At 63.5% G+C, this 56,939-nt stretch carries 49 protein-coding genes and 2 pseudogenes; 25 read left to right on the forward strand and 26 right to left on the reverse strand.

Features of this window, described 5'->3' with window-relative positions:
- A pseudogene (locus CQ14_RS25265) lies at positions 1-2,765 on the reverse strand (helicase-related protein); the annotation flags it as partial.
- Between the two features lie 670 nt (positions 2,766-3,435).
- Entirely contained in the window at positions 3,436-4,326 is an 891-nt protein-coding gene (locus tag CQ14_RS25270; protein WP_082650028.1) for a DUF3108 domain-containing protein, read from the reverse strand.
- Between the two features lie 331 nt (positions 4,327-4,657).
- Here CQ14_RS25270 and rpmB point away from each other — a divergent pair, with 331 nt between their 5' ends.
- From rpmB to CQ14_RS25300, 5 genes are all read left to right on the forward strand, one after another.
- On the forward strand, positions 4,658-4,966 hold the full coding sequence (gene rpmB / locus CQ14_RS25275; protein ID WP_057860560.1) for a 50S ribosomal protein L28: 309 nt from the start codon (positions 4,658-4,660) through the stop codon (positions 4,964-4,966).
- A 389-nt stretch (positions 4,967-5,355) separates the two neighbouring features.
- A complete protein-coding gene (locus tag CQ14_RS25280; protein WP_057860561.1) occupies positions 5,356-7,173 on the forward strand; it encodes a UvrD-helicase domain-containing protein in 1,818 nt (605 codons plus the stop codon).
- Between the two features lie 453 nt (positions 7,174-7,626).
- Entirely contained in the window at positions 7,627-8,913 is a 1,287-nt protein-coding gene (locus CQ14_RS25285) for a T6SS phospholipase effector Tle1-like catalytic domain-containing protein (protein WP_057860562.1), read from the forward strand.
- 860 nt (positions 8,914-9,773) lie between these two features.
- A complete protein-coding gene (locus CQ14_RS25290) occupies positions 9,774-10,601 on the forward strand; it encodes a hypothetical protein (RefSeq protein WP_057860563.1) in 828 nt (275 codons plus the stop codon).
- Between the two features lie 1,051 nt (positions 10,602-11,652).
- Positions 11,653-12,771: a DUF2336 domain-containing protein gene (locus CQ14_RS25300; RefSeq protein ID WP_057860565.1), complete on the forward strand. Its 1,119-nt coding sequence runs from the start codon at positions 11,653-11,655 to the stop codon at positions 12,769-12,771.
- Between the two features lie 265 nt (positions 12,772-13,036).
- Here CQ14_RS25300 and CQ14_RS25305 read toward each other — a convergent pair whose 3' ends face one another.
- The 7 genes from CQ14_RS25305 to cobS all read right to left on the reverse strand — a co-directional run bounded on the left by CQ14_RS25305 (position 13,037) and on the right by cobS (position 21,106).
- Entirely contained in the window at positions 13,037-14,137 is a 1,101-nt protein-coding gene (locus tag CQ14_RS25305) for an LLM class flavin-dependent oxidoreductase (protein ID WP_057860566.1), read from the reverse strand.
- A gap of 356 nt (positions 14,138-14,493) precedes the next feature.
- On the reverse strand, positions 14,494-15,606 hold the full coding sequence (locus CQ14_RS25310) for an NADH:flavin oxidoreductase/NADH oxidase (protein WP_057860567.1): 1,113 nt from the start codon (positions 15,604-15,606) through the stop codon (positions 14,494-14,496).
- Between the two features lie 90 nt (positions 15,607-15,696).
- Complete coding sequence (locus tag CQ14_RS25315; protein WP_057860568.1) at positions 15,697-16,659, reverse strand: Bug family tripartite tricarboxylate transporter substrate binding protein; 963 nt, start codon at positions 16,657-16,659, stop codon at positions 15,697-15,699.
- Between the two features lie 61 nt (positions 16,660-16,720).
- Positions 16,721-17,722 carry an esterase-like activity of phytase family protein gene (locus CQ14_RS25320; RefSeq protein ID WP_245320493.1) on the reverse strand — a complete coding sequence of 334 codons (1,002 nt, stop codon included), beginning with the start codon at positions 17,720-17,722 and terminating at the stop codon, positions 16,721-16,723.
- A gap of 70 nt (positions 17,723-17,792) precedes the next feature.
- Positions 17,793-19,697 (reverse strand): cobaltochelatase subunit CobT, encoded by a 1,905-nt coding sequence (gene cobT / locus CQ14_RS25325; RefSeq protein ID WP_057860570.1) that lies wholly within the window; start codon positions 19,695-19,697, stop codon positions 17,793-17,795.
- The gene (locus CQ14_RS25330) at positions 19,694-20,104 is read right to left on the reverse strand and encodes a GNAT family N-acetyltransferase (protein ID WP_057860571.1); all 411 of its coding nucleotides are present in this window, start codon (positions 20,102-20,104) and stop codon (positions 19,694-19,696) included. Before CQ14_RS25330 ends, cobT begins: the two co-directional genes overlap by 4 nt.
- A gap of 3 nt (positions 20,105-20,107) precedes the next feature.
- Entirely contained in the window at positions 20,108-21,106 is a 999-nt protein-coding gene (gene cobS / locus CQ14_RS25335) for a cobaltochelatase subunit CobS (RefSeq protein WP_057860572.1), read from the reverse strand.
- Between the two features lie 304 nt (positions 21,107-21,410).
- On the opposite strand from cobS, the gene CQ14_RS25340 reads away from it, so the two are divergent.
- Complete coding sequence (locus CQ14_RS25340) at positions 21,411-22,094, forward strand: DedA family protein (protein WP_057860573.1); 684 nt, start codon at positions 21,411-21,413, stop codon at positions 22,092-22,094.
- Here CQ14_RS25340 and CQ14_RS25345 read toward each other — a convergent pair.
- Positions 22,052-23,269 (reverse strand): citrate synthase family protein, encoded by a 1,218-nt coding sequence (locus CQ14_RS25345; protein ID WP_057860574.1) that lies wholly within the window; start codon positions 23,267-23,269, stop codon positions 22,052-22,054. The genes CQ14_RS25340 and CQ14_RS25345 overlap by 43 nt on opposite strands.
- Before the next feature lie 74 nt (positions 23,270-23,343).
- Here CQ14_RS25345 and CQ14_RS25350 point away from each other — a divergent pair, with 74 nt between their 5' ends.
- Positions 23,344-24,435 carry a citrate synthase/methylcitrate synthase gene (locus CQ14_RS25350; RefSeq protein WP_057860575.1) on the forward strand — a complete coding sequence of 364 codons (1,092 nt, stop codon included), beginning with the start codon at positions 23,344-23,346 and terminating at the stop codon, positions 24,433-24,435.
- 109 nt (positions 24,436-24,544) lie between these two features.
- Here the strand turns inward: CQ14_RS25350 and CQ14_RS25355 are convergent, their stop codons facing one another.
- Positions 24,545-25,192, reverse strand: a complete 648-nt coding sequence (locus CQ14_RS25355) for a J domain-containing protein (RefSeq protein ID WP_057860576.1) — start codon at positions 25,190-25,192, stop codon at positions 24,545-24,547.
- A gap of 109 nt (positions 25,193-25,301) precedes the next feature.
- Here CQ14_RS25355 and CQ14_RS25360 point away from each other — a divergent pair, with 109 nt between their 5' ends.
- The 4 genes from CQ14_RS25360 to pyrF all read left to right on the forward strand — a co-directional run bounded on the left by CQ14_RS25360 (position 25,302) and on the right by pyrF (position 27,776).
- Positions 25,302-25,577, forward strand: a complete 276-nt coding sequence (locus tag CQ14_RS25360) for a BolA family protein (RefSeq protein ID WP_057860577.1) — start codon at positions 25,302-25,304, stop codon at positions 25,575-25,577.
- A 33-nt stretch (positions 25,578-25,610) separates the two neighbouring features.
- On the forward strand, positions 25,611-26,126 hold the full coding sequence (locus CQ14_RS25365) for a P-loop nucleotide/nucleoside kinase family protein (RefSeq protein ID WP_057860578.1): 516 nt from the start codon (positions 25,611-25,613) through the stop codon (positions 26,124-26,126).
- A 150-nt stretch (positions 26,127-26,276) separates the two neighbouring features.
- A complete protein-coding gene (locus CQ14_RS25370) occupies positions 26,277-26,720 on the forward strand; it encodes a hypothetical protein (protein ID WP_057860579.1) in 444 nt (147 codons plus the stop codon).
- A gap of 153 nt (positions 26,721-26,873) precedes the next feature.
- The gene (gene pyrF, locus CQ14_RS25375; protein WP_057860580.1) at positions 26,874-27,776 is read left to right on the forward strand and encodes an orotidine-5'-phosphate decarboxylase; all 903 of its coding nucleotides are present in this window, start codon (positions 26,874-26,876) and stop codon (positions 27,774-27,776) included.
- 21 nt (positions 27,777-27,797) lie between these two features.
- Here the strand turns inward: pyrF and CQ14_RS25380 are convergent, their stop codons facing one another.
- The 3 genes from CQ14_RS25380 to CQ14_RS25390 all read right to left on the reverse strand — a co-directional run bounded on the left by CQ14_RS25380 (position 27,798) and on the right by CQ14_RS25390 (position 30,989).
- The gene (locus CQ14_RS25380; RefSeq protein ID WP_057860581.1) at positions 27,798-29,150 is read right to left on the reverse strand and encodes a hemolysin family protein; all 1,353 of its coding nucleotides are present in this window, start codon (positions 29,148-29,150) and stop codon (positions 27,798-27,800) included.
- 67 nt (positions 29,151-29,217) lie between these two features.
- On the reverse strand, positions 29,218-30,360 hold the full coding sequence (aroB, locus tag CQ14_RS25385; protein ID WP_057860582.1) for a 3-dehydroquinate synthase: 1,143 nt from the start codon (positions 30,358-30,360) through the stop codon (positions 29,218-29,220).
- Positions 30,357-30,989 (reverse strand): shikimate kinase, encoded by a 633-nt coding sequence (locus CQ14_RS25390; protein WP_057860583.1) that lies wholly within the window; start codon positions 30,987-30,989, stop codon positions 30,357-30,359. The genes aroB and CQ14_RS25390 overlap by 4 nt, the downstream gene beginning before the upstream one ends.
- 144 nt (positions 30,990-31,133) lie before the next feature.
- Between CQ14_RS25390 and CQ14_RS25395 the strand changes: the two genes are divergently transcribed.
- From CQ14_RS25395 to CQ14_RS25410, 4 genes are all read left to right on the forward strand, one after another.
- The gene (locus CQ14_RS25395) at positions 31,134-31,280 is read left to right on the forward strand and encodes a hypothetical protein (RefSeq protein WP_057860584.1); all 147 of its coding nucleotides are present in this window, start codon (positions 31,134-31,136) and stop codon (positions 31,278-31,280) included.
- A gap of 69 nt (positions 31,281-31,349) precedes the next feature.
- Positions 31,350-32,312 (forward strand): site-specific tyrosine recombinase XerD, encoded by a 963-nt coding sequence (gene xerD / locus CQ14_RS25400; protein WP_057860585.1) that lies wholly within the window; start codon positions 31,350-31,352, stop codon positions 32,310-32,312.
- Positions 32,313-32,511: 199 nt separating this feature from the next.
- Entirely contained in the window at positions 32,512-33,474 is a 963-nt protein-coding gene (locus tag CQ14_RS25405; RefSeq protein ID WP_057860586.1) for an acetyl-CoA carboxylase carboxyltransferase subunit alpha, read from the forward strand.
- Between the two features lie 297 nt (positions 33,475-33,771).
- The gene (locus tag CQ14_RS25410) at positions 33,772-35,265 is read left to right on the forward strand and encodes a L,D-transpeptidase family protein (RefSeq protein ID WP_057860587.1); all 1,494 of its coding nucleotides are present in this window, start codon (positions 33,772-33,774) and stop codon (positions 35,263-35,265) included.
- A 54-nt stretch (positions 35,266-35,319) separates the two neighbouring features.
- Here the strand turns inward: CQ14_RS25410 and CQ14_RS25415 are convergent, their stop codons facing one another.
- From CQ14_RS25415 to CQ14_RS25445, 7 genes are all read right to left on the reverse strand, one after another.
- Positions 35,320-36,021, reverse strand: a complete 702-nt coding sequence (locus CQ14_RS25415; RefSeq protein WP_057860588.1) for a branched-chain amino acid ABC transporter ATP-binding protein — start codon at positions 36,019-36,021, stop codon at positions 35,320-35,322.
- On the reverse strand, positions 36,014-36,748 hold the full coding sequence (locus CQ14_RS25420; RefSeq protein ID WP_057860589.1) for an ABC transporter ATP-binding protein: 735 nt from the start codon (positions 36,746-36,748) through the stop codon (positions 36,014-36,016). The genes CQ14_RS25415 and CQ14_RS25420 overlap by 8 nt, the downstream gene beginning before the upstream one ends.
- Positions 36,735-37,775 (reverse strand): branched-chain amino acid ABC transporter permease, encoded by a 1,041-nt coding sequence (locus CQ14_RS25425; protein ID WP_245320494.1) that lies wholly within the window; start codon positions 37,773-37,775, stop codon positions 36,735-36,737. Before CQ14_RS25425 ends, CQ14_RS25420 begins: the two co-directional genes overlap by 14 nt.
- Before the next feature lie 64 nt (positions 37,776-37,839).
- Positions 37,840-39,060, reverse strand: coding sequence for a substrate-binding protein (locus CQ14_RS25430; protein WP_057860591.1), 1,221 nt, complete (start codon positions 39,058-39,060; stop codon positions 37,840-37,842).
- A 4-nt stretch (positions 39,061-39,064) separates the two neighbouring features.
- Complete coding sequence (locus tag CQ14_RS25435; protein WP_057860592.1) at positions 39,065-39,922, reverse strand: branched-chain amino acid ABC transporter permease; 858 nt, start codon at positions 39,920-39,922, stop codon at positions 39,065-39,067.
- Between the two features lie 36 nt (positions 39,923-39,958).
- Positions 39,959-41,473 carry an amidase gene (locus tag CQ14_RS25440; protein WP_057860593.1) on the reverse strand — a complete coding sequence of 505 codons (1,515 nt, stop codon included), beginning with the start codon at positions 41,471-41,473 and terminating at the stop codon, positions 39,959-39,961.
- A 155-nt stretch (positions 41,474-41,628) separates the two neighbouring features.
- On the reverse strand, positions 41,629-42,813 hold the full coding sequence (locus CQ14_RS25445; RefSeq protein ID WP_057860594.1) for a substrate-binding domain-containing protein: 1,185 nt from the start codon (positions 42,811-42,813) through the stop codon (positions 41,629-41,631).
- A 179-nt stretch (positions 42,814-42,992) separates the two neighbouring features.
- On the opposite strand from CQ14_RS25445, the gene CQ14_RS25450 reads away from it, so the two are divergent.
- Both CQ14_RS25450 and CQ14_RS25460 read left to right on the forward strand, forming a co-directional pair.
- Positions 42,993-43,436 carry a MarR family winged helix-turn-helix transcriptional regulator gene (locus tag CQ14_RS25450; RefSeq protein ID WP_057860595.1) on the forward strand — a complete coding sequence of 148 codons (444 nt, stop codon included), beginning with the start codon at positions 42,993-42,995 and terminating at the stop codon, positions 43,434-43,436.
- A 324-nt stretch (positions 43,437-43,760) separates the two neighbouring features.
- Positions 43,761-44,096, forward strand: a complete 336-nt coding sequence (locus tag CQ14_RS25460; RefSeq protein WP_057860597.1) for a GYD domain-containing protein — start codon at positions 43,761-43,763, stop codon at positions 44,094-44,096.
- A gap of 221 nt (positions 44,097-44,317) precedes the next feature.
- Here CQ14_RS25460 and secA read toward each other — a convergent pair whose 3' ends face one another.
- The gene (gene secA, locus CQ14_RS25465; RefSeq protein ID WP_057860598.1) at positions 44,318-47,158 is read right to left on the reverse strand and encodes a preprotein translocase subunit SecA; all 2,841 of its coding nucleotides are present in this window, start codon (positions 47,156-47,158) and stop codon (positions 44,318-44,320) included.
- A 347-nt stretch (positions 47,159-47,505) separates the two neighbouring features.
- Between secA and CQ14_RS25470 the strand changes: the two genes are divergently transcribed.
- From CQ14_RS25470 to CQ14_RS25480, 3 genes are all read left to right on the forward strand, one after another.
- Complete coding sequence (locus CQ14_RS25470; RefSeq protein WP_057860599.1) at positions 47,506-48,426, forward strand: peptidylprolyl isomerase; 921 nt, start codon at positions 47,506-47,508, stop codon at positions 48,424-48,426.
- A 155-nt stretch (positions 48,427-48,581) separates the two neighbouring features.
- Positions 48,582-49,823 carry a bifunctional glutamate N-acetyltransferase/amino-acid acetyltransferase ArgJ gene (argJ, locus tag CQ14_RS25475; RefSeq protein WP_057860625.1) on the forward strand — a complete coding sequence of 414 codons (1,242 nt, stop codon included), beginning with the start codon at positions 48,582-48,584 and terminating at the stop codon, positions 49,821-49,823.
- A 15-nt stretch (positions 49,824-49,838) separates the two neighbouring features.
- Positions 49,839-50,249: a (deoxy)nucleoside triphosphate pyrophosphohydrolase gene (locus CQ14_RS25480; RefSeq protein ID WP_057860600.1), complete on the forward strand. Its 411-nt coding sequence runs from the start codon at positions 49,839-49,841 to the stop codon at positions 50,247-50,249.
- A 208-nt stretch (positions 50,250-50,457) separates the two neighbouring features.
- Here the strand turns inward: CQ14_RS25480 and CQ14_RS25485 are convergent, their stop codons facing one another.
- Positions 50,458-51,303: a methyltransferase domain-containing protein gene (locus tag CQ14_RS25485; RefSeq protein WP_057860601.1), complete on the reverse strand. Its 846-nt coding sequence runs from the start codon at positions 51,301-51,303 to the stop codon at positions 50,458-50,460.
- 170 nt (positions 51,304-51,473) lie between these two features.
- Here CQ14_RS25485 and CQ14_RS25490 point away from each other — a divergent pair, with 170 nt between their 5' ends.
- Genes CQ14_RS25490 through CQ14_RS25510 form a run of 5 tightly spaced genes read left to right on the forward strand, consistent with a single transcriptional unit; the run spans position 51,474 to position 54,323 of the window.
- A complete protein-coding gene (locus CQ14_RS25490; RefSeq protein WP_057860602.1) occupies positions 51,474-51,803 on the forward strand; it encodes an NIPSNAP family protein in 330 nt (109 codons plus the stop codon).
- A 51-nt stretch (positions 51,804-51,854) separates the two neighbouring features.
- Positions 51,855-52,664, forward strand: a complete 810-nt coding sequence (locus CQ14_RS25495) for a ComF family protein (protein WP_057860603.1) — start codon at positions 51,855-51,857, stop codon at positions 52,662-52,664.
- 44 nt (positions 52,665-52,708) lie between these two features.
- On the forward strand, positions 52,709-52,981 hold the full coding sequence (gene grxC / locus CQ14_RS25500; protein ID WP_057860604.1) for a glutaredoxin 3: 273 nt from the start codon (positions 52,709-52,711) through the stop codon (positions 52,979-52,981).
- Positions 52,978-53,856 (forward strand): carbon-nitrogen hydrolase family protein, encoded by an 879-nt coding sequence (locus CQ14_RS25505; RefSeq protein ID WP_057860605.1) that lies wholly within the window; start codon positions 52,978-52,980, stop codon positions 53,854-53,856. Before grxC ends, CQ14_RS25505 begins: the two co-directional genes overlap by 4 nt.
- Positions 53,853-54,323 carry a DUF1178 family protein gene (locus CQ14_RS25510; RefSeq protein WP_057860606.1) on the forward strand — a complete coding sequence of 157 codons (471 nt, stop codon included), beginning with the start codon at positions 53,853-53,855 and terminating at the stop codon, positions 54,321-54,323. The genes CQ14_RS25505 and CQ14_RS25510 overlap by 4 nt, the downstream gene beginning before the upstream one ends.
- A 145-nt stretch (positions 54,324-54,468) precedes the next feature.
- On the opposite strand, the gene CQ14_RS25515 is transcribed toward CQ14_RS25510, so the two are convergent.
- The 3 genes and pseudogenes from CQ14_RS25515 to CQ14_RS25525 all read right to left on the reverse strand — a co-directional run.
- Complete coding sequence (locus tag CQ14_RS25515; protein ID WP_057860607.1) at positions 54,469-55,368, reverse strand: EamA family transporter; 900 nt, start codon at positions 55,366-55,368, stop codon at positions 54,469-54,471.
- A 238-nt stretch (positions 55,369-55,606) separates the two neighbouring features.
- Positions 55,607-56,374: a bifunctional 2-polyprenyl-6-hydroxyphenol methylase/3-demethylubiquinol 3-O-methyltransferase UbiG gene (ubiG, locus tag CQ14_RS25520; protein WP_057860608.1), complete on the reverse strand. Its 768-nt coding sequence runs from the start codon at positions 56,372-56,374 to the stop codon at positions 55,607-55,609.
- A 118-nt stretch (positions 56,375-56,492) separates the two neighbouring features.
- Positions 56,493-56,845, reverse strand: a pseudogene (locus tag CQ14_RS25525) (PH domain-containing protein); the annotation flags it as partial.
- Between the last annotated feature and the right edge of the window lie 94 nt (positions 56,846-56,939).

Below are 56,939 nucleotides of genomic sequence, written 5' to 3' on the forward strand. Positions count from 1 at the left end.
GCGACGGCTTCCGCGGCGCTGGTGACTTCGGCCGTCTCCTGTTCCGGCGGCGCATCCAGGATCGCGGCTTCCGCCGGCGTGACCTCGGCGGGCGCGGGCTCTTGCGCGGCGAACGGCGTGACGTCGGGTAGCAGCGAGGCCGACGACACCGGCTCGCTCGTCACCGGCTCGCTGATGACAGCCACTTCGGCTGCGACTTCTTCCGCGGGCGTCTCTGCCGTCACTTCAACGCTCGCCTCCACCGGCGGCGTCTCGGCGGCAACCGTCTCGACGACGACTTCCGGCGCGGGCTTCGGCGGTAGCGGCGGGCGCTTATCCATGCGGTAGCCGAGCGCGCGCAGGATCGAGGCGAAATCTTCACCCGCCGATCCCGTGAGCGAGGTCATCGCCTGCGTCACGACAAAGCCGCGGCCGTCGAACGCGCCGGCCGGCTTCTCGCCGGGCGACGTCTCGCGCCACGCCAGCGCGGGACGAATGAGATCGGCGAGGCGTTCGAGAATGTCGACGCGCACCGCGCGCTCGCCGCACTGGCGATAGCCGAGCACGCGATAGGCATCGCGCGGCAACGCCTTGTCGACCGGGAACGAGGTGCGGCCCGAGCTCGCCAGATGCTGCGCGCCAGAGAGCGCGGACATGTCGACATTGTCCTGCTTCTCAGCCCACAGCAGCGACGCCAGCGCGCGCGCGGCGGGCTTCAAGAGCGCGGGGAAATAGATGTGATAGGCGCCGAAGCGCACGCCGTATTTACGCAAGGTGGCGCGCGAAGCCTGGTCGAGATCCTTCATCTCGGAAGAGATCTTCGAACGTTCCAAAACGCCGAGCGCCTCGACGAGCTGGAACGCGATGCCGCGGCCGATGCCGGCGATGTCCTCAGCCTTCGACAGGCCGAACAGCGGCCCCAAGAGCTTTTCGATATGCGTCTTCAGCCACAGATCGAGCCGCGTCTGCACGGCCTCGCGCGGCGCGCCGGACAGGCGCTCGTCGGAGATGATGCGGATGCGCGGATGCAGCGCATCGTCGGCGGCAACGAGTTTTGCCACCGCGTCGCCGGTCCAGCGGATGGTGCCGTCGGAGGTCAGCACGAACTGATCGTCGGGCGCGGCGGAAAGTTTTCCGGCGCGCGCGTCGATCTCGCTGGCCAGCACCTGTTGCGCCGCAGCCTGCAACGCTTTCGCGTCCGAGCCGGCTTCCGCCGCATCGGGTGCAAAGGTAAATCCATCGAGCCGGCCAATCGCGTGGCCTTCCACAATCACTTCGCCGGTCTTGCCAATTTCCGTATTCAAAACTGAGTTCTCCCGCAGGCGGCGCATCAATACACTGGTCCGCCGGTCAACGAAACGCTCTGTTAAGCGTTCATGCAGCGCATCGGATAATTTATTTTCCACCTCACGGGTGATCCCCTGCCAGTGATCGGGGTCATACAGCCAGTCCGGCCGGTTGGCGACGAAGGTCCAGGTGCGGATTTGCGCAATCCGGCCCGAGAGCGTGTCGATATCGCCGGTGACGCGGTCGGCCTGGTCGACCTGGGCGGCGAACCATGCGTCAGGGATCCGGCCCTTTTTCATCAGGAATGCATAAAGCGTAGTCACGAGCTCGGCGTGGGCAGCCGGCGCGATTTTGCGGTAATCCGGGATCGCGCAGGCGTCCCACAGCCGTTCCACGGCGCCTGCGCCGTGGGCCATGTCCCTCACCTCGCCGTCGCGGGCGGCGTGATCGAGCACGCGCTGGTCCTCGGCAATCGGCGCGCGGGTCAACACCTCATGCCCCGGCGGCAGGGCGAGTGAGACCTGCAGCGCACCGAGCGAGGAGAAATCCAGTTTCGAATTGCGCCACTGCAGCATTTTGACGCTATCGAAGGTGTGGTTCTGCAGCGCGTTTACGAGCTCCGGCTCGAACGGCGCGCAGCGCCCCGTGGTGCCAAAGGTGCCGTTGCGGGTGGCGCGCCCGGCGCGGCCCGCGATCTGCGCGAACTCGGCCGGCGTCAGCCTGCGGAACTGGTAGCCGTCGTATTTGCGGTCGGAGGCAAACGCGACGTGATCGACGTCGAGGTTCAACCCCATGCCGACAGCGTCAGTCGCGACGAGATAATCGACGTCGCCGTTCTGGAACATCGCGACCTGCGCGTTGCGTGTGCGGGGCGAGAGCGAGCCCAATACAACAGCCGCGCCGCCATGCTGACGGCGGATCAATTCCGCGATCGCATAGACTTCATCGGCCGAGAACGCGACGATTGCAGTACGTCGCGGCTGGCGCGTGATCTTGCGGTCGCCGGCGAATTCAAGCTGCGACAGCCGTGGACGCGTGATGATGGACGCGCCCGGCAACAGCCGCTCGATGATGGGTCGCATCGTCGCAGCACCCAAGAGCAGCGTCTCGTCGCGGCCGCGGCGATGCAGGATGCGGTCGGTGAATACATGGCCGCGCTCGAGATCGGCGGCGATCTGGATTTCATCGACGGCGAGAAACGACACGTCGAGATCCCTGGGCATCGCTTCTACCGTCGAGACCCAGTAGCGCGGATTCTTCGGCTTGATCTTCTCCTCGCCGGTAACGAGCGCGACGCTTTCAACGCCGGCGCGATCGGCGATCTTGTTGTAGACCTCGCGCGCGAGCAGGCGCAGCGGCAGGCCGATCACGCCGGACGAATGCGCCAGCATCCGCTCGATGGCGAGATGCGTCTTGCCGGTGTTGGTCGGCCCGAGCACGGCAGTGACGCCCGCGCCGGGCGCGCGTTCGGTTGCGAACGAGGAAGGAGAGAAGGCCATTAGCTGCAGGTGTTTCTTCTTGAATGCCGTCGCTCAAATCGCAAGTGCCAGACCTCATCCTGCGGAGCCGCGTTAGCGGCGTCTCGAAGGATGAATGGCACCAGCGGGGCCTCGTGGTTCGCCCGGCGATGTATTAGCATCGTCCGGAGACGGCGCTTACGCGCCTCCTCACCATGAGGGGTTACTTCCTTGCGAGGAGCGAAACCTTTCTGGTCGCGCGGCGTCAATTGCGCCGATTCTGTTTCACTTTGCGACGGCGATGCGGTCGCGGCTTAAGCTCTGGAACGAGTCTGGAACGAATCGCGTCCGAATCGCTGACTCCTCCCGAGACCCGATACGTTCACCGCAACATCTCGCGCTGACACGCCCGGGGCGGCACTAGATCAAGTTTACGCGGGCTCCACAAGCGACGGTTTCGAGACCAAATTCTTAAAGGCGTGAGTCGAATCAGAAGTGGGTAAGAGTCAACATGATTCATGCCGGTTGCATCGACTTCGCCGCGACCGAGCTGCGCTCGCCCCTGGCGGGATCTCTCCTCCCCTCTCCCCTTGTGGGAGAGGGTGGCGCCGAACGAAGTTCGGCGACGGGTNGCGAACTGTGCACGCCGAGAGAACCCCTCATCCGGCGCTGCGCGCCACCTTCTCCCACAAGGGGAGAAGGGAAGAATCGCTCAATTCGTCTTCGCTACCCTTGGCGGCGTTGCCGTCGTCACGAACGACGTCGCCTCCAGCATCGCAAGGCCCAGCGGCGTCGGGATGGTCATGCGGAAGGGAACCAGAACCCGGGTTCCCGCGATCGGCACCAGGGTGACCTCGATCCGGCGTTCGGTGGCGAGGTATTTGATGACGGGGCGATCGGGGATGTAGCCCGCGACCGGGGTGAAATAGATGGCGCAGACCAGCGCCGGCCCGTGGTAGCCGCGTTCGGCCCTCACCGTTTCCATGCGCTTGTAGTCGAGCTTGAGATCGTAGCGCATCCGCCCGTCGAAGATGCCCGCGCCGGTGCGGCAGGAATCCGGGCTCAGCACCTCGGCATTGCCCGGCACGCGCAGGATCGACCCGGTCATGGGATCGAGCACGCCCTTGCGATGGGCGTCGGTGACGGGAATCCGCTCGGCATCGACCGGCGGCGCCGGGTCGATCGAAAACTCCTTCACACCGCCGTTCACCAGCGACATCCGGATGGTCTCGGATTTCTTCTGCGTGGTGGTGGTCGCGGTATAGGCGTTGGGGGCCAGCACGCCGTTGACGATGCGGCCGACGCTGGCGCCGGAGCCGCTGCCGCCGGAAAACGCCTTCAAAAGCCCCGCAGTGCCGCCCTGGGCGGTGGCGGCAAACATGTCGTCGCCGATTTCGATGGTCCAGGTGCCCTTGCCGACGGGAATCCCCGCCAGCGTCGCCTCATATTGCGCATCCAGCCGTCCCTGCGCCAAAGCCCCCTGCGGCGCGAGCCAGAGGCACGCGGCGGCGCCGAGGCCGAGCGCGAGCCGGGCGAGGGGTGAAGGGGTTTTGCGGCTGGTCAATTCCTGCAGGTCCCGGGATCGGCGCGAGTCATTGTTCATTTAGGCAGAAAAATCCCGCAAACAACGCGTGTTGACGCGAAAACACGCTTCACTGACCCGGTACTGGCGCCGCTACCTGCGGCCGAGGGGTCTAAATCGCGAAACCCATGATGTCGGCGCGGATTGCGCCCTTTATAAGGAAGGCTTAAACCGCTGGAACTTCCTAATATTAGGCCCCATTCGGCCCCGCGCGGCGGGCCAAAGAACCTTGACCCCGCAGCCGTCTCCCCCTATACGTCCGCGGTTCCTGGAAATGGACGCGATTTTGGACCCCCGCGGCGCCCGCGAGATGCGGCTTGGCTATAGGCGGGGATGGAAGAGGATTTGCAAGATGTCCCGGCGCTGTGAACTGACGGCCAAGGGCCCCCAGGTGGGCCACAAGGTGAGCCACTCGAACATCAAGACCAAGCGGCGCTTCCTGCCGAACCTGACCAACGTCACCTTCATCTCGGACGCGCTCGGCCGCAACGTGCGCCTGCGCGTCTCGACCAACGCGCTCAAGAGCGTCGACCACAATGGTGGCCTCGATGCCTACCTCCTCAAGGCCAAGGCCGACGTCCTCTCCCCCCGTGCCCTCGACCTGAAGCGCGCGATCGAGAAGAAGGTCGGCAAGCCCGCGCCTGTGAAGAAGGCGAGCTGAGCCCAAAGCGAAATCGGCGGATCGAAGTTCGGAGCGGCCGGGTCGGAAGACCCGGCCGTTTTTGGTTTTGCAGGGCCGGGCTGACTCAACTTAAGATCGATTCTTAATGAACAGCAAATGACCATTTAGGATATATACAACGCCCAGTTTAGAATCCCAGCGATTCCATTTCGCATGGCTGTCGCGAGCGTTGGCAGCCGCGAGAGGATGAGGGAGGGTCGGTAGGCGTAGCTGCGCTCCAAGGTGCAATTTACAAGCGAGATCAGTTCTGCTCTCACTGACTGCGGGAGAACGCTTGATTTGCGAAGGGGCAGGCCAGTGAGCAATGGTCCAAAGCCTGTTGAGGTCGCGTTAAGCTCTGAGCTGGCTGTCAACCTCTCGGCCGTTACATGGCAATCCTGATCCCTAGCCTGGGCTTCGCGCGCTTCGACACCCGCGGCGAGCTGCGGCTCGCTGAGCGCCTCAAGGACTTCCTCGAAGAGAACGCTGTCGTTTGGCACAATCTCCCGGTAGGTCCTCGCAGTCGGCATCCAGACTTTATCATTGTTCACCCAGCGAACGGCCTACTCGTGCTTGAGGTGAAGGACTGGCGCTTGGAGTCAATCGTCTCGGCCGACAAAACAAAAATCGAACTGCTGACGAGTCATGGCATCGTGCGGGAGAGCAGTCCTCTGGAGCAGGCTCGCAAGTATACGTTCGACGTCGTGCGCACGCTCGAGCGGGATGGGCAATTGCTGTTTCCGGCCGGTCATCGCTTCAAGGGCCGCCCCATTCTTCCGTTCGGCTTCGGGGCCGTATTCACCAATATCACGCGCAAGCAGTTCGATCAGACCAATCTCAAGGAGGTGCTCGCCGAGCATCTATGTGTATTCAAGGATGAGATGTCGGATGGCGCGGACCCTGAAGAATTCCGGTCCAGATTGTGGCGCATGGTTTATCCGCGTCTCGGAGAGCCTCTGTCGATGCCGCAGTTCGACCGGCTGCGTGCGCTGCTATTTCCAGAGATCCGCATACGACAAATTGCCCTGCCTCTGGACGAACCGATGGTGCCCGATCCGTCAGACCGGACGCTTGCCGTGATGGACATGCATCAGGAACAGATTGCGCGCAGCTTGGGAGAGGGGCATCGAATTATTCGCGGCGTCGCTGGATCGGGTAAGACACTGATCCTTGCCTTTCGAGCCGAATATCTGGCGCGTGCGGCTACCAAGCCGGTGCTCATCCTGTGCTACGCCAACGGCATCGCTGGGCGACTTGAGGATACCATGCAGAATCGCGGCGTGGAGGACCGTGTTCAGGTCCGCACCTTTCATTCATGGTGTTACTGGATGCTGCGGACTTATGGGATTCCCGCCCCATCCGAGCGAGAATATCCGGACTACGAAAAACGACTGGCTGCGAGCGTTTCAGAGGTCGTGAAGGCTGTAGATCAGGGGCATATCCCAACGGAACAGTACGACGCTGTCCTAATCGACGAGGCACACGACTTCGAGCCGCAATGGCTCGCGCTTGCGGCCAAGATGGTAAACCCGCGCACGAAGGCGCTGATGGTCGTCTACGACGATATACAGGCCATCTACAAGGGGCGTGAGCGCCCAGTGTGGAGGCAGCTCGGCATTGAAGCGCAGGGCAGAACGACCGTACTAAAAGTCAACTATCGCAACACCGCCCAAATCGTCGCCTTCGCGAGGCGCTTCGCTTCGGACGTGATCGGCGCTCCGGGCACGATAGCCGATGATGAGCACGCCATCCTATTGCCCGAAGATGCGGGTCGGCAGGGACTGGTGCCAGAAGTGCGGCAGTGTGTGAGCATCGACGCAGAAGCTCACTGCATCGCCGAGTGGTTTCTTGGACGGAAAAAGGCGGGTTACGAGTGGCCGCAAATGGCCTGCCTTTATCCGGAGCACTGGATTGGGGAGCGGGTCGCTCAGGTACTCGCCAAGCATGAAGTGCCGATCGATATGGCCAAGAACAACAGAAACAGAGTTTCGACGAAGCGGGTAGCCGTGCGGTTCTTGAGCATGCACACCGCGAAGGGGCTCGAGTTTCCGTGCGTCGCTATTGCAGGGTTGGGCTTGCTCGGCCGCCACGGCGAGGCAGTCGAGGAATGCGTTCGACTGACGTATGTTGGGGTTACCCGGGCGACCCACGAGGCGCTTTTGACCTACTCAAGTGAGTCGGCGCTGGTGCAGCGATTGATCACGTAGACAAGAACCGCTAAGGGGACGGTCATTGAAGGCTTGGGAGAAGCGTTGGCTGCAGACGGGCCAGACCGACAGGAGAAGTTGGAAGCAGCAGCCAAAGCGCTGCGGGAAGAATTGGAGCAAATCGGCGCCAAAGCTGTCTCTGGACACGCGGGAGAACTCAATTGGGAGTTCAGGGCCATCGGGTGAAAAGATTTTGGTCGCAAGATCACCGGGTGACCAAACGAGAGACCCCCATGCAATGATTTTCACCTTCACGGAATGAATACTGTGGTTGCGAAATCTCGAAAGATTGCGGGTGGCAATATCGAAGCAACCACGCTAGGACGTGCTTGATATTTCAGGGTTTATGCGGCTGCCCTTCGTCTCCCCTAGGGACTGCCAGAACTGCCTAAAATCTCCAAAATTCCGCTATACTCGCTCCGGTAGCATCATTCCTGCCCCCGCGAGTCCCCCATGCGCAACGTCATCATCTGCTGCGACGGCACCGGCAACGAGATCTCCGAGAACATCTCCAATGTGCTGAAGCTCTATCGCTGCCTGCGCAAGACGGAGAAGACGCAGCCGCGGCAGCTCGTCTATTACGATCCGGGGGTCGGCACGCTGGCGCGGCCGGACCCGTGGCACAAGCTGAAGCAGGATTTCAACGCCATCCTGGGGCTCGCCACCGGCTATGGGCTCGATGACAACGTGCTCGCGGCCTATTCCTTCCTGGTCCACCATTACCAGGCGGGCGATGCGATCTACCTGTTCGGCTTTTCCCGCGGCGCCTATACCGTGCGGGTGCTGGCGGGGCTCATTCACAAGATCGGCCTGATCTCGCCGGAGCAGGTCAATCTCGCAGGTTCGGGGCTGATCGCCTACAAGCAGTTCTCCTCCGACGAGGCGCCGAAGCTGCGGGCGAAGTTCAAGTCGGCCGTCGATGTCGCCGCAGGCGAAGACGCGCTGCCGCCGAACGCCTTCGACAACGCCGCGCAGTTCGCGCGCATCACCTCGACGCGCTGGCCCACCATCCGCTTCGTCGGCGTCTGGGATACGGTGGCGAGCGTGATCGTGCCGCGGGCCGATCGCTTCTATTGGCCGAGCCTGGAGGAGCTCGCGTTCACGCTTGTGAACCCGAGCGTGCAGACCTTCCGGCAGGCGATCTCGATCGACGAGCGGCGCTGCATGTTCCGCCTGAAAAAGTGGGACGACCCGCAGACCTACAAGCACAACCGCTTCAACGACGCGCATGCCGAGCCGCAGGATATCCTGCAGGTGTGGTTCGCCGGCGTGCATGCCGATATCGGCGGCGGCTATCCGGAAAAGCAAAGCGGGCTTTCGAAATATCCGCTGCTCTGGATGATCGACGAGGCGACCAGATGCGGGCTGCAGGTCAACCAGGCCACGGTGAACCAGCTCGCCTGGGGCGTCCAGCGCAAGAGCAGCCCGTTCTCCTATGTCGTGCCTGATATCCGCGGCGACCTGCACATTTCGCTGAAGGGCGCGTGGTGGCTGCTCGAATATCTGCCGAAGAGCGCGACCTACAAGGAATGGCCGGCGCGAAAGACGCACTTTGGGTATTACATTCCGGACGGCGAGCCGCGCTTCATCCCCGACGGCGCCGTGATCCACGAGTCGGCGCTGCAGCGCATGGACGCGCTGCCGAGCTACCGCCCGGTGAACCTGCCGCGGCAGTACGAAAAATTCCCGATGCCCGTGCCGCCGGCGCATGCGAGCGCGGAGGACGTTGGGGCGGAGTGAGCGCGAAGTTTCGTAGGGTGGGCAAAGCGTCAGCGTGCCCACCAACCATCGGCACCCGCGTCACGAATGGTGGGCACGCTTTGCCTACCTACGGCCCCTCGCCGTGACGAACGAACGAGCGGCGCCCTCTTCCCTTCTCCCCTTGTGGGAGAAGGTGGATCGCTGGCGCGAAGCGACAGCGAGACGGATGAGGGGTCTGTCTCCGCGGAAAGAACCCCTCATCCGGCGCCATAGCCGATGCGAAGCATCGGCGTTCTAAGAGACGGCGGCCAAAGGCCGCCTATGCCACCTTCTCCCACAAGGGGAGAAGGAAGAGCGCCCGCCCTGCGATCTGTTGCGCATTAAGCGCATGAGGAACCGCCGTCGCCCCCTATCCTCTCGCGTGGAGATGGGTTAGCACCACCGCCGTGGGGGAAAGCGAGCGCATGCTTGCGCGTCCACTTGCCGGGAACTACGCATCAACACATGTCACGTATGCTCTTCACCTCTGCCGCACTCGCGGCGATCGCGCTTGTCTTGCTCCTTCACGCGACCCATCACGGCGCTCACGCCAATCCTGCGACGCATTGCGGCTTCTGGACGGAGATAGACGCCGGCCTGTCGTGCCGCTGACGATCAGCGCTCCGCCGAAGAGTCAGCGCTCCTGCCGCAGTTTCCCCGGCCGCGAACATAGTTTCGCCTCCTCGGCTTAGTTAGAAACACCAGTACAGAACAGCTGGTAATAAAAACGATTCTGCATCCCGATCCGTGGGAAGCCTCGCAGGCGAACCAACGCATTCCCTGAGTATCAGCTCGCCCTGGCGCAGATGCGCGGATCGCTCTCATGCGAATGCCAATGCATTTTGATATGGAGCATCACCATGAAATCCATGTTGAACGACAGACCAGCGGAAGGGCCGATCGCGAGCCTGGAGGAGCAACTTTCGAACCTGGCACGCGACGGAGTTAATGCTTCGGCCCCGCCGGCCAGCACGAAGAGGTCTCCCACCTCCCGGGCAATGCTTCAGGCGGATTGGCACTACGTGGCTTTCGTCGGCTGTCTGCTGGCAGCATGCATTGGCGTGGCTGCCTGGTGGTGGTCATCCCCTGTCGATACGGCAATGATGGCTACCTCAGACCCGGCACCTCTGACACGCGACGCGTCGGCCCCCGTCGCGCCGGCCCCCATCGCGCCGACTGCCGTTGCCCTGCGTTCCGAGCTGTCGCAGCAGCTCCTCCAACCGATGGTGCAGGATCTCGCTGCCTTGAGCCAAACGGTCGAACAGCTCAGGGCGAGGCAAGAGCAATTGATCCGCGACAATGAAACCCTGGTGAGCCAACTCAAGGCAAGCCGAGAGGAAGCGGCACGCAACAGCGGCATCATCGACCAGATCAAGGCCGACCAGACCCAGATGGTGCGCGAAAGCCAGACATTCACCGAGCAGCTCAACGCAAGTCAGGAACAACTCGCCCGCGTCATCGCCAACGCTTCAGAACCAAAGGCGATGCCCGAGGCAGAGCCAAAGGCGGTGCCCGAACCACTGGCAATGGTGAGCCCCGAAGCGCCAAAGGTGATGCCCGACATACCGCTGCCGCGCCCGCGGCAGCCGGCCACTGTCGGCCAGGCGCAGAGGCCGGCGCCAACCGCGCAGCGGTCGCAAGCCAGGAAGCCGCAACCGTTATTCGCCTGGCCATGGTCAGTTCACTAAAGTGGATAGCGACGTTCCCCCCTCCCTTCTCCCCTTGTGGGAGAAGGAAAAAGCCGTTGCGGCAATAATCTAATTTCGCCAGCGGACTCAACGTGATTTGGGTCGTCCAGATCGCCCGGCGAAAATAAATCGCTTCCTTTTCAACGCAAATCACCCTCCTTTGCGCGTATCCCGCCTCATCGAAGAGGGGCGTACGCGTCGTCACGATACGTGGAGTGCNGGGGAGCGGTGGACGCNAGATTGCGCACGCGCGCGCGAGACATTGCAGGGCGGCCCTTTGGCCGTGAGCAATCAATCCGCGCAGGACGAGCGACGCAATCGCGTACGGCAAAACCGTGTGGTCCTGGCGCCCGTGGCTGGCGTTAAGCCGGCGGAGGATTTGCAAAAACCCGACCGGGTTTTCAAAACCTTCAATCCGCCGGCGATGGAGGCAAAAGGAATTCGTCTCCAGGGAGAGCACGGCATAAGCCGTAAGACCACTGCGCAGGGAATGCCGGCGTGCCCCGGCTTCACCTGTATGCTCGTGTGCGCATCTTTCTCGCGCTTATTGCACACGAGACCGCGGGTGGCAGCCGCCACCCGGCATTCCCTGCGCCCTCTCGATTTTGAGGGGGCGTGAACGACATTGAAAGACTCGGGCGAACCGCGCCGCGAGAACGCGGCCGCATATTCCGACGTCGTCACCCGCGCATGCGGGTGATCCAGTATTCCAGAGACGCCGATGATCGAACCGATAAGCCGCAGCGTACTGGATACCCCGCATGCGCGGGGTATGACAGTCCGTTGGATGGCTAGAGCGAAGCGAAACCCGTCGCTCGTCTCCACGAACACCGTGATGGGTATCGCTCCGCTCCACCCATCCTACGCGCCCCATCGCCGCACGGGTGGTCGGTTCACTCCCTTCCCCACTCGGCCACTGGCCGACCACCCCGCAGTCCTCTGGCCGCATTCCCGCCGCCGGGCGACCCAAATGGTTTACGGATCGTTCAACACTGCCCCCTATTCTCACCTATCTGGGGCCAGAACCGGCTTGAAACGCTCAGGACGAGCGATGCTGACACGATCGATCACTGAGGAAGTCGAGGCGGCCATCCAGGCCGGTTCGGCGGAAAAACATCTGGATGCGCTGAGGCAGGTGACCGACCTGTTTCTCTCCGCCGACGGCTATTCCGGCGAACAGATCGAGCTGTTCGGCGACGTGCTCGAACGGCTGATCCGCACCATCGAGCTGCGCGCGCTGGCCGATGTCTCCGCGCGCATTGCGCTCGCCGAAATGAGCACGCAGCTCGCTTCCATCAAGCAGGCGCCGAAGGCGGTGATCCGCCGGCTCGCGAACAACGACGAGATTACGATCGCGCGGCCCGTGCTGACCGAATCGGCGCGGCTGACGCCCGAGGACCTGATCGAACTCGCCGAGACCAAGAGCGAGCAGCATCTGCTCGCGATCTCCGGGCGCTGGTGGCTGACCGAGATCGTCACCGATGTGCTCTTGAAGCGGCATTATCCCTCCGTCAGCCGGCGGCTGGTGAGCAATCCCGGCGCGCGGATGTCGGCGTCCGGCTATGCCATCGTGCTGAAGCAGGCGGAGAGCGATCCGGATCTCGCGGTCGAAACCGGCATTCGCGTCGACCTGCCGGCCGAGCAGCGGCGGCAATTGCTGCAGAGCGCCACCGAGGCCGTGCGCACGCGGCTGTTGTCGCGCGCGCCGCCGCATCTGTTCGAGGAAATCAGGAGCGCAATCGCGGCCGCCTCCGTCGGCGCGAGCCGCGAGATGTCGCGCACCCGCGATTTTTCCGCCGCACGCCGCTTCGTCGCGGCGCTGGCGAAACACGGCAAGCTCAACGAGCCGGAGCTATTGGCGTTTGCGAAGGAGCGCAAATATGCCGAGACGGTCGCAGCACTCGCCGAACTCTCCGCCTCGAGCATCGAGGTGATCCGCCCTGTCATGCAGAGCCTGCGCGACGACGGCGTGCTGATCCCCTGCCGCGTCGCCGGATTGAACTGGGAAACGGTGGCCGCCATCCTCGACAGCCGCTTCGCCGCCGGCAGCATGGGCCGCCATGAATTGGCGAAGGCGAAAGAGCAATACGCCAAGCTGACGGTCGAGAACGCGCGGCGGCTGCTGAAATTCTGGCAGGTCCGCGCCGCGGATGCCGCGAAGACGAAGTGAGGGCGCCCCCTTCCCTTCTCCCCTTGTGGGAGAAGGTGGTGCGAAGCGCCGGATGAGGGGTCTGTCTCCGCGGAAAGAACCCCTCATCCGTCTCGCTGCCNCCGCGTCCATAGCCGATGCAAAGCATCGGCGTCCTCTTCAAAGTACGGCGGCCGACAGCCGCCTATGCCACCTTCTCCCATCTCAACTCGGGTTTACCCGAGTTGAGCATCAATTATGGTCGAAGTCGGATACATCCGACTTCGATGGGAGAAGGAGAATGCACTCACGCCGCTTTCGTGAGACCCGCGTCGAGATGCTTCAGCCGCGGCATCACTTCGTGCCGCAACAGGGCCAGCGAATTGTACCACGCCTCCGGCTTGTGCTTGTAGTCGAAGCCGAACACCAGCAGCGTGCCGAAGCCGCCGACCTCGTGATAGATTTTTTCGATCTTCTCGGTGACGGTCGCCGGCGAACCGACGATCCAGTTGTTGCGGGCGCAATATTCGGCGGTGACGTCAGAGTCGGCGATATCGGGCGAGGCCTTCAGGTAGTCCTTGAAGCCGAAATGGCCGAGCAGCGGCAGAAAATATTCGCTCATCATTCGGCCCATCATGTCGCCGACGGACAGCCGCCACGCCTCCTCGTCGGTGTCGGCGATGAAGACCTCGCGCACCAGCCGCCAGTCGCTGCGCTTCGGCTTGCGTCCGGTTTTCGCCGCGCCAATCTCGACCGATTCCCAGTGGCTGCCGACATAGGCCGGATTGAGATTGAGGCTCATCGGAATGTAGCCGCGCTCGCCCGCGAGCTTGAGCGTATCCGAGCCCTTGGAAAGGCCGGCGACGCCGATCGGCGGATGCGGCGCCTGCAGCGGCTTGAGGTGGGGCTTGAGAAAGTCGAACATCGTGTCCGGCTTGTTCACGGTCCAGAATTTTCCGGTGTAGTTCCAGGGCGCGTCCTCGGTCCACATCTTCAAAATGATCTCCAGCGCCTCCCGCGTCATGTCGCGGTTCTGGCCGGACATCCCGTCGACATTGAACATCGCCCAGTCGCTCGGCAGGCCGCTAGCCGCGACGCCAAAGTTCAGCCGACCGCCCGAGAGATGGTCGAGCATCGCGACGCGGTTCGCCAGTTCCGCCGGGTGATGATAGGGCAGCAGGAAGCCGCCGGGCCCGAGGCGGATATTTTTCGTCTGCAAGAACGCCTGCGCGAGAATGAGATCGGGCGACGGATGCGGCTCCCACGGCGCGGTGTGGTGCTCGCCGATCCAGGCTTCCTGGTAGCCGAGTTCATCAAGCCAGCGCAGCGTCTGCAGGTCCCAGTCGTGACCCTCTTTCAATCCGCACTCCGGCGGATGGGACGGCATCGAGAAATATCCGATTTCCATGGGGCATCCTCGCTGTATGTTGTTATTGAAAGCGCGTCTGTCGCGCGCAAGCGAGAGCATAGCACGCCTGGCGTGCGGCCGAGTTATGACGAAACGGATGGGCAGAGGTCAGGTTTCGAGATCGTCATTGCGAGCGCGGCGAAGCAATCCATCTCACCGCACAAAGAAAGAATGGATTGCTTCGCTGCGCTCGCAATGACGGGGAAAGAGCAGAGCGCTCCCTTCCCTTCCCCCTTGTGGGAGAAGGTGCCGTAGCGAAGCGGAGGCGGATGAGGGGTCTGTCTCCGCGGATAGACACCCCTCATCCGTCTCGCTGCCGCTGCGCGTCAGCGATCCACCTTCTCCCANGAAACGCACTACCTCGTCCCGAATGTCGTGGCGCCGAACAGCGCCTTCTGCGTCGAAGGCTGCGAGCGCCAGTATTGCGGCGGGGCGAACACCTCGCCGCCGAGTTCGGCCGCCGCGTGCCAGCCCCAGCGCGGGTCGTAGAGCATGGCGCGGGCGAGTGCGACCATGTCGGCTTTGCCCGAAGCCACGATCTCCTCGGCCTGCTTCGGCTCCGTGATCAGACCGACGGCGATGGTGGTCAGGCCGGTGGCCTCGCGGATCGCCTGCGCGAACGGCACCTGGTAGCCGGGGCCGAGCGGAATCTTCTGCAAGGGCGACACGCCGCCCGAGGACGCGTCGATCCAGTCGACGCCGTGCTTCTTCAGTTCCTGCGCGAATTCGATGGTCTGCGCCAGATCCCAGCCGCCCTCGACCCAATCGGTGCAGGAGACGCGCAATCCCACCGGCTTGTCATGCGGAAACGCCCCGCGAACCGCGTCGAATACTTCGAGCGGAAAGCGCATGCGGTTCTGCAAAGACCCGCCATATTGATCGGTGCGCTGGTTGGCGATCGGCGACAGGAATTGATGCAAGAGATAGCCGTGCGCCGAATGCACCTCGATCGCGTCGATGCCGAGCCGCTCGGCGCGCTTCGCAGCCGCTACGAACGCCTCGCGCACGCGGGCAAGCCCGGCCGCATCGAACGCAACCGGCGGCGTCTCGCCTTGCTTGTGCGGGATCGCCGACGGCCCCTCCGCCCGCCAGCCGCCTTCGCTAACGGGGATCAGTTGCCCGCCATCCCACGGCGTGTGGCTCGACGCCTTGCGGCCGGCATGGGCGAGTTGCATCATCACCGCCGCCTTCGAGCGCTTGCGCACGGAAGCGAGGATCGGCCTCAAGGCGGCTTCGGTGGCGTCGTTGTAGAGGCCGAGGCAACCCGGCGTGATGCGGCCGGACGCCTCCACCGCCGTCGCCTCGATGCAGAAGATCGCGGCGCCCGACAGCGCCAGCGAATTGATGTGGGTGAAGTGCCAGTCATTGGCCTCGCCATCGATGGACGAGTACTGGCACATCGGTGCCACCATGATGCGGTTGGCAAGGTTGAGGCCGCGCAGCTTGATCGGGGTAAACAAAGCGCTCATGACAAGGGGATCCGGAGGCAAGGAAAGCGGGCCGCAATGCTAGCGAGCCGCTTCCCTCGCCTCAACCCGCCGGGATTGCAACCCTCCCCCCTATTGTTTGATCCCCGCCGCCTTGATCAGCTCCAGATTGGCCGCCGTCTCGCGCTTGACGAGTTCGTCGATCTCGGCCGGCTTCATCGGCATCGGCTCGACCCCGAGCTTGGTCAGGCTTGCCTGCACGGAGGGATCGCTCAGTACCTTCACTCCCACCGCATGAAACCTTTCCACGATGTCGCGCGGCGTCTTAGACGGCACGAACACGCCGAACCAGCTCACGCTTTCTGCAGCCTTTAAGCCGACCTCCCCAGCCGTCGGCACATCAGGCAAATCGGCGGCGCGCCTGGGTGTCGAAACCAGCAGCGCCTTCACCTGCCCCTGCCGGATCAGTGGCAAGGCGGTCGCCAGCGGGCAGAAGTAGAGATCGATCCGTCCTCCCATGATGTCGGCGATCACTTCCGGACCGCCGCGATAGGGCACGTGGGTCGCCTCGATGCCGGCGGCGAGCCGAAACTTTTCCGCGGCGATATGCACCGCACTGCCGACACCGACCGAGCCGAAAGAAATCGATCCCGGCTTGGCCTTGGCCTCCGCGATGAAGTCCTGGATCGATTTCCACGGACGCTCGTTCGGCACGATCATGACGCTGGCGCTCGAGCCGATCATCAGCACCGAGGAGAGGTCCTTTGTCGCATCGAAGGTCAGGTTGGGGAATATCGCCGGCGCGATGGCGAGCGCCGAGGAATGGGCCAGAATGCTGTAGCCGTCGGGTTCGGCTTTCGCGACCAGACCCGTGCCGAGCGTGCCGCCGGCCCCTGCCCGGTTTTCCACCACGATGGGCTGGCCGAGCTCGGCCGAGAGACGTTCGAACACCAGCCGCGGTACCACGTCGGTGGCGCTGCCCGGGCCGAACGGAATCGTCGCCTTGATCAGCCGCGACGGCCAGCCTTCCGCATGCGCTGACTGGACAATAAAAAGAGAGGACAGGACACAAAGGGCGCGAATGGACTTGTACATCGAAAACTCCGGTTTACGGGCCGGAGCGCTGCAAGAACCGTTCCGCGATTCGTCAAGGGCGCTACTCCACCAGCGTGAATTGCAGCAGCAGATTGCGCTGGATCATCGAGAAATTGTCGTCGGAGACGAGCGTCAGCACCGTTTCGCCCCCCGGCGCGACATGGGCGTCGATGCCTTCCATGTTATCGATCTCGTTGCCGAGATCGGCCTCGAAGATCGACGGGCCGTCGATCACCGCGCCAGGGGCGATCGAGGCGAGCGCGACGCGGCGGATGCGGATGCCGACCCCGCCGAGCCACGAGAATTTGCGTTCAAGCAGCAACATGCTGCCGGAGGGCAGCAGCACCGCGTCGCTGATATCGAAATTGTCGGTGCGGCGGATGCTGAACAGCCCCAGCGATTTACCGCCGATCAGGAAGGCTGTGATGTTGCCCTGCGCGTCGAGCCCGCGTTCGGAGATCGCGATCAGCGTTCCCGCCAGGGCCAAGCCCTTCGGCACCATCACCAGCGCCTCGATGCCCTTGTTGTAGGGCAGCTTGCGCAAGCCCACCGGCAACTGGATCAATTCGCCATGGGCACGCGTGAATCCCTTGGCGAAGTCAAAGCGCAGTATCTGGTTGACGCGCTCGAGGCCGACATAGACCAGCGAGCCGTCGAGCGCGAGCGCCTCGGTATCGAACCAGCCGCGCGAGGTGATCGGCTTGCCGTCGGGGCCAAGTATCGGCGAAGCCTCGACATCGTCGAGCCCGGTCATCTCGCGGCCCTTGTAGACGATGCGGCCGGTGAACCAGCCGCCCTTGTCGCTGATGGCGATGAAGCGCTCGCCCTTGGCGTCCAGCCTCAGCCCCGACAATCCGCCGAAGCCGCGAAAGCGCGAGGTGAGAATGAGGCCGCTGCGATATTCGAGTTCGCCGAACCGCACCCGCGACCGGTCGCGGGTATCGAACGAGGGTAGCGGACGGGCGTTGACGTCGATCGAAACCGGGGCGCTGACGGTGAACTCGTCGGGCGCCTGTTTCGGCGGCCGCTGAACGGCCGTTTGCGCCAGCGTCGCCCCGGGCATGGCCGCCACCGATAGCCCCGCCGCGGCATACGTTAAAAGGCGGCGACGGCCGATCGGCGGGGGCATGCGCTCACGAATGCAGGCGGCGCGGCCGGTGGTGGCCCGAGACGGGCGCGGCGCCGTGGGTCTCGCTGAACAGTTCGGCGAGTTTTTCGGTGATGGCGCCGCCGAGCTCCTCAGCATCGACGATGGTGACCGCGCGGCGATAGTAGCGCGTGACGTCGTGACCAATGCCGATCGCGATCAGTTCGACCGGCGAACGGGTCTCGATCTCCTCGATGATGTGGCGCAGGTGCCGCTCGAGGTAGTTGCCGGGATTGACCGACAGCGTGGAGTCATCCACCGGCGCGCCGTCCGAAATCATCATCAGGATCTTTCGCTGTTCGGGCCGGCCGAGCAGGCGCTTGTGCGCCCAATCCAGCGCCTCGCCGTCGATGTTCTCCTTCAGGAGGCCCTCGCGCATCATCAGGCCGAGATTTTTGCGTGAGCGCCGCCAGGGCGCATCCGCAGACTTGTAGATGATGTGGCGCAGGTCATTCAGCCGGCCGGGATTGGCCGGCTTGCCGGCGGCGAGCCACGCCTCGCGCGACTGCCCGCCCTTCCAGGCGCGGGTGGTGAAGCCCAGAATCTCGACCTTGACGCCGCAACGCTCCAGCGTGCGCGCGAGAATATCGGCACAGGTCGCCGCCACCGTGATCGGGCGGCCGCGCATCGAACCGGAATTGTCGAGCAGCAGCGTCACGACCGTGTCGCGGAAGGTCGCCTCCTTCTCATGCATGAAGGACAGCGGATGATAGGGATCGGTGACCACGCGCGACAGCCGCGCCGGATCGAGGATGCCTTCCTCGAGATCGAACTCCCAGGCGCGGTTCTGCTGTGCCATCAGGCGGCGCTGCAGGCGGTTGGCGAGCCGCGCCACGATGCCCTGCAGATGTGCGAGCTGCTTGTCGAGATAGGACCGCAGCCGCTCCAGCTCGTCATGATCGCAGAGATCTTCGGCGGCGATCACCTCGTCGAACTTCGGCGCAAAGGCGTGATATTCCGGCCCGCGCGGTTCGTTGGCGCCGCGCGTGTTCGGCCGCGTCGCCTCGCCCGGCGTCTCGTCGTCGCCGAGTTCGCCGTCGTCGAACGTATCCGACGTCGAGGCCTGTGCGCTCTCCATCGCGCTCTCCGACATTTCGTCGGTGGAAGCCTGCGCCTGATCGGCGCTCATTTCCTGCGCGGCATCGCTGTCGGGCGAGCCCTCTGCGCCGGACTGATCGTTCTCGCCGTCCTGGTTCTCGTCGTCGTTCTCGTCGTCATCGGCGTCCGCGTCGCGGTCGTCGCCAAGGTCGAGCGCCGACAGCAGGTCATGCACGAGATCGCCGAACTTGGCCTGGTCCTCGGTGACGCGGCTGAGCTTGTCGAGCCGGGCGCCGATCTTGTCTTCCAGCACCGGCCGCCAGAGATCGACCATTTTTTTCGCAGCCGTCGGCGGTGCAAGGCCGGTCAGGCGCTCGCGCACCAGCATCGCCAGCGCATCCGACAGCGGCGCATCGGCGCGGTCGGTGATCTCGTCATACTTGCCGCGATGGAAATGATCGTCGAGCATCGCGGTGAGATTTTTCGCAACACCTGACATCCGGCGCGAGCCGATGGCCTCGACGCGGGCCTGCTCCACCGCCTCGAACACGCCGCGAGCCTGCGGATTTCCCGGCATCAGCTTGCGATGAACCTTGGGATCGTGACAGGCGAGTTTCAGCGCGATCGAATCGGCGTGGCCGCGCACGATCGCGGCATCCCGCTTGGTCATCTTGCGGGCGGGCTCCGGCAACCGCGCCTTGCCCGGCGCGAGGCCGGGACGTTCGGCCGCGAATGTCACGTCCAGTTCCGGAGCTTTGGCAATCGCCTTCAGGCATGAAGTCACCGCCCGCTTGAACGGCTCGGTCGGCGCTTCCTTGGATCCGGTACGGAATTTGGAATTGGATGTGCTCATAGCGCTTTCGTAAACCAGTGCCGCGTGACGCCGCCGGGATAACCTTCGATCGAACCGAATTCCTCATAGCCGCAAGCGCGGTAGAAACCCGGCGCCTGAAAACTCATCGTGTCCAGATAGGACCGCGTGGCCCCAAACTTTCTCGCTTCGTCCTCAATCGCCTTTATCAGCCTCGTTCCATAGTCCTTGCCGCGAAGCTTCTGCTCCATCCAGAACAGCTGAATGAACAGCACGGTGGTCCAGACTTCGCCGACAATCCCGCCGACGATCTTGTCCTCTTCACGCAGCGAGATGGCGAGGCGTTTGTATTTCTGCTTCCCCATCTTCTCGGCGTTGAAGCCGAGAAGTCCGCCGAGCACCGCCTTCTTGGTCTTTCCAATGGTGCGCTCGACGGAAATTTTCGCCATGGGCTAGCTGAGCGCCACGTTGACCGCCGACTCCGGCAGCTCCGCGTTGAAGCAGCGCTGATAGAACTCGGCCACCAGCGGCCGCTCCAGCTCGTCGCACTTGTTGAGGAAGGTGACGCGGAACGCAAAGCCGATATCGCCGAAGATTTCGGAGTTCTCGGCCCAGGTGATCACGGTACGCGGGCTCATCACCGTCGACAGGTCGCCGTTGGCGAACGCGTTGCGCGTGAGGTCGGCGAGCCGCACCATCTTGTTGACGATGTCGCGGCCTTCCTGCGTACGGTAGTGATGCGCCTTGGAAAGCACGATTTCGACTTCCTCATCATGCGCCAGATAGTTCAGCGTCGTGACGATCGACCAGCGGTCCATCTGGCCCTGGTTGATCTGCTGGGTGCCGTGATAGAGGCCCGAGGTATCGCCGAGACCGACCGTGTTGGCGGTCGAGAACAGGCGGAACGCCGGGTGCGGCTTGATCACCTTGTTCTGGTCCAAGAGCGTCAGGCGGCCGGAGACTTCCAGCACGCGCTGGATCACGAACATCACGTCGGGGCGGCCGGCGTCGTATTCGTCGAACACCAGCGCGATGTTGTGCTGCAGCGCCCAGGGCAGGATGCCGTCGCGGAATTCGGTGACCTGCTTGCCGTCCTTGATGACGATCGAGTCCTTGCCGACGAGGTCGATACGGCTGATGTGGCTGTCGAGGTTGACGCGCACGCACGGCCAGTTCAGGCGCGCCGCGACCTGCTCGATGTGGGTCGACTTGCCGGTGCCGTGATAGCCGGTGACCATGACGCGGCGGTTCTTGGCGAAACCGGCGAGAATCGCGAGCGTAGTGGCGCGGTCGAAGCGGTAATCCGAATCGACTTCCGGCACATGCGGGTCGACTTCGGAATAGGCCGGCACTTCGAGGTCGCTGTCGATACCGAAGACCTGCCGGACCGACACCTTCATGTCGGGCATACCGGCGGGCTCCGAAACTTTGCTCATGGCGGCGGTCGTCATCAATCCTCCGAGGTCCCGGGCGTTCCCGAAACCAGATCTGTTAAATGGCTGCGGATGGGGGCTGTTACCAACCTAGCAGAGAGCAGGGGCCGGCAGAAGCCCGCGCCGCAATCAAAGTTCCGGCGCCTTATCATTGAGATAGGCCGTTTATCGACTTTTTGGAGGGCTGCCCTGCGAATCACGCCGAACTTTTGCCGGTTTGTGCCCCTGCCAGGCCCAAACCGGAGCGCGGCGGCACTTTCAGGCCCCGTCCGGGCTTGGTAGCTCTGAGCGCAGACGGCCCACTCACCCGGACGGCAAGGTTGTGACTTCATTCCTCGATCCCGTGATCGCATTCGTTTCGGCCCATCCGTGGCTGGCCTATCTGACGCTATTTCTCGCGGCCCTGCTGGAGGCGATCCCGGTAGTGGGAGCGCTGGTGCCGGGCTCAACGATCATCCTGGCCCTGAGCGCGCTGGTGCCCGGCGGCGAACTGAAATTATGGGGCGTGCTGGCGGCCGCGATCGTGGGCGCCGCGCTCGGCGACGGTTCGGCGTTCTGGGCCGGCCATCGCTCGCAACGCGAAATCCTGAGCGCCTGGCCGATGTCGAAATACCCCGCCGTGATGGCCCAGAGCGAGACATTCTTCCAGCGCTGGGGAACGCTCGCCGTGCTGTTCGCGCGCTTTGTGCCGCCGATCCGCGCCTTCGTGCCGGTCACCGCCGGTGCGCTCGGGATGTCGCCGGCGAGATTCTACAGCGTCAACATTGCCGCGGTCCTTGCGTGGGCTTTGGCGCACATACTGCCGGGCGTGTTTGCGGTCTCGGCGCTGCACCACTATGCCGGCCTGCCGCATCACGAACACGTCGGCAAACATCTCTGGATTTTGGGCGTGTTCGCAGCAGCGATCATCGCGCTCGGCGTCTGGACGCTGCGCCGCCGCCGGAACGGAAAGACCCCTTCGGATCAGGCCCGGACGGGGCTGCGACCGGGCGCCGGACCGACATAACGCGCACGAGGCCGGATCAACCGGCCGTGCTGCAATTGCTCGCAAGCATGGGCGATCCACCCCACCGTGCGCGCCATCGAAAACAGCACCAGTTCATGGCCCGGTGGCAGGCCGAGCGTATGCACCAGCACCGCAAGGGCATAGTCGATATTGACGAACTCGCCGGTAGCTTCGGCAATGCTGTCAGGAATTTCGTGGGTGAGCTTGCGGTCGGCGCCCGAGCGCGCCAGCGCTTCCAAGAGCGCGCGTGCACGGGGATCGCCGTGCTTGTAGACCCCATGGCCAAAGCCCGCGAAACGCTCGCCGAGCGCGACACGCTCGCGGATGACGGGGGCGACCTCGCCATTGGCAAGCGTCTTCAGAAGCTGCGCCGCCAGCACGCCCGCGCCGCCGTGCTTCGGACCCTTCAGCGCGACGAGGCCGGCGATAACAGCATCGTACAGGTTCAAGCCGGTCGACGCCGCGCAACGCACGGTGAAGGTCGACGCGTTCAGTTCATGGTCGGCCAGCAATACCAGCGCGCGGCGGATCAGATCCGGCGCGTGCTTGTTGTCAGATGCCCAGGCGCGGGCAATCTGCGCATGCAGCGGTTTTGCCGATGATTTTGCGTTCAGCATGGTCGCAACCACCAGCCGCACGATGCGGCCGCCGACCATCGCACGCCCGTCGGGCGCCCGGGTGAAGGCGCGCGGGTCCGCGGCGGCTGACAGCGCCAGCACGGCGATGGCGCGGTCGATCGCATTGGCTTTGCGTGTGGCCTCGGCGACGGCGCGCATCTCGTCGGACACGATCGGGCAATTGTCCTGCTCGAAGGGATCGACGCCGGTCACGTCCCAGAGCAGCGTTGCGGCATGCTCGAGCGTGTCGCGCTCGGCGAGATCGATGCAGTTGACGCCGCGATAGATCGCGCCCTCCTCGGTAATGGTTCCGACCGTCGAATCCATCACCGGCAGATCGGCGTCGAAGCTGCGCAGGCCGCGCGGCTCCGGCGATGGCGTGCGCCGCTCCTTCAGCGTGCGGACGTCTTCGGCCCGGTAGCGATGACTGCGCGAGTCCTCCGACGGCTCCGAGCGGATCAGGCCACGGCTGACATAGGCATAAAGGGTGGCCTGCGAGATCGCGAGTTCGGCGGAGGCCTCGCGGGCCGAGAGGTAAAGGCCGGCGGATTTTTTCATATTGATTTACATAATCAAGATTGATCAATCTGTCGAGAGGCCCGACCTTTGGCAGCAGGCAAAGGAGAGCCACCATGAACATGCAGATTTCAAAGACCCCGATCGGCCTCGACGGCATTCCGGCCGCCGAAACCGTGCTCAGCCATGTCGATGGCGAGCGCGGGGAACTGATCATTGCCGGCGAGCGGGTCGGCGACCTCGCCCGCAAGACCGGTTTTGAGGGCGTGACCGCCCGGTTGTGGAGCGGCGGCACCGGCCAGCCGATCGGCGAAGCCGCGGTGCGCGCGGCGCTCGGCGCGGGGCGTGAACGCGCCTTCGCCCGGTTGCCCGATCTGCTCGGCATTACACGCGGCCTTTCGATCATCGACGGTTTTCGCGCGGCGATCGCGGGGCTGCGCGCCGAGGCGGGCTTGCAGCACGAAGCCACGATCGTCGGCGCGTTTCCGGTGATTGCCGGCGCACTGGTGCAGCGGGTGAAGGGCAACGATCCCGTCGCGCCCGATCCAACCGCGAGCCATGCCGCCGACACGCTGTCGATGATGCTGGGCCGCAAGCCCGACGCGCGGGAAGCTGCTGCGCTCGACGCCTATTTCGTCACGGTCTGCGACCACGGCATGAACGCGTCGACCTTCACGACGCGCGTGGTGGCCTCAACGCAGGCGGATTTGTTCGCCGCTGTGACCGCCGGCTATTGCGCGCTGACAGGTCCGCTGCATGGCGGCGCACCCGAGCCGGTGCTGGAAATGCTCGATGCGATCGGCTCGACCGAGCGGATCAAGCCGTGGGTCGACAGCGCGCTGGCCCGTGGCGAACGGCTGATGGGATTCGGCCACCGCGTCTATCGCGTCCGCGATCCGCGCGCCGGCGTGCTGAAGGGCGCGATCGAGCGGCTCGCCGGGGACGGCACCGATCTGCCGTTTGCCGGCGAGGTCGAGGCCTATATCCGCAGTGCATTGCGGATCAAGAATCCGGACCGGCCGCTCGACACCAATGTGGAGTTCTTCACCGCGATCCTGCTCGACGCGCTGAAAATCCCGCGGCAGGCGTTTACGCCGATCTTTGCGGTGGCGCGTGCGGCGGGCTGGACGGCGCATGCCCGCGAGCAGCAGCGCGGCGGTCGGCTGATTCGGCCGAGTTCGGCGTATATCGGGCCCATGCCGGGATGAGGCGTGAACGTAGCCCGGATGGAGCGCAGCGTAGTCCGGGATCGATAGAGCGGCACAGGAAGACCCCCGGATTGCGCTTCGCTCCATCCGGGCTACGGACCTGTGCTCGCTAAGCGCGCACCACCGTCTTCAGATAATTATACGCCTTGATGATCTCGATCAGGCGGTCCTCGGTGGAGCGGTCGCCGCCATTGGCGTCGGGATGGTGCTGCTTGACCAGCGCCTTGTACTTGGCCTTGACGTCATCGAGCGTTGCTTCGGCAGAAAGCCCCATCACCTGCAGCGCCTTGCGCTCGGCGTTCATCACCTTGCGCGTTTCGGCCTTGGCCTCCGCGCCCGGTCCGGGCCGCCAGCGGCCGCGGCCGTTGAGCTCGGAGAACATGCTGAAGGGATCGGCGGCGCCGTCAAAGTCCTCGGCGCCGGGCGCCTTGCCCTTCTTGCCGCCGGTGTTGGCGCCCATCTTCCAGGTCGGACGATGGCCGGTCAGCGCGTCCTTCTGGTAGCGCGCGACGGCATCGGCATTCATGCCCTGGAAGAAATTGTAATTCTGGTTGTACTCGCGGACGTGGTTGAGACAGAAGTGAAAATACTCGCGGGAATTCTCGCGGCCCTTGGGCGCGCGATGCGGCCCCTTGTTCTGGCAGCCAGCCCATTCGCACATGGCGGATTCTTCATTCGCACGCGCCTGCGCCTTCGCGCTGACCTTGTTGGGCTTGATGCGAATGGAATCGAAGAACTTGGATGAATCAATCGGCATAGCTGACTTTGACTACGCAATGCGAAAGGCTTCAAGTCTTGACATTGCGAATACCTCTGTTCGGGTACAACATTGACGAAAAGCAGACAGGGAATTATCTGCCGCCATCATGAGCACCAGGGATATTATCATAAACAAGTTGCGTGAAGCTTTCTTGCCGGAAAGCCTCGACGTCGCCGACGAATCTCATCTGCATGAGGGCCATGCCGGCCACAGGCCGGGCGGCGAGACGCACTTCAGAGTGTATATCGTGTCTCCGGCCTTCGAAGGGAAGAGCCGGATCGAACGCCATCGCATGGTAAATGCGACGCTTGAGGCGGAACTCAGGGGATCCGTCCATGCGCTCGCCATCAGGGCGCAGGCGCCGGGAGAAACCGCCCGGTAACCGGCAAACCTGCCGCAAGAATATGAGCGCCCGATGACATCGCAGAGGCTCATTATTTTGGCCGGCCTTCCCGGTTCCGGGAAGAGCACGCTGGCGGAACGGCTTTCGCGGCATTTCTCCCTGCCGTTGTTTTCGGTCGATCCGATCGAGGCCGCGATGTGGCGCGGCGGCCTGTCCCGGGATCATACGGGAATCGCGGCCTACGTGGTCGCGCAGGCCTTGGCCGAGGAGCATCTGCGGCTTGGACAATCCGTCGTGATCGACGCGGTCAATCCGGTCGAGGCGCCGCGCGCGGCGTGGCGCAATCTCGGCACGAAATATCGCGCGGATTTGAAGATCATCGAATGCGTCTGCGTCGACCAGGCGGCGCATCGCCGGCGGATCGAAGCGCGAATCCGCGGCATCGAGGGCATGGCCGAAGTCACCTGGGAAAGGGTAGAGAAACGGCGCGCGGAATACGAAGCCTGGACCGATGCGAGGCTTACGCTGGATACGTCGGCGCACCCGCCAGAACGGCTGCTCGCCGAAGCCATCGGCTATCTGACGTGAGGCTATCAGCCAGCTTCCTGTGAAGATCGGCGGAGACGGTAGAACGGCTTTCGCAAACGTGAGACAATCGCCGAGACGATGGATCAAGTTCCGTTCGGACGCGGGGTTCGGGCTGACCCCGATGCCATCGCAGCTCGATGGGGTCGTCCGATGCGATATTGGGCACGCTTCAGATGGGCCGCCGCCGTGGCGCTAACGATTGCGGCCTCCTCCGTGCGGGCGCAGGCGCTGGACATGCCGAGCCCCTTTGTCCAGGAAGTGCTGATCAAGAGCATTCTAGTGACGCTCAACGATGCGGTGGCGTCGGACAATTTCACGGTGCTGCACGCCAAGATCTCAAAGCCGTTCCGCGATCAGTTTCCACCCGACAAGCTGCGGGCCGTCTTCAAGGACCTGGTCGAGAAGCACGCCGTGTTCGACGCCATCGTCGCCAGCCCGGTCATTTCAGAGGAAGACGCCAAGATCGACGACAAGGGCGTGCTGCGCCTGAAAGGTCGTTTCGACACCACGCCCAAAAAAGTGAAATACCAGCTCGGGTTCATCCCCTCCGATGGGCAGTGGAAGCTCTCCGGCGTCGCGATCGATATCGAATGACGCGTTCAGAAGAACGCGCTGGCGATAGAACTCCCGGGGATATCGGGCAGCCAATCAGCGGTGCGAAACCCGAACTCGATTCCATTTTGCCAATCAGGAAATGCTATTCGGATATGAATGAATGAGGCGATATCTTTCCCGGGAAGGCAAGAAATGGAATTTCCTTCATGGATTGAGCTGGTTGAAAGAAATGTCGCGAAATTCGGCGACCTCGTCGCCGGCATCGATCCCTCGCGTTCCGACGTCCCGGAGTTCTTCGGCCAGGACGACGTCTGGATCGAGCGGTTCGTCGATTTCATGATCGAATCCATCGAGGGACGCATCGGCTTCGTCAAATTCCAGTCGGCTTATTTTGAGGCCTGCGGACTGACAGGCTTGAGGGTGCTCGCTGCCGGCATCGAGAAGGCACGGGCCGCGGGCATCGGCGTTATTCTCGACGCCAAACGCGGGGACATCGGCGCGACTGCTGCCGCCTATGCCCGCGCCTATCTAACCCCCGCTTCAGCCGGCGGCAGCGGCGACTTCGAAGCCGACTGCCTGACTGTGAACCCGTTGATGGGGCCGGATACGCTTGAACCTTTCGTGGAATGCGCAAACCGCTTTGGCAAGGGCCTGTTCGTGCTTTGCCGAACCTCCAATCCCGGCGCGGGCTGGCTTCAGGACAAGATGACCGGCAATCGCCTCGTTTCCGATCGTCTTGCCGATCTCATTGCGGCAATCGGAGCCAACACCAACGGATCTTCGCGAATGAATGCCATAGGCGCCGTGGTGGGTGCGACAGTCCCACATGAAGGCCGGCGCCTGCGTCAACTTCTGCCCCGCTCGATCATCCTTGCGCCGGGTCTTGGCGCGCAAGGCGGGGACGCTGCTGCTATCCACTCATTGCGCGGGAACATTCCTGGCGACCTGTTGATTCCCGTGTCACGCGGCCTGACGCTGGTGCGCGACCGCGGAATTTCTGCCGCAGATTACCGGCAGCTCATCATCGACAGAATCGACGGCTTCAAAGCGGCGGTCGCCTACGACTATCCCGACAATCGCGCCATCCCGGCGTGATGCCCGGCGCAATATCCCGCGCTAGAACGCCGTTCCTGCCCGCTTCGGCTTCGGCTCCTCACCCTCGGCTTCGCGCGGCAGCGGCGTGATCTTCAGCGCGGTGATGCGGTTGCGCTCGCGGCGCAGCACGCGGAAGCGGCAGCCGTGGAAGGTGAAATTCTGGCCGCGCTCGGGGATCGAGCGCGCTTCGTGGATCACGAGGCCCGCTACCGTGGTCGCCTCCTCATCGGGCAGATGCCAGTTCATGGCGCGGTTGAGATCGCGGATCGGCACCGACCCATCGACCACGACGGAGCCGTCGGCCTGGACGCGAACGCCGGCTACCACGACATCGTGCTCGTCGGAAATATCGCCGACGATCTCCTCCAGGATGTCTTCCAGCGTCACCATGCCCTCGACTTCGCCGTATTCGTCGACGACGAGCGCAAAGTGGGTCTTGCGGCGGCGGAACGCCTTCAACTGCTCGGACAAAGGCCGCATCTCCGGCACGAACCAGGGCGGCAGCATGATCGCGGAAACATTGATGCGCGACATATCGCCTTCGGAGGCGCGGATCGCGCGCAGGAGATCCTTGGCGTGCAGCACGCCGATGATGTTTTCCGGCTTGTCGCGCCACAGCGGAATGCGAGTGTACTCGGTCGCCAGCACCTCGCGCACCAGGTCTTCGGGCGGCAGATCGGCGTTGATCATCATCATGGCCGTGCGGTGGACCATGACGTCGGAGACGGCAAGATCGCCGAAGCGGAAGACGTTATGGATGTACTCGGCCTCGCCGCTTTCGATGCCGCCATGCACGGCGGATTCCTCGACCAATCCTTCAATCTCGGAGTCGGTGAGGATTTCATGCTGGGAAGATTCCTGCACGCCGAACATGCGCAGGATCCCGCGCGATGCGGCGTTGAGCAGCCAGTTCAGCGGCCAGAAAACCAGGTAGGACAGATGCAGCGGATAGGCGATCCATTGCGAGACCGGCGTCGGTTGGCGGATCGCGAACGTCTTCGGCACCTGCTCGCCGATGACGATATGCAGCGACGAGAATATCAGAAAGCCAGCCAGGAACGACACGAAGTGCAGCGTACGTTCCGACATGCCGAGCGGGATCAGCAGCGGCTCCAGCAACGCCGACACGGTGGGCTCGCCGACCCAGCCGAGGCCGAGCGAGGCCATGGTGATGCCGAGCTGACAGCAGGCGAGATAGGCCTCGATATTGCCCATCATCCCATGCAACAGGCGCGCGCCGAAGCGGTCCTGCTCGACCATCGCCCGGATGCGAAAGCCGCGGCTCTTGACCAGCGCAAACTCGGCGGCCACGTAAAACGCGTTTGCGGCGAGCAAGAGAATCGCGAGCAGCAGGTTGAACGCGGTCGAACTCATATATGCCTCGTGACGGCGCCTTCCCCGCGCGACGCTCGCTCCAGGCTGCGCCCCGGCATTCCCATTCTCATCCCGACAGTTTCTGTTGCAGGAAATCTCGGACCAGGGCCGGCTCGACGTCGTTTGCGACCACCGCGCGGCCGATCGCCTGCAGCAGGATGAAGGTCAGCTTGCCGCGCTTGACCTTCTTGTCCTGCGCCATCAGCGCCATCAGGGCGTCGGCATCCGCAAGCCCCTCCTGGGCAAAGCCCGCGATGTCCTGCAAATGGGTCGGCAGCCCGACCGACGCAAGGTGACGTTCGACACGGGCGGCGTCGGCCGCCGAGATCATGCCGAGTTTCGCGGAAAACTCCGCCGCCAGCACCATGCCGATGGCAACGCCTTCGCCATGGAACAGGCGATCGGAAAAGCCGGTCGCAGCTTCCAGCGCATGGCCGAACGTGTGGCCGAGATTGAGCAGCGCACGCTCGCCATTTTCGCGCTCGTCGCGGGAGACGATCGCGGCCTTGGCGCGGCAGGAGGTTGCGATCGCATGCTCGCGCGCCGCGCCGCCAGAGAAGATCTCGGCGTGGTTGGCATCGAGCCAGGTGAAAAAGGCTTCATCGCCGAGCACGCCATATTTGGCGACCTCGGCGTAGCCGGCGCGGAACTGGCGCGGCGACAACGTGTCGAGCACGGAAGTATCCGCGATCACCAGAACCGGCTGATGGAACGCGCCGAGCAAATTCTTGCCCTGGGGCGAATTGATGCCGGTCTTGCCGCCGACCGAGGAATCCACCTGCGCCAGCAGCGAGGTCGGCACCTGCACGAAATCGACGCCGCGCCGCAGGATCGCCGCCGCGAAGCCGGCGAGATCGCCGACCACGCCGCCGCCGAGCGCGATCACCAGATCGTTGCGCTCGATCTTCGCCGCGATCAGTGCTTCCGAGACCTTTTCAAGACCGGCATAGGTTTTCGATATCTCGCCTTCCTCGACGATGATGCGTGAAGTCGGAATGCCGGCTTCAGTGAGCGAGCGCTCGGTCGGCTCCAGCCAGTGCTTGGCCACAGTGCGGTCGGTGACGATGGCAGTCCGCACGCCCGGGCGCAGCGCGGCGACGCGCGGGCCGAGCGTCTCCAGCACGCCGCGGCCGATGACGATGTCATAGGCGCGGTCGCCAAGGGCAACGTCGACCATGATATCGGCGGAATGTTTCAGTGGCGCAGTCATGGCGTGACGTTGATCCCGTCGGTTGCCGGCTGGGCAGAAGGGCTGCCTACGCATAGCCGGGCGCGCAGGGCATCGATACATTCTTCGACGATACGGTCGTGCGGGACGTCGCGTGACAAAATGATCAGGTCGGCGGTCTGGTAGACCGGCTCGCGCGCTTCGAGCAGGCGGCTGACGGTCCCGACCGGATCCTCAGTTTGCAGCAGCGGCCGGTCGGCCCGGCGCTTGACGCGCTTCATGATAATGTCGACGTCCGCCTTGAGCCAGATCGAGACCGCCTTGTCGCGGATGCGGTTGCGGGTCTCCTCGCGCATGAAGGCGCCGCCGCCGGTGGCAAGCACCACCGGACGTCCCTCAAGGATTCGCGCGATCACCCGGGCTTCGCCATCCCGAAAATAAGGCTCGCCGTAGTTCTGGAAGATTTCCGGGATCGTCATCCGGTGCGCCGTCTCGATCTCGGTGTCGGCGTCGCTAAACGGCAGTTGCAGCCGCGCCGCTAGCCGCCGGCCGATGGTCGACTTGCCGGCGCCCATCATGCCGACCAGCACGATCGAACGCCTTCCCAGCGCCGACGTGATGTCGGCCTCCTGGGTCGGGCTCGCCTGTGCCGGTGCGGCGGTCTCGGACATCAAAAACCCTGCTCTTTGGCGGGATTTGACCCGCGCTGCGCCACCTATACTACCCCCATCGAGGCCGTTGCCAGAGACTCTTGCCACGGGGATGGGAACATGATGGATGATTTCATTGGTTAATTCGCCGCCCTGAGCCCAGCTATGCCCAGTTTGTTCCGCTTTTTGACGGTCGTCGGCGTGATCGCCGGGGTGATCTATGGCGCCATTTTTGCGCTGGCGAACTTCGTGACCCCAAAGCCCCGGGAAATGACCGTCACCATCCCCGCAGACAAGTTCCTCAAGAAATAGCCGCTATCGTCTGATTGGTGAGAGGCCAATTCGGGGAGAGGCATCTCCATCGACGGGGATGTCCAGGTAATGCGTTCCAGCAAGACGGCCAAAGACGAGAAACTGATCAGCCTGTTCCTCGACATGCTCGCGGCGGAACAGGGCGCGGGCGACAACACGCTGGACGCCTATCGCCGTGACCTTACCGATCTATCGGAGTTTCTGACCCGCGCGGGGCAGAGCTTTTCCGGCGCCGGGACGGACGTGCTGCGCGATTACCTCGCCGACCTCGACACCCGCGGCTTCAAATCCTCCAGCGTGGCGCGGCGGCTGTCGGCGATGCGGCATTTATTCCGTTTCCTCCTGAACGAGCGGATCCGCAGCGACGATCCGGCGGCGATCCTGTCCGGCCCGAAACGCGGCCGGGGGCTGCCGAAGGTGCTGTCGATCGCTGATGTCGACCGCATGTTGACGCGGGCCAAGGAACTGACCGGGGCGGAGAACGCTTCGCCCCAGCAGCGGCTACGCGCGCTGCGGCTGTATTGCCTTCTTGAAGTGCTTTACGCCACCGGCCTGCGCGTCTCGGAACTGGTGGCGCTGCCGCTGTCGGCCTCGCGGCGAGACGCCCGCATGATCGTGGTGCGCGGCAAGGGCAACAAGGAACGGCTGGTGCCGCTCAACGAAGCATCGCGGCAGGCGATGGCCGATTACCTCGCCGCGGTGGAAGCGCTCAAGCCCGAAAAGAAGAAAAGTGCCAGCCCGTCGAAATGGCTGTTTCCGTCCTTCGGCGAGAGCGGCCACCTGACGCGGCAGCATTTTGCCCGCGACCTGAAGGAACTGGCGGCGGCATCGGGCCTCGCGCCGCGGCTGGTCTCGCCGCACGTGCTGCGCCACGCCTTTGCCAGTCACCTGCTGCATAACGGCGCGGACCTGCGCATCGTGCAGACGCTGCTCGGCCATACCGACATCTCCACCACGCAGATCTATACCCACGTGGTCGAGGAACGGTTGAAAAGCCTGGTGCGCGACCTGCACCCGCTAGCGGAGAAGTAACCTTCGCCGCAAGCCACGCCTTGACTTCCGCGCCGTCTCCCCCGAAACAGCCGTCTCCCGCCCGCGGCCTTGTTTGGCGCGCTTTCGGAAAACCGGGTCACCGGACCGAGATGCACGCTAAATCATTGAAGATGCGTGCTTTCCTGAAGCGAATCGAAACCGCTTCGCCACAAAGCACGTTGTTACCTATATTGCTTTGATGCCGGATCAGATGCGCAGCTACCTCGACTTCGAAAAACCCGTCGCCGAACTTGAAGCCAAGGTCGACGAATTGCGCGCGCTCGCGGCGTCCGGCAGCGACATCGGCGACGAGATTTCGCGCATCGAGGACAAGGCGCAGCAGGCGCTCAGCGACCTCTATGCCAATTTGACGCCATGGCAGAAGACGCTGGTGGCGCGCCATCCGCAGCGCCCGCATTTCACCGATTTCGTCAGCACGCTGATCACCGAATTCACCCCGCTCGCCGGCGACCGCAAATTCGCCGACGACGAGGCGCTGATGGGCGGATTCGGCCGCTTCCGCGGCGAGAGCATCTGCGTGATCGGCCAGGAAAAGGGCGCCACCACCGACAGCCGCATCAAGCACAATTTCGGCATGGCCCGCCCCGAAGGCTATCGCAAGGCGGTGCGGCTGATGGAGATGGCAGACCGTTTCGGCATCCCCGTGCTGTCGCTCGCGGATTCCGCCGGCGCCTATCCCGGCATCGGCGCCGAGGAACGCGGCGTGGCGGAAGCGATCGCGCGCTCGACCGACACCTGCCTCTCGCTCGGCGTCCCCAATGTCGCGATCATCACCGGCGAAGGCATGTCGGGTGGCGCCATCGCCATCACGACCGCGAACAAGGTGATGATGTTCGAGCACGCGATCTACAGCGTGATCTCGCCGGAAGCGGCGTCCTCTATCCTGTGGCGCGACGGCACCAAGGCCCAGGAAGTCGCCACCAACATGAAGATCACCGCGCAGGACATGCTGCGCTTCGGCGTGATCGACCAGATCCTGAAAGAGCCCTCCGGCGGCGCCCATCGCGATTCGGCTGCGATGATTTCGGCCACCGGCGATGCCATCGCCGAGGCCTTCAACGAGCTGCGCAACCTCGATGCGGACGGCATCCGCCGGCAGCGGCGGCAGAAATTCCTCGATATCGGCCGCAAACTCGGCTGATTGCTTCAGCCCCGAATCTCCTGACGCTTGGCGTGGTCGCCCGGGCCCCGCCTGCCACAAAACTTTAACAACCTCTAAACGGCCATTATTTTCGCCAGCGCACTTGATTCGGCCGCAATTAGGCCGCGGCGCCGGTCTTTAAATTCTGTTGACCATGCCTGCCGCCCGCAGCCGCTGGACGGTCTCGTTCGGGTTGCGGCGCAGGAGGTCAAAGGATACAGTTTTATCTAATGGCTTCAGGGCATGTTCGCTGTGATGTGGGGTGCGAAAATGCCCGGTGGGTGTGGAGCTTAGCCTTTGATTAACCGGTCGCTTGTTCGCGCGCTCGTCACGTCGGCTGCCCTCGCAGGCACGGGCGCATTGCTCGCCGGCTGCAATGGCGAGGACATGTCGCTCGCCAACAACGCCAAGGCCAACCAGCCCGTCCCGCCAAAGCTGGTCGCCGACATGGCGGCGAAGGACATGGATCTGCAATCCCCGATCCTGGTCCGCCTGTTCAAGCAGGAAGCCGAACTGGAAATCTGGAAGCAGGACCGCTCCGGCCGCTTCGCGCTGCTCAAAACCTATCCGATCTGCCGGTGGTCGGGCGATCTCGGCCCCAAGGTCAAGGAAGGCGACCGCCAGGCGCCCGAAGGCTTCTATTCGATCTCGCCGGCGCAGATGAATCCGCAGTCGGCCTACTATCTCTCCTTCAACACCGGCTATCCCAATGCGTTCGACAAGGCGCTGGGACGCACCGGCTCGCAGTTGATGGTGCATGGCGACTGCTCCTCGCGCGGTTGCTACGCGATGACGGACGAGCAGATCGCGGAAATCTATTCGCTGGGCCGCGAATCCTTCTTCGGCGGCCAGAAATCGTTCCAGTTGCAGGCCTATCCGTTCAAGATGACGCCAACGAACATGGCGAAGCATCGCAACAATCCGAACATGCCGTTCTGGAAAATGATCAAGGAAGGCAATGATCATTTCGAGGTGACGAAGCAGGAGCCGAAGGTCGATTTCTGCGAAAAGAAATACGTGTTCGATGCCGCCAAGCCGCCGAACGCGACGCGTGACCCGGTATTCGACGCTTCGGCCAAGTGCCCGGCCTATGTAATTCCCGAAGAAGTCGCCGACGCCGTCCGCGACAAGCAGGCCACTGATCTCGCCGAGACCGCGCGGCTGATTGCCAAGGGAACGCCGGTGGCACGGACCAACACCGGCATCGACGGCGGCATGCACCGGGTATTCGCCGCCCGCGTGCCCGAGGGCAGCACCGGTCTTTCGGAGCCCGGCGACGGCTCGAGCCTGTCGCTGATGGCGCGGGCGCCCGGCACCGTTCCCTCCCACGTCAATCCGCCGAAAGCCCCCGCCGACCGGGCGCCTTCCGAGAATTTGCTGATGGGCGCGCCGGAGCAGCCGAAGCTGGTCGCCGCGCCGGCTGCCGCACCTGCTCCTGCCCCGACACGGGTCGCGAATGCAGCGCCCACGGCCACGAGCCAGAATGATGGGTGGTTCTCCAATCTCGCTCGCAAGGTCGGGTTCGGTGGCGGCGCAGCCGACGCCACCGCCAGCACGCCGCCTTCAAAGCCGAAGGCGGCCGAGACCAAGCAGCCGCCGCGTCCTGAAGCGTCCGCGCCCAAGACCACGGCACCGAAGCCCGATACCAAGCACGCTGCCGCAACCCGCCCGCCGCTGAAACCGTCGCTGTCGGATGCTCCGGCTACCGCCGCCAAGGACAATCAGGTCTCGGGCTCGGCGCCGATCGTGTCGACGAACTCGTTCGACAGCCGCTTCGGGGCGGCGAAGTAGCCGTCACGGAGCTTCGTGGCCGGATCAGCCGTGGAAACGGATGCCTTCCGCGCGCTACGGTGCCAGGTATCGCAACAGTTCCGGATCACTCCGCACCTCGCCTGCCGCCCCCTGCAGCGCCACCCGACCGCGATCGAGCACATAGGCATAGTCGGCGACGCGCAGCGCGAGGTCGAGATGCTGCTCGACGACGACGACCGCGATCTGCTTGGCCAACTCAATCAGTCGCTCGGTAATCTCCTCGATCACGCCGACCCACACGCCTTCGGTCGGCTCGTCCAGCAACAGCAATTTGGGATTCCCCAACATCGCACGCCCGATTGCCAGCATCTTGCGCTCGCCGCCCGACAGCGTGCCGGCCGGCTGGTCGAGCCGCTGCCCGAGCTTCGGGAAGATGGCAAGGACCCGATCGACCGCTGCCGGATCAGGATTGAACAGCGAGCCGACTGCGAGATTGTCGCGTACCGAAAGGCGCGCGAACACCGAATGTTCCTGCGGCACATAGCCGATGCCCGAGCGGACCCGCTCCTCGGTGCGGCGCCGGGTGATGTCGCGACCATCGAAGAACAATTCGCCTTTCGAACTCGCCAGCTCGCCGACGATCGTCTTCATCAGCGTGGTCTTGCCCGCGCCGTTGCGGCCGAGCACGGCGACGCCGCCGCGCCAGGGAATGCCGATGTTGACATCGAACAGCACCTGGCTGCGGCCATAACCGGCATCGAGATGCCTGATATCGAGAAATGTCTGTTCAGGCACGGCGCAGATAAATCTCCTGGACGTTTCTGTTGGCCTGGATCTCGGCGACCGTTCCGGACGCGAGCACACGGCCTTGGTCGAGTACGGTAAGGCGGTCGCAGATATCGCGGATGAAATCCAGATCGTGCTCGACAATCACCAGCGAGCAATGCCGCTTGATCGGCTGCAGCAGTTCGCCGGTGACGCGGCGCTCCTCCAGGCTCATGCCGCCGGTCGGCTCATCCAGCAGCAACAACCGCGGCTTGCCGGCAAGCGCCATGGCGATCTCCAGCCATTGCTGCTGCCCGTGCGACAGCGCTGCGGCAGCGTCATGTGCGCGATCGGCGAGGCGAAACTGGCTCAGCATCGTCATCACATGGTCGTGCAGCACGCCGCGCGTGCGCGAGAATACCAGATCGAACAGCGACGACTGCGCCTGTAGCGCCAGCAGGATGTTGTCGTACAACGTCAAATTCGGCAACACGCTGGTAATCTGGAATTTCAGGCTCATGCCGGCACGGGCGCGCTCGGTCGGCGACAGCGCAGTGATGTCGCGGTTCACGAAGCTGACCTTGCCCCGGGTCGGCATCTCGGCCCCGGCGACGCACTTCATCAGCGTGCTTTTTCCCGAGCCGTTCGGCCCGATCAGGCCGTGAAATTCGTTCTCGCCCACCGTCAGGGCGGCACCATCAAGCGCGGTGAGCTTGCCAAACACTTTGCCGATGCCGGTGGCTTCAAGGAGCGGCATTGCGCTTCTCCTTGCGTGCCGCCCCGAAACTGCCGACGCGCTCGCGTTCGCCGAGCACGAAACTGATCAGCCCGAGCGGGCGGAACAGGATCACCAGCAGCAGCAGCACGCCGAGAATGATCGGCCAGATCTCGCGATAATTGTCCGAGAGCCAGAAGCTGACGCCCTCGATGATGACAGCGCCGATGACCGCGCCGATCAACGTGCCCGATCCGCCGAATAAAACGTAAAGCACGACCTGGGTCGAGATCACCACGCCCAGCATGTTGGGCCAGACAAAACCCTCGTGAAACGCGTAGAGGCTGCCGGCAAGCCCCGCGATGGTGCCGCCGACGGCGAACACGATCGCCTTCAGGTGCTGCGTCTTGTAGCCGAAGAAGGCGATGCGCTGCTCGTTCTCGCGAAGCCCGGCCAGCGCGAGACCGAACTGCGACCGCACCAGGAAACGGCACAGCAGATAGACGATCGCCAGAATGCCGAGCGCAAAGTAATAGTAGACCGGCCCCTCGGTGAGGTCGTAGCTGCCGAGCGACATCGGTGGGATCGAGGGAATGCCGTTCTGTCCGCCGAGATAGTACCAGCCGCGCGCCAAGCGGTCGGCGGCGTAGGACCCGGTAAGCGTACCGAGCGCGACGAAGATCACGCTGGAGGGATGCCGGCCGAGCAGCAGAAAGCCACCGAGCAGGAGCGAGCTGGTGAGCCCGATCAGCGTTCCCGCCGGCAGCACCAGGAGGATCGAGGTGATGTTGAGGTCCCGCGCCATCAATGCGACGCCATAGCCGGCCGCGCCGAAGAACAGCGCCTGGCCGAAGCTCATGATGCCGGCATACCCCCACACCAGATCGAACGAGAGCGCGAACAAGGCGAGGATGACGACACGGGTCGCGAACACCGTGAGATAGTCCTGCAGGAACAGCGGCAGGATCAGCGCTACGATCAACACCAATCCTTCCACGATCGGCAGGACCTTCAGTCCTGTCGCGGCCTGCCGCGCCGGCAATGCTCCATCCGGTCCATCGTCAGCCATTGAGACTTCCGGCCCTTCGCCCAGCGTTGCGCGAAGGGCCTGCTTTGCTGCGCCCATGGATCGCTCAGCATTCCTTGGGATCGACGAGACCATCGCTGCGTCCCACGATCTCATAGTTCCCGCCTTTGGCAACGGCCGTGTACATCTTCATCTTGCAGTGCCGCTTGCCCGGCACCATCTCGGCCGGCCCGCCCGGGCCTTCCGCGATCTTGGCGTGATCCAGCGCCGCGGCCACTGCGTCGCGGTCGATCTTGCCGGCTTCCTTGACTGCCGCTTCCCACAGTTTCAGCCCGCGATAGGTGCCGGTCGCCGCGCTGCCGGCTGCGAACAGGAAGTTGCCGGGGAAATCCTTCTCGTAGGCGGCCTGGATCTTCGCGCTGACCGGATCGTCCTTGGTCAGGGCTTTGAAATAGTCGAGGCAGCTCGCAAGGCCCTCGATCTCGTTGGCCTGATTGATGTTGAGCGTGTTCTCGTCATAGTAGACGCAGGCAAGCCGCCCACCATTCTTCAGGAAGCCTGCCTCATAGAGCTGCTTGAAGAACGGGCCGACGCCGGGCGGGATCACGGTGTTGAAGACGACGTCGACCTTGTTGGAGACGATCCGGTTGACGGTGGCCGAGAAGTCGACCTGGTCGAGCGGATAGTATTCCTCGAACACGACCTCGCCGCCGTTGGCTTCAATCACCTTGCGGGCATAGACGTTGAGTGTGTGCGGCCAGACATAGTTGGCGCTCGGCAGTGCAAACTTCTTGCCGCCGTTCTTGATCAGCCAGGGAATGAACTCGTCGCATTGCTGCGCCGGGGTCGGCCCGGTGCAGAACAGATTGGGCGTGCATTCCTTGCCCTCGTAAAGCTGCGGATAGATGTACAACGTCTTGCCGCGCGCCACGATCGGGTCCTTGATCGCGTTGCGCATCGAGGAGGTGATGCCGCCAAGCACCATGTCGACCTTGTCGCGCTGGATCAGCTTGCGGACGTTGCCGACGGCGACGGATTCATTCGATGCGGTGTCCTCGATATAGAGTTCGAGCGGCCGTCCGAGCAGGCCGCCGGCAGCGTTGATCTCCTTGATGACCATCTTGGCGACATTGGCGTCGGCGTTTCCGGCATAGGCGATCGGGCCGGTAAGATCGGTTGCGATGCCGACCTTGATCGGGCCTTCGGCGGCGTTGGCCCAGTCGGGCCTCACCACCCAGCTGCCGACCCCTGTGGCAATCGCGCCGGTCGTGAAAGCAAAGCCGCTGAGGAAACGACGGCGCGTCAAATCGAGGCGATCAGCAAACATGAGACTAAACCCCTTTTCCAGCGATGAGGCCTTGCGGCCGGAATTTGATGAAGACGATGGCAAGTACGAAGACGAGGACATCGGCGATCACGGGCGCCATGACCCAGGGCAGCGCGGCGCTGAGGGTTCCGATCAGGCCAGCTCCGGCAACCGGCCCGATAAAGGATCCGACACCACCGACCATGACGGCGACAAAGCCCTGGATCAGGAAGCGGATGCCGAGATCGGCGAACAGGCTGAACACGGGCACGATCAACGCGCCGGCAAGCCCCGCCAGCGCGGCACCGAAGGCAAAGGTGGCGCCGTAGATCATGGGCGTCGAGATTCCCGACGCCCGCGCCAGCGCAGGATTTTCCAGTGTCGCGCGCACGCGAAGACCGAAGCTGGTCCGTGACAGCAGTAGATAACAACCGCCTATAACCAACAGCGTGATGACGATGATCGTGAAACGCCACGCCGAAATATGCATCGTGCCGATATCGATCGAGCCGCCGATCGGCTCGGGCACGGTCAGGTAGAAGCCGCCGATCAGGCCGCGCACGCTCTCGCGGATGATCAGGCCGAGCGCGTAAGTGCCCAGCATCGCCACGATGGGCGCGGCGTAGAAGCGGCGGATGATCAGCGCCTCCAGCACGAAGCCGAACGCGCCGACGATGAAGGGCGCCGCGAGCATGCCGGCCCAGATGGGAGCGCCACGGCTGAACGCCAGATAGGTAACGTAGGCGCCGAGCAGGACGAATTCGCCCTGCGCAAAGTTGAAGATCCCCATCATGCTGGCGATGATTCCGAGTCCCAGCACGACCAAAACGATGATCGCGCCGAAACTCAGGATCTCGAACGCCGCGACGAAGGTGCTAGCCATGCCTTGCGATCCAACCCGCCTGCAACAAAGCGTTGCTCACATCTTCTTCCAGTCACCGATCTGCTCGAAGGCGTGCGCGGCGCGGTAGATCGTCGATTCCTCGAACATGCGGCCGACCAGCATCAGTCCGACAGGCAGGCCGTCGACCATGCCGCAGGGCAGCGACATGGCCGGATGATGCGTGATGTCGAACGGCGCGGTGTTGGCAATCATTTCCAGCGCGCGGGCGACATAGTCCTCGCGGCTCGCATTGGCCGGCGGCAGCGGCGTCGCCTTCATCGGCGTCGTCGGCAGCAGCAGCAGATCGTAGTCCTTGAACGCCTTGTCATAGGCCGCGGTCAGCCGCCGCGAAATGTTGAGCGCCTTGCCGTAGTAGCGCGGACCGAAATTGTTGTTGATGTAGGTGCCGAGCAGCAGGAACAGCTTTGTGGTCTCCGACAGCGAGTCGGCCTGCCGCCGCCAGCCACGATGGAAATCCATCAGCGACGTCGAGTACAGGTCGGCGCGGCTCAGGCCATAGCCGTCGCCGTACATCATGGTCTGCGTCATGCCTTCGGTGCCGATCGGCGTCCAGATCGCAGGTCCGGTCAGATGCATCGGGATCGAGACTTGCTCGACCGAGGCACCGAGGTCCTTGAAGCGCATCGCCGCCTCGCGCACGCTCTCATTGACCGCGGCCTCCGCATTCGGCTGCTCAAACCCCTCCTTCAGGATGCCGATCTTCATGCCCTTGACGCCGCCGCCGAGCGCCTTGGTGTATTCCTCGACCTTCGGGGCCTTGATGCGCGGATCATAACCGTCGTCGCCGGCAATCACCTCCAGCAGCAATGCGTTGTCGGCCACCGTCGCGGTCATTGGCCCCGTGTGATCGACAAAGATCTCGATCGGCATGATGCCGGTATAGGGAACCAGCCCCCAGGTCGGCTTCATGCCATAGGTGCCGCAGAACGAGGACGGCATGCGGATCGAACCACCCTGGTCACCACCGATCGCCATGTCGACCTCGCCGAGTGCAACGACGACGCCGGAGCCCGACGACGAGCCGCCGGCCGAATAGCCCATCTTGTGCGGATTGTGCACAGGCCCCACCGCGCCGGTATGGCTGCCGCCGGACATGCAGAAGGATTCGCAATGAACCTTGCCGGCGATCTCGGCGCCGGCGTCCAGCATGCGCGTGACGATGGTGGCGTCGAAATCAGGCACATAGCCTTCCAGCGTCGCCGATCCGTTCATCATCGGCACGCCGGCCAGCATGATGTTGTCCTTGAGCGCGACCGTCTTGCCTTTGAGCTTGCCGGACGCCGCGCCTTTCACCGTCGACTTCCGGTACCAGGCGTTGCGCGGGTTCTCTTCCGGCGAAGGCCGGTAGCCGGGCGTGCGCGGATATTTCACCGCGGGCACCTCGTCCGGCATTGCCGCGACGAGATTGTAAGCGTCGATCGAGCCCTGCATCAGGCCGCGAAACGAGGCCACGTCCTCTTCCGTCAGCGACAGCCCGCATTGTTCAGCGACGGCACGAAGTTGCGTTGGTGTTGGAAGGACGACTGACACGGCGCTCTCCTGCAGCTTTTGATCCCTGGGTGCGCAGCCGCGGGCCGCGCTTGTCGCGCGCTAACCGTCGGCCTCGCCGCGGTATTCAAAACGGAAATATTTTCCTTTTCAAGCATTATTTCGGATCTTCGCCGAAGAAGATTGTCGCGACGTTGCTAGATCGTCTTGATCACCTTGAAGTCGAGGCCATCGGCCTCGGCGAGATACATCGGCATCTCGGCGCGGCCGTCACGGATGGTGATGGGGCCGCGGGCGCCTGCATAGACCACGTTGCGCGCTGCCGACAGCAGCGGCCCCATCGACAACGTGCCGGCCTGGGCGGCTGCCGCTTCGAGGAACCGCAATCCCTCATAGTTGGATTGGCCGACCGAGCCGATCGGCGGGGCGTGCGGGCCGAACATCGCGCGATAGCGGATCAGGAAATCGTCATTGGCGCGCGAGCCGACACAATTGAAATAGCCGGAGGCGCAATAGAGGTTGTCGGTGTTGTCAGCGCCGATGCCGAGCAGGACGGTTTCGTCCATCGCACCGGCAAGCCGCAGCGTGGTGGCGGCGAGACCGCATTCGCCGAAGGCGCGGTTGAAGGTGATGCTGTCGGTGCCGATCAGGGAAATCAGCACAACGTCCGGCCGCGCGGCTTTGATGCGCGCCAGATGCGGCTCGTGATTGTCTTCGCCAACCGGAACGAACTCCTCGCCGACGACACGGCCGCCGGCTTCAGCGATGTATTTCTTCACCGCGCGATGCGATTGCCAGGGCCAGACATAGTCGCTGCCGATCAGATACCAGCGCGAGGCCTTCTTGACGTCCGCGAGCCAATGAATCGCCGGCCGGCTTTGCCAGCGCGGCGTCTCGCCGATCGCCATGACGCCTGGCGTATGCTCACCGCCCTCATAGACGGGCGTATAGATGTAGGGAATGCGATTGCGGGTGACCTTGCGCAACGCGACGCGGACCGCGCTGATATGCGACCCCATGATGAGATCGACTTCGTCGAAGGCGATCGCCTGCTCGGCGCGCCGCACAACGTCCTCCATCGGTCCGCCGGACTCGTAGATCGACAATTCGAGCTCGCGCCCGAGAATGCCGCCGCGCCCGTTGATTTCGTCGATCGCCAGCACGACGCTGTTGGTCGACGTGGGCCCCCAGATTCCGGGCGACCCCGAGAAGGTGAGAAAATTCCCGATCCGCAGCTTGCTGTGCGCGCCGCGGCGCCGCGACGAGCCCGGCTTGATTGTGGACAGGTCGAGATCGTCCGTCGCTTTCGCCAGGTTTCGAAACAGCAACGACGGCGGAATCGCATAACCGCCGGGAGCCGGGAAGTTTACCGTCGAGAGCACGCCAACTCCTGTCTGGCACCAGACCAAAACACATCCAGGAGGGTGGCCACGGCATCCACACTCCTTAGCTGGAGAAATATCCTATTGGAAAATATTGAATATTCAACAATTGAAGTGCATATAGAAACGGCATCGATTGCCAGACATTCACTCATTCAGGTCAAGACGAAGTCTCAGCCGTGGCCAAACCGCCGAAAGACAATTCCCCCATCACCGAACATCTCGCCTATTTGCTCGCGCAGGCCAACCGGGAGATCAACCGGCAGTTGGAGATGCGGCTGAGCAAGGAAGGTGTGCCCGTCGAGCAGTGGCGCATCCTTAAAGTTCTGTCCGACGGCAACGGGCATTCGATGGGCGAACTGGCCGATGCCGTTCTCCTCAACCATCCCACGCTGACCAAGATGGTCGACCGCATGGTGTCGGACGCGCTGGTCTACCGCGTTCAGGACCCCAAGGATCGCCGCAAGGTTTTGATGTTCGTATCCGACCGTGGCAAGGCGCTGAGCAAGCGGCTGAACTCTTTGGCGGTGAGCCAGGAGGAGCACATCCTGGAGAGCTACGGCGACAAGTCGACCAACGAGCTCAAGCGGCTGCTGGAAAGCCTGATCGACAGCTCGAACTGAGCGCTCGCGCGCATTAAAGCGCGTTGTCTCGGACAGGCGAAACACGCCATGCGTGCCCATAACTACAGGCAGCGGTAAGGGAGTGATCGCCTCAGGCGATCGTTGGCCGAACCAGCGCGCTCTTCCGCGTGATACGAAGTTGATATAGCCTGACGGCAGGCCGCCAGCGGGTAGTGCCGAAGACCCGCCAGAGTATCAGCGGCATCATGCCCACGGCGGGGCTAAAGTCCTTCATCTCCAGGTTTTGGGCCGGCCCGCTTTTCATTTGAGCCGGACGAGAGGCCAACGCCTCATCGATCAAACACGCCCCAACAGGAGGACATCATGCATTTTTGTATGACCGCACAATACACGCCAAAATCTCTCAACGCGATTCTGGAAAACCCCAAGACCAATCGCTACGAAGCGGCCAAGAAGATGGTCGAAGCCGCCGGCGGCAAGTTGATTTCGATGTACAGCACTGCTGCCAACGGGCCCGGCGTTCTCGTGATCTTTGATGTGCCCGATCCCAACTCGGCATCGGCGATGTCAGGCGTTGTGATTGCGAGCGGCGCTGTCCACAATGTAACCCTCACCCGCCTGTGGACGCCGGATGAAATTACGCAAGTTCGCCAGAAGGCAGCGCAGATTAAAGGCTCGTACACCCCGCCCGGCGGCTAAGAGATCGGTGACGGCTCGGGCTATCTTGCCTGCAGACTATCGAGCACGATCATAAAATTGGTGGCAGGCGATGACCTGCCACCAGTGTTGTGACGCAGAGGTATTGAAATCGGGACCGCCGCGGCAAAGCGCAAGCGTGCCCACCCTCAAGGATCTCGAGCGCAGCTTGCCGGTGGGCACGGCGAAGAGCGCCTTTGCCCACCCTACCGATCAGTGCCAGCCTAACCGTACTTGCCGTGGCAGTGCTTGTACTTCTTGCCGCTGCCGCAGGGGCAATCCTCGTTGCGCCCGACCTTGCCCCAGCTTGCGGGGTTTTTCGGATCGCGATCGGCGGCGGCGACCTGAGGTACCAGCGAGGCGCTGGCGAACGCCATCTCGTCTTCGCCGGTATTGGGATCGAACTTGTGCGCCTCCATCGCCGGCAGCACCGGCTGCTGCTCTTCCGGCGGCACGATCTCGACGCGCATCAATTGCGCCGTCACCGCCTCGCGCAGATGCGCGATCATCGCCTCGAACAGGCTGAAGGCTTCCGACTTGTATTCCTGCAACGGATCGCGCTGGCCGTAGCCGCGCAGGCCGATCACCTGGCGCAGATGGTCGAGCATGATCAGATGCTCGCGCCAGAGGTGATCCAGCGTCTGCAGCAGGATGGTCTTCTCGACGTAGCGCATCACGTCGGGGCCCCATTGCGCGACCTTGGCCGCCATGTGCTCGTCGACATGCTTCTCGATGCGGGAGAGCAATTCCTCGTCGGCGATGCCCTCTTCCTTCGCCCATTCGTCGACCGGCAGGTCGACATCGAGCACGCGCTTCAGTTCTTCCTTCAGGCCCGCGACGTCCCATTGCTCGGCATAGGCGTGTTCCGGCACGTGCTTGGTGACGACGTCATCGACGAAGGCGTGGCGCATGTCGGCAACCGTCTCGGCGACGCTGTCGTCCTTCATCAGGTCGACGCGCTGGTCGAAGATCACCTTGCGCTGGTCGTTCTGGACATTGTCGAACTTCAGGAGGTTCTTGCGGATGTCGAAGTTGCGGGCTTCGACCTTCTGCTGCGCCTTCTCCAGGGCCTTGTTGATCCAGGGATGGATGATGGCCTCGCCCTCTTTCAGGCCGAGCCGCTGCAGCATGCTGTCGAGCCGGTCGGAGCCGAAAATCCGCATCAGGTCGTCTTCCAGCGACAGGAAGAATTTTGAGCGGCCGGGGTCGCCCTGACGGCCGGAACGGCCGCGGAGCTGGTTGTCGATGCGGCGGGATTCATGCCGCTCCGAGCCCATGATGTAGAGCCCGCCGGGCTTGGTCACGGTCTTGGCCGGCTTGGAGCCCTTGGCGGGCTCGATTTCGATCGTCTCCTCGGCCTTCAGCACGATCTCGCGGAAGCGCTCGATGTCGGCCTTGATCTGCTCGATCTTCCTGGCCTTCTCGGCCTCGTCGGTAATGCTGGCGGTCTCCTGCTGGATCCGCATATCGAGCGAGCCGCCGAGCTTGATGTCGGTACCGCGACCCGCCATGTTGGTCGCGATCGTGATCGCGCCGGGGACGCCTGCTTCGGCGACGATATAGGCTTCCTGCTCGTGGAAGCGCGCGTTCAGGACCGCGAACAGTTTTGCCGGCTTGCCCGCACGCGCTGCGGCATAGAGCTTCTCCATGCCGGCTTCGCTGCCGAAATCGATCTGCTTGTAGCCGTGCTTCTTCAGATAATCGGCCAGCACTTCCGACTTTTCGATCGAGGCGGTGCCGACCAGCACCGGCTGCATCCGCGCATTGGCGCGTTCGATCTCCGCCAGGATCGCGGCGTATTTCTCGTTCTGGGTGCGGTAGACCTCGTCGTCCTCGTCGAGACGCGCCACCGGCACGTTGGTCGGAATTTCCACGACCTCGAGCTTGTAGATGTCGAACAATTCGTCGGCTTCGGTCGCGGCCGTACCGGTCATGCCCGACAGCTTCTCGTACATGCGGAAATAGTTCTGGAAGGTGATCGAAGCCAGCGTCTGGTTTTCCGGCTGGACCTGGACGTGCTCCTTGGCTTCCAGCGCCTGGTGCAGGCCTTCGGAATAGCGCCGCCCCGGCATCATGCGTCCCGTGAACTCGTCGATGATGACGACTTCGTTGTCGCGGACGATGTAGTCCTTGTCGCGGGTGAACAGCGAGTGGGCGCGCAGCGCCTGGTTGACGTGGTGCACGACCGAAACGTTCTCGACGTCGTAGAGCGACTCGCCCTTGAGCTGACCGGCGTCGCGCAGCAGCGTCTCGATCTTCTCCATGCCGCCTTCGGTCAGCGTCACCGTGCGCTGCTTCTCGTCGACCTCGAAGTCGACAACCTTCTCCAGCTTCGGCATGAAGGTGTCGATGGTGTTGTAGAAATCCGAGCGGTCGTCGAGCGGACCGGAGATGATCAGCGGCGTGCGCGCTTCGTCGATCAGGATCGAGTCGACTTCGTCGACGATCGCGTAATAGTGGCCGCGCTGGACCATGTCCTCCAGCCGGTACTTCATGTTGTCGCGCAGATAGTCGAAGCCGTATTCGTTATTGGTGCCGTAAGTGATGTCGCGCGAATAGGCGTCCTTGCGCTCGGCGTCATCGAGGCCATGCACGATCACGCCGACGGTGAGCCCGAGGAAGTTGTAGATCTGGCCCATCCATTCGCTATCGCGGCGGGCGAGGTAATCGTTGACGGTGACGACGTGGACGCCGCGGCTGGCCAGCGCATTCAGATAGACCGCCAGCGTCGCCACCAGCGTCTTGCCTTCGCCAGTCTTCATCTCGGCGATGTCGCCCTCGTGCAGCACCATGCCGCCGATCAGCTGGACGTCGAAATGGCGCTGGCCGAGGGTGCGCTTGGCAGCCTCGCGGACGGTGGCGAAGGCCGGAACCAGGATGTCGTCGAGCGTCTTGCCGTCGGCGAGCTGCTGGCGGAATTCGGCGGTGCGGGCTTTCAGCGCCTCGTCCGATAGTTTGGAGACCTCGGGCTCAAGCGCGTTGATGGCGTTGACTCGGGACTGGTACCCCTTCACCCGCCGGTCGTTGGCGGAGCCGAAAAACTTGCGGGCGAGCGCGCCGATCATGCCAATTCCTGCCTTTGCCGTTACTTGCGTTGCGAGCCGTGACGTGGACCACCAAGTTGCCTATCAACTCACCGTGACGCATCGCGGCAAATACCCGTTCCGGGGCATCATCCGCCTAATGAGTGGGAATTAAGCAATCCAAGGTTCAACGGCAAAAAACGCAGCAAAATAAGCGCTATCGCCGCTGGAGGTTCCGGCACAGATATGGCTGGGTCGGGGCCTTGTCAACGTGGGTCCATCTGTCAGGGAATTCATCATTTTGACAGACTTTTCGCGTTGCCAAGCCGGCATGATTGGGCGAGTGTCCCGCCGCCTTTGCCGCCCCCTCTTCAAGACAAGGATTTTCCATGACCACCTCGTTCCCGGAAACGAAAACCGGCCTGCGCTTCGGCCTCGCCTCCCTGGCCACAACGGCCTGCCTGGCTGCGATTCTTGCTGCCAGCTTGCCGGTTCGTGCCCAGGACAACCCCGTTCTCGCCAAGGTTAACGGCGTGGAGATCCGCCAGAGCGACGTCGCCCTCGCGGAAGAGGAACTCGGCCCCAGCCTGGCGCAGATGGACCCCGCGACCAAGAAGGACAATGTGCTGGCCTTCCTGATCGACCTGAAGATCGTCGCCAAGGCCGCCGAGGACAAAAAGGTCGAGAATTCCGAGGACTTCAAGAAGCGCCTGGCCTTCACCCGCAGCCGCCTCTTGATGGACAGCCTGCTCGCCTCCGAGGGCAAGGCCGCGACCACCGACGAGGCCATGAAGAAGGTCTATGAGGAGGCCGCCAAGCAGATCACCGGCGAAATGGAAGTCCACGCCCGCCACATCCTGGTCGAGACCGAGGACGAGGCCAAGGCGATCGCGGAAGAGTTGAAGAAGGGCGGCGATTTCGCCGAACTGGCGAAGAAGAAGTCCAAGGACCCCGGCGCCTCCGACGGCGGCGATCTCGGCTTCTTCACCAAGGAACAGATGGTGCCGGAATTCTCCGCCGTCGCCTTTACCCTCGAACCCGGCAAGATCTCCGACCCCGTGAAGTCGCAGTTCGGCTGGCACCTCATCAAGGTCGAGGAAAAGCGCGCCCGCAAGGCGCCCGACTTCGAGCAGGTCAAGGCGCAGATCGAGACCTATGTGACTCGCAAGGCGCAGGCCGAATACGTCGCCAAGCTGCGCGAAGCCGCCAAGGTCGAGCGCATGGACAAGCCGGCCGAAGCCGCCAAGACCGACGCCAAGCCGGATGCCGCCAAGCCCGCGGATTCCAAGATGGCGCCGGCGAAGAAGTAAAAAATCGCTGTCACTTCTTCGAGACCGATAGTATTTACCGTTGCATGGCCGGGCCGAAGCGCCCGGCCATTCCATGTCTGGGGACCGCGTTCCCAAAGACGTCGATGCCGGCGCAAGGCCCGGCTGCGGTTGATCTGGTCGAAGAAGGTGCTCGCATGTCCACTTCCGTCTCCCCCCTCGCCCCGACCGATGTTCCCGACATGCCCGCGATTGCGGGCGTGAAGCTCGCCACCGCCGCTGCCGGCATCCGCTACAAGAACCGTACCGACGTGCTGCTCGCCGTCATGGACAAGGGCACCACGGCCGCCGGCGTCTTCACCAAATCGAAATGCCCGTCCGCGCCCGTGGAGTGGTGCCGCGCCAAGCTCGGCCGCGGACAGGCCCGTGCGCTGGTGGTGAACTCCGGCAATGCCAATGCATTCACCGGCAAGACCGGCAAGCAGTCGACGGCGCTGACCGCGCAGATCGCAGCGAAGGCGGTCGGCTGCTCGACATCAGACGTGTTCCTCGCCTCCACCGGAGTGATCGGCGAGCCGCTGGACGCCACCAAGTTCGACGGCGTGCTGGCGACGCTGGCTGAAACTGCCACGTCCGACCACTGGATGGATGCGGCCAAGGCCATCATGACCACCGACACCTTCCCGAAGGTCGCAACCGCCACGGTGAAGCTCGGCAAGACCAAGGTCACCATCAACGGCATGGCCAAGGGCGCCGGCATGATCATGCCCGACATGGCCACCATGCTGTCCTTCGTGTTCACCGACGCGCCGGTGTCATCCGCCGTGCTGCAGTCGCTGCTCAAGAGCGGCGTCGAGGACACCTTCAACGCCATCACCATCGACAGCGACACGTCGACATCGGATACCCTGCTGGCCTTCGCGACGGGCACGGCCGCGGCCAATGGCGCGCCGAAGATCAGCCGCGCCAGCGATCCACGCCTGAAGGCATTCGCCAAGGCCTTCCACGAGGTGCTGGCGGACCTTGCCGAACAGGTCGCCCGCGACGGCGAAGGCGCGCGCAAGCTGGTCGAGGTGATCGTCGAAGGCGCGACCACCAAGACCTCGGCGCGCAAGATCGCGATGTCGATCGCGAACTCGCCGCTGGTGAAGACCGCGATCGCCGGCGAGGATGCCAATTGGGGCCGCGTGGTGATGGCGGTCGGCAAAGCCGGCGAGCCCGCCAACCGCGACAAGCTTTCAATCTCGTTCAACGGCATCCGCGTCGCCAGGAGCGGCGCGCGCGATCCGTCCTACAACGAGGCGGAGGTTTCCGAGGTGATGAAGAACCCGAAGATCCAGATCAAGGTCGCGCTTGGCCTCGGCAAGGGCCGCGACCGCGTGCTGACCTGCGACCTCACCAAGGAATATGTCGCGATCAACGGCGACTACCGGTCCTGAGCGAGGCAGCGGCGCATGGCTGACATCAAGCTCACCCTCGTCGTCGCCTGCGCCCTCGTCGACACCGACAAGCGCGTCCTGATTGCGCAGCGTCCGCAAGGCAAGGCACTCGCTGGCCTCTGGGAATTCCCGGGCGGCAAGGTCGAGCCCGGCGAGCGGCCGGAGCAGACCCTGATCCGCGAACTGCACGAGGAGATCGGCATCGACGTCAGCGAACCCTGCCTCGCGCCGTTGACCTTTGCGAGCTACGCCTATGACAGCTTTCACCTGTTGATGCCGCTCTATATCTGCCGGCGCTGGGAAGGCCTGGTTGTCGCCCGCGAGGGCCAGCAACTGGCCTGGGTCCGCGCCAACAAGCTGCGCGACTACCCAATGCCGCCCGCGGACATTCCGCTTATCCCGCATCTGATTGATTTATTGATGTAAGCGGGAGGTCGGCGACTCCCGGTGCACGATGATGAGTTGGCGTTGCATCGATCCACCGTGGGTGCGAAGCACGATCATCCCGGACCTCGGAAGCCGCGAATAGCCTCTTCGCCGACAGATGCAGGGCCAGGACACAAAATCGCGAAATCAACCCCATGCAAAGTAGCATGGGGCCCTGCTCGCGGCTTCCGCCGAAGGGAATTGCGCGTCAATCGCGCTTCACCTGTTTCACCGCTTCTTCCAGACTCCCCTTCGCCGATCCCGGCCGCAGCGGCTTCTGCTGGCTTTCGTGCGGCGCCCAGCCGGACAGCCAGACAATATCGAAGGTAGCGCGAATACGGCCATCGGGATCGGCAAAACGTTCGCCGTAGATTTCCGCCATCCGCAACATGGTGGCGCGGCGGGTCGGCGCGTGCCGCCGCTCGACAAGGATATTGGTCGCGCCCATCCGCCTGAGATCGGCCATCAGCGCGAACGCGCTGTCGTAGCGCACCACGACGCGATCGACATCGGTGACCGGCAGCGCGAAGCCCGCCCGCTGCAGCAGTGCGCCGACGTCGCGCAGATCGGCGAACGGCGCAACGCGCGGCGACACGCCGCCCTCGCATTCGGCCTCCGCCGCAGCAAAGGATTGCCTGAGTTCGGTCAGCGTATCGCCGCCGAGCATCGCAGCGAGCAACAAGCCATCGGGCTTGAGCGCGCGGCGGATCTGCGCCAGCACGCCCGGCAGGTCGTTGACGAACTGGAATGCAAGCGCAGAGACGGCGAGATCGAGGGATTCCGGTTGCAGGGAAAGAGCTTCCGATTGATCGGCATCGATGCGGGTGATCGACTGAAAACGATCCGCAACAGGTTTTCGCAGCAATCCGCCCGGCGTCCAGACATCGGCGACATCGGCAAAATTCCGCATCACCGCCTGCAGGCGCTCCTCCATGTCCTCCTGGACGCGATCAAGCAGGAACGTCGCCGGCCCGCCCCGCCGCGCGCGTTCCATCCGCGCGTGCAGCAGTGCACGGTCGAACAGGATGGGTGCGGCGGTAGGGTTCGAAGCCATGCCGGTTGGTACGACGGCCAGCGATCCATCTCAATCCCTCTTCACGACAAGCGGCTTCGTAAGCCTCAAATCATGAGGTAAACATCTTTCGCGAAATTCGGGCGTAACCGCACGCTTGTAGCCAAGCTAACAATGAGCGCCAGGTTCGAGGCGCGACGGAGCATCAGAAGATGATCACTTGTTACCTGCGATACGAAGTCAATCCGGGCAAACTCGCCGAATTCGAAACTTACGGCAGGATGTGGCTGGAACTGCTGCCGAGATTCGGCGGCATCCACCACGGGTACTTCCTGCCATCGGAAGGAGCGAGCGACGTTGCCCTCGCGATGTTCAGCTTTCCGAGCTTCGCGGCCTACGAACAGTATCGGAAAGACAGCGCCGGAGATCCGGACGTTCAGAAGGCGATCGCCTTCGCAACGCAAACCCGCTGCTTCATCCGTTATGAGCGATCGTTCTTCCGACCCGTATTTCCGAAAGAGCTGGAAGGCGGGCGCGGATAAGAACAGCTTCATCGACTTGAGCGTGGCGCAGGACAGCGCTAGCTTTCCCCGATGGACGCCGAGGCATCACCACCACGCTCCATTGCCAGCCATCTGCGCGGCGCGCTCGGCGCCTGCCGCGACGTGTTCGCGCACATCCCGAAGCTCGCGCTCGACATCGCGCTGCCGACGCAGTGTGTCGCCTGTCGCGAGCCGGTGGATGGCGAGGGCGTTTGCGCGGCATGCTGGGCGAAATTGTCGTTCATCGCTCCGCCGTTCTGCCCGCGGCTCGGCATTCCCTTTGTCTACGATCCCGGTCCCGAATTGCTGTCGATGGAGGCGATCGCCAATCCGCCGGCATACCAGCGCGCCCGGGCCGCGGTACGCTATGACGACGTCGCCCGCACGCTTGTTCATGCGCTGAAATATCAGGACCGCACCGATCTCGCGCCGGCGATGGGCCGCTGGATGGCCCGGGCGGGCAAGGAATTGCTCGATGAGGCCGACGTGCTGGTGCCGGTACCCCTGCACTGGCGGCGCGGCTGGAGCCGCCGCTACAACCAGTCCGGCGCGCTGGCGCGGGTGATTTCGCAGCAAAGTGGGGTCAAACTGGCCGCTGAGGCGCTTGGCCGCATTCGCGCCACCGAGCAGCAGATCGGCCTGTCACGGCCACAACGCGCCAGCAATGTGCAGGGCGCGTTCAAGGTCGCCGCCGATCGCATGGCCGATATCCAGGGCCGCCGCGTTATCCTGATCGACGACGTGCTGACGTCGGGCGCCACCACCGACGCCTGCGCCCGCGCGCTGCTCCGCGCCAAGGCCGCGCAGGTCGACGTGCTGGTATTCGCGCGGGTTGTGGACAGCCACCGGGCTCCCATATAATTCAAAGACTTGCAATTCAAGGACTTGCCAAATCAAGGCGCGCCATGACTGCCATTGAAATCTATACCCGTCCGGGCTGCGGCTACTGCACCGCCGCCAAATCGCTGCTGACGCGCAAGAATGCCGCGTTCACGGAATTGAATGTGGCGACCGACCCGGCCTATCGCGAGCAGATGTACGACCGTGCGGGCCACGGTTCGACCTTTCCGCAGATATTCATCGGCACAACCCATGTTGGCGGTTGCGACGAGCTTTACGCGCTGGACCGCGCGGGCAAGCTCGACTCACTGCTGAACGGAGAAAAGGCCTCCTCATGAGCGCTGGTTCCACCTTCACCGCCGCCATGGTGCAGATGCGCACCGGGCTGTTGCCTGAGCCGAGCCTCGAGCAGGGTGTGACACTGATCCGCGAGGCCGCGGCCCAGGGCGCCGATTACGTGCTCACGCCCGAAGTGAGCAACATGATGCAGCTGAACCGCAAGGCGCTGTTCGAGCATCTCGCCTCGGAAGAAGACGATCTCTCGCTGAAAGCCTATCGCGCGCTGGCGGCGGAACTGAAGATCCATCTCCATATCGGTTCGCTGGCACTGCGCTTCTCGCCGGACCGCGCCGTCAACCGCTCGTTCCTGATCGGGCCTGACGGCAATCTGCTCGCCAGCTACGACAAGATCCATATGTTCGATATCGACCTGCCCGGCGGCGAGAGCTATCGCGAGTCCGCCAACTACCAGCCGGGCGAAACCGCCGTGATCTCCGATCTGCCGTGGGGCCGGATCGGCCTGACGATCTGCTACGACGTGCGCTTTCCGGCGCTCTATCGCGCGCTGGCCGAAGCCGGCGCATCGTTCCTCACCGTGCCTTCCGCCTTCACCAGGAAGACCGGTGAGGCGCATTGGCACACGCTGCTCCGCGCCCGCGCCATCGAGAACGGCTGCTTCGTGTTCGCCGCGGCGCAGGCCGGCCTGCACGAGAACAAGCGCGAGACCTACGGGCATTCGCTGATCATCGCGCCCTGGGGCGAAATTCTCGCCGAGGGCGGCGTCGAGCCCGGCGTGTTCCTCGCCAAGATCGACACATCCAAGGTGGAGACGGCGCGGAAGGCCGTGCCGTCGCTGCAGCACGGCAGACGCTTCGGCATAGCCGACCCCAAGGCCGGCCCGGAGCACCTGCACCTCATCCGGGGCTCGGCATGATCCGCTACAACCTTCGCTGCGAGAAGGGCCATGCTTTCGAAAGCTGGTTTCAAAGCTCCGCGGCCTATGAAAGCCAGGAAAAGCGCAGGCTGGTAAGCTGCCCTGCCTGCGGCTCGGTGAAGGTCGAGCGCGCCATCATGGCCCCGCAGATCGTGAGCAAGAAAGGCCGCGAGCAAGCCGCGCCCGCGCCGGCCGCGCCTGCGGACGCGACGGCATCCGATTCGACGCCGCTGCTGATGGCGCAGGAGCGCGAGCTGCGCGCCAAGCTGAAGGAATTGCGCGATCACATCGTGAAAAATGCCGACAATGTCGGCGAGCGCTTTCCCAACGAAGCGCGCAAGATGCATTACGGAGATATCGAACATCGCCCGATCTACGGTGAGGCCTCGCCGGACGAGGCGCGCGCGCTGATCGACGAAGGCGTCGAGGTTTCGCCGTTGCCGGTGCTGCCGGACGACAGGAATTGAGGCGCTGCAATCCGCAGGGTGGGCAAAGCGACTTGTCCGCCGTAGCTAGAAGAGCGAAGACGGAAGCGTGCCCGCCAACACTGTCGCCGTCGAGAGATGGTGGGCACGGCGCAAAGGCGCCTTTGCCCACCCTACGATCCCCGGATCACGCCGCCACCAACAGCGCCACTCCAGCCACGATCAGTACGATGCCCAAAAGTTCGCGCGCCGAGATGGGCTGCTTGAACGAGTAATACGCAACGCCTTGCGCGAACAGCACCTCGACCAGCGCCAGCGTGCGCACGTTGGCCGCTGCCGTCAGCGCAAACGCCAGAAACCAGAATTGCGAGGCGAACGCGCCCATGAAGCCCGCCAGCATCGAGGGCCGCCACAGGCCGAAAATCTTCATCAGCACATCGGGCGCCCGGGCGAGCAGATAGACCGTCAGCACCAGCGTCTGCACGAACAGGCCGAACACCAGCGTGAAGGACGCCGTGGTGACGAAGGAGACGCCCGGCACCGAGATGACCGCGCCGCGAAAGCCGACCGCCGACAGCGCGAACGCCGCCGCTGCGCCAAGGCCCAGTAGCGTCGGCTTCAAATCTGCAAAGCCCTTCCCGGAGCCAGGCCGCAGCGCGGCGATGACCACGCCGGCGGTCGCGATCAGGATCGCGATCACCTTCAGCACCGTCAGATGATCGCTGAGGAAGATGAAGCCGAAGATCGCAGTCTGGATCGCCTCGGTCTTCAGATAAGCGGTCGTCACCACGAACGAACGGTCGTTCATCGCCAGCAGCATCATGCCGGTCCCGACGATCTGGCTGAGCGCCCCGAGCAGCAGCCACGGCCAGAACACCGCCGCCGGCCACGGCACGGGATCGCCGGTGACGGCAATCACGAACGCGAAGAACACCACCGAGAATGGAAAGCCGAACAGGAAGCGGATATTGGTCGCTCCCCAGGTCCCGAGCGGCCCCGTCAGCGAGCGCTGCATCGCATTGCGCGCGACCTGCCCCAGCGCAGCGATGAGGGTGAAGGGAATCCAGAGCGAGGCGATGGAAAACATCGGGAATACCGGCGAGAAACTCTCGCACCGTGCCGGGCGGGACGGATCAGGTCAACCGAAGCGGCGTCATGACAGGATTGCGCTCGCGCCACAAAGCCGCCGTCGTCCCTGCGAAGGCAGGGACCCAAAACCACATTTTGCCCATTGTCGCGCGAAAGCCGTCGACCAGCGGAATTCGATTGAGAAGCCGCAGCGTATGGGTCCCTGCGTTCGCAGGGACGACAGCGACTGAGGACTCTTATATTCCTTCCGCCACCACCATGTAGTTCACGTCCATGTCGGACGAGATGCTCCACCGGTCGGCGAGCGGGTTATAGACCACGCCGGCCTGCTCGGTGATGGTGAGGCGGTTATTGGCCAGATGCTGGGCGAGCTCGTCCGGCGTGACGAACTTGTCCCATTGATGGGTGCCGCGCGGCAGCCAGCGCAGCACATATTCCGCGCCGACGATCGCGAGCGCAAAGCTCTTCCAGTTGCGGTTCAGCGTCGAGACCACCATCAGCCCGCCCGGCTTGACCATCGCCGCACAGCGGGTGAGGAACGCGCCGACGTCGGTGACATGCTCGATCACTTCCATTGCCAGCACGATGTCGAACCGCTCGCGGTGGTCCATTTCCTCGACCGTGGTGCTGCGATAATCGATCGACAGATGGCCCTTGTCGGCATGCAGCTTGGCGGCGGCAATGTTGGTCGCCGACGGATCGATCCCGATCACCTGCGCACCCAGCCGCGTCAAAGGCTCGCACAACAGGCCGGCGCCGCAGCCGATATCGAGGATCCGCAGGCCCGACAGGCAGCTCAAACTCCGGGCGTTGCGCTCGAACTTGCGGCATGCGGCGTCTCTGATGTAGCCGAGCCGCAGCGGATTGATCTTGTGCAACGGGGCCATCTTGCCCCTGGGGTCCCACCACTCGTCGGACAGTTTTGAGAATTTTGCGACCTCGGCCGGGTCAACGGTCGAGCCGGAGGCGGAGCGGCCGGCGGAAGAATTTTGCTGTATGGCCATGAGTTACGTGCCGGCCGGTCGTGCGGTGATGGCATTGCGAAACGACAGTGGCGAAGCGATCATATCGAGGGNACCCTCGCCGACCCCCAGGACCGTGACGTCGCCGTAGTTGAGGATNAGGATGCTCTGGTTGACGTCCACGCTCTCAACCTTGTCCACGCTCATCTCGAACGTCTGCCGTTTAACAAAGCCGGTCTTGTGAACGACGCGGAAATTGGTGACGTCGGTCTCGGTAGTCCAGCGATGGAACCAGGCGGTAACCGTTTTGTACAACGCAGCGATGGCCGCAATCGCCGACAGCGACAGACAGATCAGTACGGATGGGCCCGCCGGCACCAGGCCCGAGAGCACCAGGAATACGCCCGCGACAATCCAGCCGATGATCGCCGGCAGGAAAAATATCCAGTGCGCGTTGGTCGAATACAGCACCTTTTCCCCGGGCTGCAGGATCTCATCGATATATCGGCCCATACGCTTGCCCTGAATTAACCCGCTACCACTGCAATTTGCGCCATTTTGGGTCGAAAACGGAACCGGGGGTGCTTGCCCCGGACCGCGCCGCTAT

Origin of the sequence: Bradyrhizobium lablabi (genome assembly GCF_001440475.1) — a bacterium.
Classification (GTDB): domain Bacteria; phylum Pseudomonadota; class Alphaproteobacteria; order Rhizobiales; family Xanthobacteraceae; genus Bradyrhizobium; species Bradyrhizobium lablabi.

Excerpts from the sequence above, each read along its gene's own strand:
- CQ14_RS25270 (WP_082650028.1), bottom strand. The coding sequence starts at position 4,326 with ATGAACAATGACTCGCGCCGATCCCGGGACCTGCAGGAATTGACCAGC.
- rpmB (WP_057860560.1), top strand. The coding sequence starts at position 4,658 with ATGTCCCGGCGCTGTGAACTGACGGCCAAGGGCCCCCAGGTGGGCCAC.
- CQ14_RS25280 (WP_057860561.1), top strand. The coding sequence starts at position 5,356 with ATGGCAATCCTGATCCCTAGCCTGGGCTTCGCGCGCTTCGACACCCGC.
- CQ14_RS25285 (WP_057860562.1), top strand. The coding sequence starts at position 7,627 with ATGCGCAACGTCATCATCTGCTGCGACGGCACCGGCAACGAGATCTCC.
- CQ14_RS25290 (WP_057860563.1), top strand. The coding sequence starts at position 9,774 with ATGAAATCCATGTTGAACGACAGACCAGCGGAAGGGCCGATCGCGAGC.
- CQ14_RS25300 (WP_057860565.1), top strand. The coding sequence starts at position 11,653 with ATGCTGACACGATCGATCACTGAGGAAGTCGAGGCGGCCATCCAGGCC.
- CQ14_RS25305 (WP_057860566.1), bottom strand. The coding sequence starts at position 14,137 with ATGGAAATCGGATATTTCTCGATGCCGTCCCATCCGCCGGAGTGCGGA.
- CQ14_RS25310 (WP_057860567.1), bottom strand. The coding sequence starts at position 15,606 with ATGAGCGCTTTGTTTACCCCGATCAAGCTGCGCGGCCTCAACCTTGCC.
- CQ14_RS25315 (WP_057860568.1), bottom strand. The coding sequence starts at position 16,659 with ATGTACAAGTCCATTCGCGCCCTTTGTGTCCTGTCCTCTCTTTTTATT.
- CQ14_RS25320 (WP_245320493.1), bottom strand. The coding sequence starts at position 17,722 with ATGCCCGGGGCGACGCTGGCGCAAACGGCCGTTCAGCGGCCGCCGAAA.
- cobT (WP_057860570.1), bottom strand. The coding sequence starts at position 19,697 with ATGAGCACATCCAATTCCAAATTCCGTACCGGATCCAAGGAAGCGCCG.
- CQ14_RS25330 (WP_057860571.1), bottom strand. The coding sequence starts at position 20,104 with ATGGCGAAAATTTCCGTCGAGCGCACCATTGGAAAGACCAAGAAGGCG.
- cobS (WP_057860572.1), bottom strand. The coding sequence starts at position 21,106 with ATGACGACCGCCGCCATGAGCAAAGTTTCGGAGCCCGCCGGTATGCCC.
- CQ14_RS25345 (WP_057860574.1), bottom strand. The coding sequence starts at position 23,269 with ATGAAAAAATCCGCCGGCCTTTACCTCTCGGCCCGCGAGGCCTCCGCC.
- CQ14_RS25350 (WP_057860575.1), top strand. The coding sequence starts at position 23,344 with ATGAACATGCAGATTTCAAAGACCCCGATCGGCCTCGACGGCATTCCG.
- CQ14_RS25355 (WP_057860576.1), bottom strand. The coding sequence starts at position 25,192 with ATGCCGATTGATTCATCCAAGTTCTTCGATTCCATTCGCATCAAGCCC.
- CQ14_RS25360 (WP_057860577.1), top strand. The coding sequence starts at position 25,302 with ATGAGCACCAGGGATATTATCATAAACAAGTTGCGTGAAGCTTTCTTG.
- CQ14_RS25365 (WP_057860578.1), top strand. The coding sequence starts at position 25,611 with ATGACATCGCAGAGGCTCATTATTTTGGCCGGCCTTCCCGGTTCCGGG.
- CQ14_RS25370 (WP_057860579.1), top strand. The coding sequence starts at position 26,277 with ATGCGATATTGGGCACGCTTCAGATGGGCCGCCGCCGTGGCGCTAACG.
- pyrF (WP_057860580.1), top strand. The coding sequence starts at position 26,874 with ATGGAATTTCCTTCATGGATTGAGCTGGTTGAAAGAAATGTCGCGAAA.
- CQ14_RS25380 (WP_057860581.1), bottom strand. The coding sequence starts at position 29,150 with ATGAGTTCGACCGCGTTCAACCTGCTGCTCGCGATTCTCTTGCTCGCC.
- aroB (WP_057860582.1), bottom strand. The coding sequence starts at position 30,360 with ATGACTGCGCCACTGAAACATTCCGCCGATATCATGGTCGACGTTGCC.
- CQ14_RS25390 (WP_057860583.1), bottom strand. The coding sequence starts at position 30,989 with ATGTCCGAGACCGCCGCACCGGCACAGGCGAGCCCGACCCAGGAGGCC.
- CQ14_RS25395 (WP_057860584.1), top strand. The coding sequence starts at position 31,134 with ATGCCCAGTTTGTTCCGCTTTTTGACGGTCGTCGGCGTGATCGCCGGG.
- xerD (WP_057860585.1), top strand. The coding sequence starts at position 31,350 with ATGCGTTCCAGCAAGACGGCCAAAGACGAGAAACTGATCAGCCTGTTC.
- CQ14_RS25405 (WP_057860586.1), top strand. The coding sequence starts at position 32,512 with ATGCCGGATCAGATGCGCAGCTACCTCGACTTCGAAAAACCCGTCGCC.
- CQ14_RS25420 (WP_057860589.1), bottom strand. The coding sequence starts at position 36,748 with ATGCCGCTCCTTGAAGCCACCGGCATCGGCAAAGTGTTTGGCAAGCTC.
- CQ14_RS25425 (WP_245320494.1), bottom strand. The coding sequence starts at position 37,775 with ATGGCTGACGATGGACCGGATGGAGCATTGCCGGCGCGGCAGGCCGCG.
- CQ14_RS25430 (WP_057860591.1), bottom strand. The coding sequence starts at position 39,060 with ATGTTTGCTGATCGCCTCGATTTGACGCGCCGTCGTTTCCTCAGCGGC.
- CQ14_RS25435 (WP_057860592.1), bottom strand. The coding sequence starts at position 39,922 with ATGGCTAGCACCTTCGTCGCGGCGTTCGAGATCCTGAGTTTCGGCGCG.
- CQ14_RS25460 (WP_057860597.1), top strand. The coding sequence starts at position 43,761 with ATGCATTTTTGTATGACCGCACAATACACGCCAAAATCTCTCAACGCG.
- secA (WP_057860598.1), bottom strand. The coding sequence starts at position 47,158 with ATGATCGGCGCGCTCGCCCGCAAGTTTTTCGGCTCCGCCAACGACCGG.
- CQ14_RS25470 (WP_057860599.1), top strand. The coding sequence starts at position 47,506 with ATGACCACCTCGTTCCCGGAAACGAAAACCGGCCTGCGCTTCGGCCTC.
- argJ (WP_057860625.1), top strand. The coding sequence starts at position 48,582 with ATGTCCACTTCCGTCTCCCCCCTCGCCCCGACCGATGTTCCCGACATG.
- CQ14_RS25480 (WP_057860600.1), top strand. The coding sequence starts at position 49,839 with ATGGCTGACATCAAGCTCACCCTCGTCGTCGCCTGCGCCCTCGTCGAC.
- CQ14_RS25485 (WP_057860601.1), bottom strand. The coding sequence starts at position 51,303 with ATGGCTTCGAACCCTACCGCCGCACCCATCCTGTTCGACCGTGCACTG.
- CQ14_RS25490 (WP_057860602.1), top strand. The coding sequence starts at position 51,474 with ATGATCACTTGTTACCTGCGATACGAAGTCAATCCGGGCAAACTCGCC.
- CQ14_RS25495 (WP_057860603.1), top strand. The coding sequence starts at position 51,855 with ATGGACGCCGAGGCATCACCACCACGCTCCATTGCCAGCCATCTGCGC.
- grxC (WP_057860604.1), top strand. The coding sequence starts at position 52,709 with ATGACTGCCATTGAAATCTATACCCGTCCGGGCTGCGGCTACTGCACC.
- CQ14_RS25505 (WP_057860605.1), top strand. The coding sequence starts at position 52,978 with ATGAGCGCTGGTTCCACCTTCACCGCCGCCATGGTGCAGATGCGCACC.
- CQ14_RS25510 (WP_057860606.1), top strand. The coding sequence starts at position 53,853 with ATGATCCGCTACAACCTTCGCTGCGAGAAGGGCCATGCTTTCGAAAGC.
- CQ14_RS25515 (WP_057860607.1), bottom strand. The coding sequence starts at position 55,368 with ATGTTTTCCATCGCCTCGCTCTGGATTCCCTTCACCCTCATCGCTGCG.
- ubiG (WP_057860608.1), bottom strand. The coding sequence starts at position 56,374 with ATGGCCATACAGCAAAATTCTTCCGCCGGCCGCTCCGCCTCCGGCTCG.